Annotated in this window: 61 protein-coding genes (1 of these 61 cut by a window edge); 33 read left to right on the top strand and 28 right to left on the bottom strand. The window is 68.0% G+C overall.

Features of this window, described 5'->3' with window-relative positions:
• Both ILT43_RS10080 and ILT43_RS10075 read right to left on the bottom strand, forming a co-directional pair.
• Positions 1–85: the start of a glycine betaine ABC transporter substrate-binding protein gene (locus ILT43_RS10080; RefSeq protein ID WP_204198842.1), read on the bottom strand. 1436 nt of this gene lie to the left of the window's left edge; only the first 85 of its 1521 coding nucleotides appear in the window; its start codon is at positions 83–85; its stop codon lies beyond the left edge, outside the window.
• Entirely contained in the window at positions 82–828 is a 747-nt protein-coding gene (locus tag ILT43_RS10075; RefSeq protein ID WP_204198841.1) for an ATP-binding cassette domain-containing protein, read from the bottom strand. The genes ILT43_RS10080 and ILT43_RS10075 overlap by 4 nt, the downstream gene beginning before the upstream one ends.
• Positions 829–900: 72 nt before the next feature.
• Between ILT43_RS10075 and ILT43_RS10070 the strand changes: the two genes are divergently transcribed.
• Positions 901–1662 (top strand): SDR family oxidoreductase, encoded by a 762-nt coding sequence (locus tag ILT43_RS10070; protein WP_204198840.1) that lies wholly within the window; start codon positions 901–903, stop codon positions 1660–1662.
• Positions 1663–2039: 377 nt separating this feature from the next.
• Here the strand turns inward: ILT43_RS10070 and ILT43_RS10065 are convergent, their stop codons facing one another.
• A complete protein-coding gene (locus ILT43_RS10065) occupies positions 2040–2333 on the bottom strand; it encodes a 4a-hydroxytetrahydrobiopterin dehydratase (protein WP_204198839.1) in 294 nt (97 codons plus the stop codon).
• Positions 2334–2380: 47 nt separating this feature from the next.
• On the opposite strand from ILT43_RS10065, the gene ILT43_RS10060 reads away from it, so the two are divergent.
• The 4 genes from ILT43_RS10060 to ILT43_RS10045 are packed head-to-tail and all read left to right on the top strand — an operon-like array spanning position 2381 to position 4806.
• Positions 2381–2824, top strand: a complete 444-nt coding sequence (locus ILT43_RS10060) for a metallopeptidase family protein (protein WP_204198838.1) — start codon at positions 2381–2383, stop codon at positions 2822–2824.
• On the top strand, positions 2821–3405 hold the full coding sequence (gene ccmA / locus ILT43_RS10055; protein WP_204198837.1) for a heme ABC exporter ATP-binding protein CcmA: 585 nt from the start codon (positions 2821–2823) through the stop codon (positions 3403–3405). The genes ILT43_RS10060 and ccmA overlap by 4 nt, the downstream gene beginning before the upstream one ends.
• Positions 3402–4037 (top strand): heme exporter protein CcmB, encoded by a 636-nt coding sequence (locus ILT43_RS10050; protein WP_204198836.1) that lies wholly within the window; start codon positions 3402–3404, stop codon positions 4035–4037. Before ccmA ends, ILT43_RS10050 begins: the two co-directional genes overlap by 4 nt.
• Positions 4038–4083: 46 nt before the next feature.
• Positions 4084–4806 (top strand): Crp/Fnr family transcriptional regulator, encoded by a 723-nt coding sequence (locus ILT43_RS10045; protein ID WP_204198835.1) that lies wholly within the window; start codon positions 4084–4086, stop codon positions 4804–4806.
• A 270-nt stretch (positions 4807–5076) separates the two neighbouring features.
• Here ILT43_RS10045 and ILT43_RS10040 read toward each other — a convergent pair whose 3' ends face one another.
• From ILT43_RS10040 to ILT43_RS10005, 8 genes are read right to left on the bottom strand one after another with little or no spacing between them, the layout of a single operon-like run.
• Entirely contained in the window at positions 5077–5946 is an 870-nt protein-coding gene (locus ILT43_RS10040) for a class I SAM-dependent methyltransferase (protein WP_204198834.1), read from the bottom strand.
• A complete protein-coding gene (gene thrC / locus ILT43_RS10035; RefSeq protein WP_204198833.1) occupies positions 5943–7340 on the bottom strand; it encodes a threonine synthase in 1398 nt (465 codons plus the stop codon). Before thrC ends, ILT43_RS10040 begins: the two co-directional genes overlap by 4 nt.
• An 11-nt stretch (positions 7341–7351) precedes the next feature.
• Positions 7352–7936 carry an SURF1 family cytochrome oxidase biogenesis protein gene (locus tag ILT43_RS10030; RefSeq protein ID WP_204198832.1) on the bottom strand — a complete coding sequence of 195 codons (585 nt, stop codon included), beginning with the start codon at positions 7934–7936 and terminating at the stop codon, positions 7352–7354.
• Entirely contained in the window at positions 7933–8358 is a 426-nt protein-coding gene (locus ILT43_RS10025) for a DUF983 domain-containing protein (RefSeq protein WP_204198831.1), read from the bottom strand. The genes ILT43_RS10030 and ILT43_RS10025 overlap by 4 nt, the downstream gene beginning before the upstream one ends.
• A 25-nt stretch (positions 8359–8383) precedes the next feature.
• Positions 8384–9295: a cytochrome c oxidase subunit 3 gene (locus ILT43_RS10020; RefSeq protein ID WP_204198830.1), complete on the bottom strand. Its 912-nt coding sequence runs from the start codon at positions 9293–9295 to the stop codon at positions 8384–8386.
• A 32-nt stretch (positions 9296–9327) separates the two neighbouring features.
• A complete protein-coding gene (locus tag ILT43_RS10015) occupies positions 9328–9864 on the bottom strand; it encodes a cytochrome c oxidase assembly protein (RefSeq protein ID WP_204198829.1) in 537 nt (178 codons plus the stop codon).
• A 26-nt stretch (positions 9865–9890) separates the two neighbouring features.
• Positions 9891–10034, bottom strand: a complete 144-nt coding sequence (locus tag ILT43_RS10010; RefSeq protein WP_168377321.1) for a hypothetical protein — start codon at positions 10032–10034, stop codon at positions 9891–9893.
• Complete coding sequence (locus ILT43_RS10005) at positions 10031–10933, bottom strand: heme o synthase (protein ID WP_204198828.1); 903 nt, start codon at positions 10931–10933, stop codon at positions 10031–10033. Before ILT43_RS10005 ends, ILT43_RS10010 begins: the two co-directional genes overlap by 4 nt.
• 84 nt (positions 10934–11017) lie before the next feature.
• Between ILT43_RS10005 and ILT43_RS10000 the strand changes: the two genes are divergently transcribed.
• Positions 11018–11698: a DUF2490 domain-containing protein gene (locus tag ILT43_RS10000; protein WP_204198827.1), complete on the top strand. Its 681-nt coding sequence runs from the start codon at positions 11018–11020 to the stop codon at positions 11696–11698.
• Between the two features lie 36 nt (positions 11699–11734).
• On the opposite strand, the gene ILT43_RS09995 is transcribed toward ILT43_RS10000, so the two are convergent.
• From ILT43_RS09995 to coxB, 4 genes are all read right to left on the bottom strand, one after another.
• Complete coding sequence (locus ILT43_RS09995) at positions 11735–13123, bottom strand: DUF1501 domain-containing protein (RefSeq protein WP_204198826.1); 1389 nt, start codon at positions 13121–13123, stop codon at positions 11735–11737.
• Positions 13120–15177 carry a DUF1800 domain-containing protein gene (locus ILT43_RS09990; RefSeq protein WP_204198825.1) on the bottom strand — a complete coding sequence of 686 codons (2058 nt, stop codon included), beginning with the start codon at positions 15175–15177 and terminating at the stop codon, positions 13120–13122. The genes ILT43_RS09995 and ILT43_RS09990 overlap by 4 nt, the downstream gene beginning before the upstream one ends.
• Positions 15178–15369: 192 nt before the next feature.
• Positions 15370–17064: a cytochrome c oxidase subunit I gene (gene ctaD / locus ILT43_RS09985; RefSeq protein WP_204198824.1), complete on the bottom strand. Its 1695-nt coding sequence runs from the start codon at positions 17062–17064 to the stop codon at positions 15370–15372.
• 1 nt (position 17065) lies between these two features.
• Complete coding sequence (gene coxB / locus ILT43_RS09980; RefSeq protein ID WP_204198823.1) at positions 17066–18259, bottom strand: cytochrome c oxidase subunit II; 1194 nt, start codon at positions 18257–18259, stop codon at positions 17066–17068.
• A 268-nt stretch (positions 18260–18527) separates the two neighbouring features.
• Between coxB and pyrE the strand changes: the two genes are divergently transcribed.
• The 6 genes from pyrE (at position 18528) to ILT43_RS09950 (ending at position 23467) form a co-directional block, all read left to right on the top strand.
• Positions 18528–19112: an orotate phosphoribosyltransferase gene (gene pyrE / locus ILT43_RS09975; protein ID WP_204198822.1), complete on the top strand. Its 585-nt coding sequence runs from the start codon at positions 18528–18530 to the stop codon at positions 19110–19112.
• Complete coding sequence (locus ILT43_RS09970) at positions 19109–20188, top strand: serine hydrolase domain-containing protein (RefSeq protein WP_204198821.1); 1080 nt, start codon at positions 19109–19111, stop codon at positions 20186–20188. Before pyrE ends, ILT43_RS09970 begins: the two co-directional genes overlap by 4 nt.
• Complete coding sequence (locus ILT43_RS09965) at positions 20185–20916, top strand: pyridoxine 5'-phosphate synthase (protein ID WP_204198820.1); 732 nt, start codon at positions 20185–20187, stop codon at positions 20914–20916. Before ILT43_RS09970 ends, ILT43_RS09965 begins: the two co-directional genes overlap by 4 nt.
• Before the next feature lie 84 nt (positions 20917–21000).
• Positions 21001–21417, top strand: a complete 417-nt coding sequence (gene acpS / locus ILT43_RS09960) for a holo-ACP synthase (RefSeq protein ID WP_204198819.1) — start codon at positions 21001–21003, stop codon at positions 21415–21417.
• Positions 21414–22367, top strand: coding sequence for a signal peptidase I (gene lepB, locus ILT43_RS09955; protein ID WP_239474533.1), 954 nt, complete (start codon positions 21414–21416; stop codon positions 22365–22367). The genes acpS and lepB overlap by 4 nt, the downstream gene beginning before the upstream one ends.
• A complete protein-coding gene (locus ILT43_RS09950) occupies positions 22367–23467 on the top strand; it encodes an AI-2E family transporter (RefSeq protein ID WP_204198817.1) in 1101 nt (366 codons plus the stop codon). The genes lepB and ILT43_RS09950 overlap by 1 nt, the downstream gene beginning before the upstream one ends.
• A 17-nt stretch (positions 23468–23484) precedes the next feature.
• Here ILT43_RS09950 and ubiG read toward each other — a convergent pair whose 3' ends face one another.
• Positions 23485–24216, bottom strand: a complete 732-nt coding sequence (gene ubiG, locus ILT43_RS09945; protein ID WP_204198816.1) for a bifunctional 2-polyprenyl-6-hydroxyphenol methylase/3-demethylubiquinol 3-O-methyltransferase UbiG — start codon at positions 24214–24216, stop codon at positions 23485–23487.
• A 53-nt stretch (positions 24217–24269) separates the two neighbouring features.
• On the opposite strand from ubiG, the gene ILT43_RS09940 reads away from it, so the two are divergent.
• On the top strand, positions 24270–25529 hold the full coding sequence (locus tag ILT43_RS09940) for an aspartate kinase (RefSeq protein ID WP_204198815.1): 1260 nt from the start codon (positions 24270–24272) through the stop codon (positions 25527–25529).
• 677 nt (positions 25530–26206) lie between these two features.
• Here the strand turns inward: ILT43_RS09940 and ILT43_RS09935 are convergent.
• On the bottom strand, positions 26207–26677 hold the full coding sequence (locus ILT43_RS09935) for a YrhA family protein (protein WP_204198814.1): 471 nt from the start codon (positions 26675–26677) through the stop codon (positions 26207–26209).
• 759 nt (positions 26678–27436) lie between these two features.
• Positions 27437–27748 carry a hypothetical protein gene (locus ILT43_RS09930; RefSeq protein ID WP_204198813.1) on the bottom strand — a complete coding sequence of 104 codons (312 nt, stop codon included), beginning with the start codon at positions 27746–27748 and terminating at the stop codon, positions 27437–27439.
• A gap of 217 nt (positions 27749–27965) precedes the next feature.
• Here ILT43_RS09930 and ILT43_RS09925 point away from each other — a divergent pair, with 217 nt between their 5' ends.
• A complete protein-coding gene (locus ILT43_RS09925) occupies positions 27966–28952 on the top strand; it encodes an NAD(P)H-dependent flavin oxidoreductase (RefSeq protein WP_204199451.1) in 987 nt (328 codons plus the stop codon).
• A gap of 159 nt (positions 28953–29111) precedes the next feature.
• Here ILT43_RS09925 and ILT43_RS09920 read toward each other — a convergent pair whose 3' ends face one another.
• Complete coding sequence (locus ILT43_RS09920; RefSeq protein WP_204198812.1) at positions 29112–29513, bottom strand: VOC family protein; 402 nt, start codon at positions 29511–29513, stop codon at positions 29112–29114.
• A 95-nt stretch (positions 29514–29608) separates the two neighbouring features.
• Between ILT43_RS09920 and ILT43_RS09915 the strand changes: the two genes are divergently transcribed.
• The 9 genes from ILT43_RS09915 (at position 29609) to ILT43_RS09875 (ending at position 36472) form a co-directional block, all read left to right on the top strand.
• Complete coding sequence (locus ILT43_RS09915; protein WP_204198811.1) at positions 29609–30061, top strand: YbgC/FadM family acyl-CoA thioesterase; 453 nt, start codon at positions 29609–29611, stop codon at positions 30059–30061.
• On the top strand, positions 30058–30750 hold the full coding sequence (gene tolQ, locus ILT43_RS09910) for a protein TolQ (protein ID WP_204198810.1): 693 nt from the start codon (positions 30058–30060) through the stop codon (positions 30748–30750). Before ILT43_RS09915 ends, tolQ begins: the two co-directional genes overlap by 4 nt.
• 15 nt (positions 30751–30765) lie before the next feature.
• Complete coding sequence (locus ILT43_RS09905) at positions 30766–31215, top strand: ExbD/TolR family protein (RefSeq protein ID WP_204198809.1); 450 nt, start codon at positions 30766–30768, stop codon at positions 31213–31215.
• Positions 31215–32207, top strand: a complete 993-nt coding sequence (locus tag ILT43_RS09900) for a hypothetical protein (RefSeq protein WP_204198808.1) — start codon at positions 31215–31217, stop codon at positions 32205–32207. The genes ILT43_RS09905 and ILT43_RS09900 overlap by 1 nt, the downstream gene beginning before the upstream one ends.
• Positions 32208–32263: 56 nt before the next feature.
• The gene (gene tolB / locus ILT43_RS09895) at positions 32264–33586 is read left to right on the top strand and encodes a Tol-Pal system beta propeller repeat protein TolB (protein WP_425530301.1); all 1323 of its coding nucleotides are present in this window, start codon (positions 32264–32266) and stop codon (positions 33584–33586) included.
• Between the two features lie 35 nt (positions 33587–33621).
• Positions 33622–34143 carry a peptidoglycan-associated lipoprotein Pal gene (pal, locus tag ILT43_RS09890; protein WP_204198806.1) on the top strand — a complete coding sequence of 174 codons (522 nt, stop codon included), beginning with the start codon at positions 33622–33624 and terminating at the stop codon, positions 34141–34143.
• 280 nt (positions 34144–34423) lie between these two features.
• Positions 34424–35317: an SPFH domain-containing protein gene (locus ILT43_RS09885; RefSeq protein ID WP_204198805.1), complete on the top strand. Its 894-nt coding sequence runs from the start codon at positions 34424–34426 to the stop codon at positions 35315–35317.
• Positions 35318–35330: 13 nt separating this feature from the next.
• A complete protein-coding gene (locus ILT43_RS09880) occupies positions 35331–35537 on the top strand; it encodes a type II toxin-antitoxin system antitoxin (RefSeq protein ID WP_204198804.1) in 207 nt (68 codons plus the stop codon).
• On the top strand, positions 35534–36472 hold the full coding sequence (locus tag ILT43_RS09875) for an alpha/beta hydrolase (RefSeq protein WP_204198803.1): 939 nt from the start codon (positions 35534–35536) through the stop codon (positions 36470–36472). Before ILT43_RS09880 ends, ILT43_RS09875 begins: the two co-directional genes overlap by 4 nt.
• Positions 36473–36511: 39 nt before the next feature.
• Here ILT43_RS09875 and ILT43_RS09870 read toward each other — a convergent pair whose 3' ends face one another.
• From ILT43_RS09870 to ILT43_RS09860, 3 genes are read right to left on the bottom strand one after another with little or no spacing between them, the layout of a single operon-like run.
• Positions 36512–37366 (bottom strand): S1/P1 nuclease, encoded by an 855-nt coding sequence (locus ILT43_RS09870; protein WP_204198802.1) that lies wholly within the window; start codon positions 37364–37366, stop codon positions 36512–36514.
• Positions 37366–38277, bottom strand: coding sequence for an isoaspartyl peptidase/L-asparaginase family protein (locus ILT43_RS09865; protein ID WP_204198801.1), 912 nt, complete (start codon positions 38275–38277; stop codon positions 37366–37368). Before ILT43_RS09865 ends, ILT43_RS09870 begins: the two co-directional genes overlap by 1 nt.
• The gene (locus tag ILT43_RS09860) at positions 38274–39449 is read right to left on the bottom strand and encodes an acyltransferase family protein (protein ID WP_204198800.1); all 1176 of its coding nucleotides are present in this window, start codon (positions 39447–39449) and stop codon (positions 38274–38276) included. Before ILT43_RS09860 ends, ILT43_RS09865 begins: the two co-directional genes overlap by 4 nt.
• A 58-nt stretch (positions 39450–39507) precedes the next feature.
• Here ILT43_RS09860 and ispG point away from each other — a divergent pair, with 58 nt between their 5' ends.
• From ispG to ILT43_RS09835, 5 genes are all read left to right on the top strand, one after another.
• Positions 39508–40632, top strand: coding sequence for a flavodoxin-dependent (E)-4-hydroxy-3-methylbut-2-enyl-diphosphate synthase (gene ispG, locus ILT43_RS09855; protein WP_055844068.1), 1125 nt, complete (start codon positions 39508–39510; stop codon positions 40630–40632).
• Positions 40633–40666: 34 nt separating this feature from the next.
• A complete protein-coding gene (locus ILT43_RS09850) occupies positions 40667–40960 on the top strand; it encodes an AbrB/MazE/SpoVT family DNA-binding domain-containing protein (RefSeq protein ID WP_204198799.1) in 294 nt (97 codons plus the stop codon).
• Positions 40961–41038: 78 nt separating this feature from the next.
• Positions 41039–41335, top strand: a complete 297-nt coding sequence (locus ILT43_RS09845) for a PIN domain-containing protein (RefSeq protein ID WP_204198798.1) — start codon at positions 41039–41041, stop codon at positions 41333–41335.
• The gene (locus ILT43_RS09840) at positions 41332–42231 is read left to right on the top strand and encodes an EamA family transporter (protein ID WP_204198797.1); all 900 of its coding nucleotides are present in this window, start codon (positions 41332–41334) and stop codon (positions 42229–42231) included. Before ILT43_RS09845 ends, ILT43_RS09840 begins: the two co-directional genes overlap by 4 nt.
• A complete protein-coding gene (locus tag ILT43_RS09835) occupies positions 42228–42707 on the top strand; it encodes a GNAT family N-acetyltransferase (RefSeq protein ID WP_211534450.1) in 480 nt (159 codons plus the stop codon). Before ILT43_RS09840 ends, ILT43_RS09835 begins: the two co-directional genes overlap by 4 nt.
• Positions 42708–42786: 79 nt before the next feature.
• Here ILT43_RS09835 and ILT43_RS09830 read toward each other — a convergent pair whose 3' ends face one another.
• From ILT43_RS09830 to ILT43_RS09815, 4 genes are all read right to left on the bottom strand, one after another.
• A complete protein-coding gene (locus tag ILT43_RS09830; RefSeq protein WP_204198796.1) occupies positions 42787–43452 on the bottom strand; it encodes a TIGR02466 family protein in 666 nt (221 codons plus the stop codon).
• Positions 43453–43871: 419 nt separating this feature from the next.
• Positions 43872–44450: an inorganic diphosphatase gene (gene ppa / locus ILT43_RS09825; RefSeq protein WP_204198795.1), complete on the bottom strand. Its 579-nt coding sequence runs from the start codon at positions 44448–44450 to the stop codon at positions 43872–43874.
• A gap of 25 nt (positions 44451–44475) precedes the next feature.
• Positions 44476–46398: a M61 family metallopeptidase gene (locus ILT43_RS09820; protein WP_204198794.1), complete on the bottom strand. Its 1923-nt coding sequence runs from the start codon at positions 46396–46398 to the stop codon at positions 44476–44478.
• Between the two features lie 120 nt (positions 46399–46518).
• Complete coding sequence (locus ILT43_RS09815; protein WP_204198793.1) at positions 46519–47166, bottom strand: DUF1345 domain-containing protein; 648 nt, start codon at positions 47164–47166, stop codon at positions 46519–46521.
• A gap of 51 nt (positions 47167–47217) precedes the next feature.
• On the opposite strand from ILT43_RS09815, the gene hisS reads away from it, so the two are divergent.
• The 4 genes from hisS (at position 47218) to ILT43_RS09795 (ending at position 52388) form a co-directional block, all read left to right on the top strand.
• Positions 47218–48471, top strand: coding sequence for a histidine--tRNA ligase (hisS, locus tag ILT43_RS09810; protein WP_204198792.1), 1254 nt, complete (start codon positions 47218–47220; stop codon positions 48469–48471).
• A gap of 151 nt (positions 48472–48622) precedes the next feature.
• Complete coding sequence (gene prfA, locus ILT43_RS09805; protein ID WP_204198791.1) at positions 48623–49702, top strand: peptide chain release factor 1; 1080 nt, start codon at positions 48623–48625, stop codon at positions 49700–49702.
• Positions 49703–50005: 303 nt separating this feature from the next.
• Entirely contained in the window at positions 50006–50842 is an 837-nt protein-coding gene (gene prmC, locus ILT43_RS09800; protein WP_204198790.1) for a peptide chain release factor N(5)-glutamine methyltransferase, read from the top strand.
• 271 nt (positions 50843–51113) lie between these two features.
• Positions 51114–52388 (top strand): DUF4167 domain-containing protein, encoded by a 1275-nt coding sequence (locus ILT43_RS09795; RefSeq protein WP_204198789.1) that lies wholly within the window; start codon positions 51114–51116, stop codon positions 52386–52388.
• A gap of 271 nt (positions 52389–52659) precedes the next feature.
• Here the strand turns inward: ILT43_RS09795 and ILT43_RS09790 are convergent, their stop codons facing one another.
• Entirely contained in the window at positions 52660–52974 is a 315-nt protein-coding gene (locus tag ILT43_RS09790; protein WP_204198788.1) for a hypothetical protein, read from the bottom strand.
• A gap of 94 nt (positions 52975–53068) precedes the next feature.
• Here ILT43_RS09790 and ILT43_RS09785 point away from each other — a divergent pair, with 94 nt between their 5' ends.
• A complete protein-coding gene (locus tag ILT43_RS09785; protein ID WP_211534482.1) occupies positions 53069–53497 on the top strand; it encodes a CBS domain-containing protein in 429 nt (142 codons plus the stop codon).
• 12 nt (positions 53498–53509) lie between these two features.
• Here ILT43_RS09785 and ILT43_RS09780 read toward each other — a convergent pair whose 3' ends face one another.
• The gene (locus ILT43_RS09780; protein ID WP_239474530.1) at positions 53510–54982 is read right to left on the bottom strand and encodes a lipopolysaccharide biosynthesis protein; all 1473 of its coding nucleotides are present in this window, start codon (positions 54980–54982) and stop codon (positions 53510–53512) included.
• Between the last annotated feature and the right edge of the window lie 288 nt (positions 54983–55270).

Genomic DNA, 55270 nt, shown 5'->3' with positions numbered 1-55270 from the left:
CCAGCAGCAATGCGGCGGCGGACAGCAGCACGTGGCTGGCGAGCAGCGGCGGTACCCGGCCCAGCGCATCGAGAAAGGCGTTCACAGGGCGGCGATCCGCTGCGCCTGTTCGCGCGGCACCGCGACCAGCGCCTGCGCCTGTTCGCCCCCGGACCCCGCCAGCAACGCGTGCGGCGTTTCGTCAGCGACGACGCGGCCGGAATCCATCACCACGACGCGCGTCGCGAGCAGCAGCGCCTCCGCCATGTCGTGCGTGACGAGGATCGTCGTCAGCCCGAGTTCGTCGTGCAGGTCGCGCAATCGCCGCCCCAGCGCATCGCGGGTCAGCGGGTCGAGCGCTCCGAACGCCTCGTCCATCAGCAACAGCTTCGCGCCCGGGGCGAGCGCGCGGGCGATGCCGACGCGCTGGCGCTGCCCGCCCGACAGCGCCGCCGGATCGCGCGACGCGACCTCACGCGGCAGTTCGACCAGGTCCAGCAGGCGCGCCACGTCGGGCGCAGCGTCGCCGGCGATGCGCGGACCGATCGCGATGTTCTCCGCGACGCTCATGTGCGGGAACAGGCCGATATGCTGGAACACATAACCGATGCGGCGGCGCAACGCGGCGGCGGGGCCTGTGGCGACATCGGCATCGTCGATCAGGACGCGGCCGGTGCTCGGCTCGACCAATCGGTTGATCGTCTTCAGCAGCGTCGACTTGCCCGACCCGGACCGCCCGACCAGCGCCACGAAGCTACCCGCCTCGATCGTCAGCGACACCGCGTCGACCGCAGCGGTGGACCCGTAACGCTTGGACACGCCGTCGAAAGTGACCGAGGGGGCTGGCATCGCACCGGACGATGGGGGAGGATGCCGCCAGCGTCAAACACCCTGCGAACCGGTGTGCGTACAGGAGTGGCCATGCCCGCGATCTTCATCACCGGCGGCGCGTCGGGCATCGGCCTGGCGACCGCGCAACTGTTCGCGAGCCGCGGCTGGCGGGTCGGGATTGCCGATGTAAACGAGGTGGCCCTCGCGGCGGCGGCCGCGACGCTGCCGGCGGGAAGCGCAAGCTATGTCATGGACGTGCGCGACCGCGACGCGTGGCGCAAGACGCTGGAGGCGTTCACGGCCGGCGGCGGGCTCGACGTGCTGCACAACAATGCCGGGATCGGTACCGGTGGCCCGATCGCCACGACCAGCTTCGACGATCTCGACCGGGTGGTGGCGATCAACCTCGTCGGTGTGCTGAACGGCGCGAAGATCGGCCATGCCTATCTCGCGCGGACGCCGGGATCGTGCCTGCTGAACACGGCCTCGGCGTCCGCGATCTACGGTTCCGCGGGTCTGGCGACCTATTCCGCGACCAAGTTCGGGGTGCGCGCGCTGACCGAGGCGCTCGACGGCGAATGGGCGAGGGACGGCATCCGCGTGCGCAGCATCGTACCGAGCTTCATCGAAACGCCGTTGCTCGACGGCGTGGCGAGCGGCAGCAACCGCACCATTCGCGAAACGGTGACGGCGGCGGGGATGGAGTTGACCCCGGTGGAGGCGGTAGCGGAGGCAGCGTGGGCCGCGGTGCACGGCGATGCGGTGCACACCTATGTGGGCAAGACGGCGCGGCGCATGGCGTTCGCAGCACGCTGGATGCCGGGCGCGCTCAGAAATCGCATGCGCCGCTGAAATCCTCCCCGGAACGGGGAGGATTGGGGTGAACCGCTACGATCCTCCCCTGGCAGGGGAGGTGGCGCGCAGCGACGGAGGGGTGGCACCGCCGTCGTCGATACCCCTCCGTCAGCCCAAAGGGCTGCCACCTCCCCTTGCAGGGGAGGAGTAGGGTGCCCTCGGCGCGCCCGCTCCAATCTTCCACGATCGCAGTCGTCACGTCGATGCCGCAGGCCGATACCACGCACTGCGCCGCTGAAATCCTCCCCTGCAAGGGGAGGTGGCGCGGAGCGACGGAGGGGTGACACCGCCGGCGTCGACACCCCTCCATCAGCCCGAGGGGTTGCCACCTCCCCTTGCAGGGGAGGAGCTTACCTGCGTCGCGTTCGACCCGCCTACTCCTCGACGATCGCGTCGATCGCGGTCGCCATGTCGATGTCTCGGGGGCTGATGCCGCCGGCATCGTGCGTCGTCAGCAGGATGTCGACGCGGTTGTAGACGTTGGTCCATTCCGGGTGGTGGTTCATGCGTTCGGCGATCAGCGCGACCTGCGTCATGAAGCCGAACGCCTCGATGAAGTCGGCGAACACGATCGTGCGGGTGATCGCGTCGCGCCCCTCGTCGAAATCCCATTCCGGCAGGCCGTCCAGCGCATCCGCCCGTTCCGCCTCGCTCAGCGCTTCCACCATGACCCTGTCCTTGCTCCCATCCTGCGGCCGGGACTATGGCGGTCGGCATGGAACGGCAAGCCGCGATCGGAGAAGCACCCGACGCCGCCGCGATCGAGACGATCGCGCGCGCCACGATCGCGCGGCTGCCCGCGGCGTTCGCGGCGCATCTGGGCGATGTCGTGCTGCTGGTCGAGGAGTTCGCCGATGACGAGACGCTGGCCGCGCTCGGCATCGAGCATCCGCTGGACCTGACCGGGCTGTACCACGGGCGCCCGGTGGGCGAGAAATCCTCGATGGAGTCGGGCGCGCTGCCCGACCGCATCCACCTGTACCGGCGCGCGATCCTCGACGAGTGGGTGGAGACGGGCGTGCGGCTCGACGACCTTGTCGCGCACGTCACGATCCACGAGATCGGCCATCATTTCGGCTTGTCCGACGACGACATGCACGCGCTGGAGGATGCCGCAGGACCCGACACGGGCGGCCCCGATACAGGCGGGCCGGATTGACGCTGGTCGTTGATGGTCTGGCGGCGCGGCGTGGCGGGCGGGCGATCTTCGCCGACCTGTCGTTTGCGGTCGATGCGGGCGATGCGCTGATCGTCACCGGCCCCAACGGCGTCGGCAAGTCGACGCTGCTGCGGATTTGTGCGGGGCTGTTGCCGCCGTTCGAGGGCCATGTGACGCGGCCGGACCGTGTCGCCCTGATGGCGGAGGCCGCGGCGCTGGACCCCGACCGCACGCTGGCGCAGGCGCTGGCATTCTGGTCGAAGGTCGATGGCGCCGACGATCCCGACGGGCGCGTCGAGGATGCGCTGGCGGACGTCGATCTCGCCCAACTGGCACGGGTGCCGGTGCGGATGCTGTCCACCGGGCAGCGGCGGCGCGCGGCGATGGCGCGCGTGGTCGCGAGCGGTGCGGAGCTGTGGCTCCTCGACGAACCCGCCAACGGGCTGGACGCGGCGGCGGTCGCGCGGCTGGAGGTGCTGGTGGAGCGGCATGTCGAGCGCGGCGGGTCCGCCGTCGTCGCCACGCACCTGCCGCTGCACCTGCCTGCGACGCAGCGGCTGGTGCTGGAGGGTGGCGCGTGATCGCACTGATCCTCCGCGACATCCGGCGCGGTTACGCCGGTGGCGGCGCGACGCTGGTCGTCATCTTCTTCCTGCTGACCGCGACCCTGTTCCCGTTCGCGATCGGCCCCGATCCGGCGCTGCTCGCGCGGGTCGGCGGCGGCGTCGTCTGGGCGGCGGCGTTGCTGGCGGCGTTGCTGCCCGTGGAGCGACTGGTCGCACCCGATCTGGAGGCGGGCGTGCTGGACCAGATCGCGGTGCGCGGCCGGTCGATGGCGGCGGTCGCGGCGGCGAAGATCGCGGCGCACTGGATCGCGTTCGCGCCGCCGCTGATGCTGGCGGCGGTGGTCGCGGCGGCGTTGCTCGACCTGTCGGCCGAGACGCTGGAGCGGGTCGAGATCGGACTGGCGATCGGTACGCCGGGTCTGGCGGCGCTGGCAGTCGCGACCGCGGCGCTGACCGCATCGTTCCGCGGCGCGGGGGCGCTTGCCGGGCTGGTGATGCTGCCCCTGGCCGTGCCGCTGCTGATTTTCGGCGCGGGGGCGCTGGACGGCGGAGAGGGAGCGTTCAAGCTGTTGGGCGCGGTCAGTCTGTTGCTCGTCGCGGGTGCACCGTTCGTGGCCGGCGCGGCGATGCGGACGGCGATGGAATGATTGATCAGGATTAGGTCCGACGATAGACCCATGTTAATCATGCCGTATGGAAGCAGCGTTCCTCCTCAAGCTGCAATCGGCCGGCCGGCTGAACGACGGTGATCGGGAGCGACTGTCGAAGCTGTGCGACGACATCCGCCCCTTCCACGCCCGCCGGGATATCATTCGCGAGGGTGATCGGCCCGATCACGTGCATGTGATGATCGAAGGCTGGTCGTGCCGGTACAAGATGCTGGCGGACGGAACCCGCCAGATCACCGCATTCCTGGTGCCGGGCGATTTCTGCGATGCGCAGATCACGATCTTCGACGAGATGGATCACAGTATCGGCAGCCTTACCGATTGCCAGGTTGCCTTCGTACCGCGCGCGTTGATCGCGGAACTGACCGAACAGCCGGCGATCGCACGCGCCTTGTGGTGGGCCAGCCTGGTCGACGAAGCCGTGCTGCGCGCGTGGATCGTGAACATGGGCCGGCGCGAGGCTCAGGATAGGATCGCCCATCTGATCTGCGAGCTTCACGCCCGGCTGCGCAACGTCGGGCTGGCACCCGGCAACAGTTTCGAGCTTCCGCTGACGCAGGAGGAACTGAGCGACGCGCTGGGCCTGACCAGCGTGCACGTGAACCGCACGCTGAAACGGCTGCGTGAGGATGGACTGATGACGTTCAGGCGTCAGCAGATCGTCATCACCGACGTGCCCGCCCTGCGCAAGATCGCGGATTTCGACCCGAATTACCTGCACCTGCCGGCGGGGGTCGGCGAGGATTAAGGGGCGAGGATTAAGGGGCGAGGGCTCGCTTCTCCCAACCCTGAAGGTCAGGGAGGGGAGGAGAGAAGATCGACCTATCCGGCATCACCCGTGCTCCCGCGAAGGCGGGAGCCCAGCCCCTGGGTCCCCGCGCTCGCGGGGATACACGCTGGTCCATGTCGCCAGCGGATACATACCGGACGTGTTCTGAGTCGACGACTCGTCCGACGACGCTTCCTGTGTAACCGATGAGGTCGTCCATCCAGCCTGAGACGGCCAGCCGACACGAAACTACCGGCTCCAGCGCGCCCAGATCGCGGTTGGGAGGACCAATCCGCGCGCTTCCTCGCGGACGCCGAGTTCGCCGGCCTCGACCGTGCCCGGCAGGTCCTTGAACACCTGCGCCAGCATCTCGCCGATCGCCAGCGCCGACATCCGCACCGCGTAGACGGTCAGGAACAGGAAGCGCGAGTTCTCGTCCAGCAAGCGCCGACAATCGGCGATCAGGCGCGGCAAATCCTCTTCCAGGCGCCAGATCTCCCCCTCCGGCCCGCGCCCGTATTTCGGGGGATCGAGCAGGATGCCGTCATAGCGCCGCCCGCGCCGCACTTCGCGCGCGACGAACTTGGCGGCGTCGTCGATCAGCCAGCGGACCGGCGCATCGTTCAGCCCGGACAGCGCGGCATTGCCGCGTGCCGCCTCGACCGACTTCTTCGACGCATCGACATGCACCATCTTCGCGCCGTTCGCCGCCATCGCCAGCGTTCCGACGCCGGTATAACCGAACAGGTTCATGCATTCGGGCGCGTCGAGGCCCGCCGTCCGCTCCCGCATCCAGCTCCACACCGGGGCCATGTCGGGAAAGAAACCGAGGTGGCGGAACGGCGTCGTCTGGGCGGTGAAGGACACATTGTCCCAACGCAGCTTCCACCCGTCGCGCGGGACCGGCTCGGTGAAGGCCCAGCGGCCGCCGCCCTCCTCGTCGGAGCCGGGCACGAACTCCGCCGCGGCATGCCAGTCGTCACCCGCGGGGGCCCACATCGCCTGCGGCTCCGGCCGGACGAAGCGGAACCGGCCGTACCGCTCCAGCTTCTTGCCATGTCCTGAATCGATCAGGCCGTAATCGGCCCAGGGTTCGCCGATCAGCGTGTCGAGCTTCATACGAGAGTCGGCGTGGCATGCTCCGCGACATAGCCGCCGATCGCGGCAAGGGTCGCGGGCAGGGTGACGCAGCGCTCCTCGCGCTCGAACAGGTCGCCGACCCGGCCGGGCAGTGCGGGGCGGACCCCGGTCGCACGCTCCACGGCGTCCCCGAACTTGGCGGGGTGCGCGGTCGCGAGCGTCACGACGGGTGCATCGACCTCCAGACGCTGGGCGGCGGCAAGTGCGATCGCGGTGTGCGGGTCGAGGACGTGGCCGGTGCGATCGTGCGTGCGCCGCATCGCCAGCGCCATATCGTCGCCGTCTACCCGCGCGCTGGTGAACAGCCCTGACGCGCCCTCCCGCTGGGCATTGGTCAGGCGCAGGCTGCCGCTCGTGTCGAAGCCGCGCATCTGCGCCGCCAGCGCCGCGCCGTCACGGTCGCCGAGGTCGAACAGCAGCCGCTCGAAATTGGACGACACCTGGATGTCCATCGACGGGGTCGCGGTCTGCTGCACCGTCCCCTTCGAATAGTCGCCCGCGGACAGCGCGCGGTGGAGGATGTCGTTGACGTTGGTCGCGACGACCAGCTTGGCGACCGGCAGCCCCATGCGCGCCGCGACATAGCCCGCGAACACGTCGCCGAAATTGCCGGTCGGCACGGAGAAGGCAACCGCCCGCTCCGGCGCGCCGAGCCGGACCGCGGCGTAGAAATAATAGACCACCTGCGCCATCAACCGCGCCCAGTTGATCGAATTCACTGCCGACAGGGTAAAGCGGCCCGACAGCGCCGGATCGGCGAACATCGCCTTCACCAGCGCCTGCGCCTGATCGAAATCGCCCTCGATCGCAATGTTGTGGACGTTGGGCGACAGCACCGTCGTCATCTGCCGCCGCTGCACGTCCGACACGCGACCGAGCGGGTGCAGCATGAAGATGTCGATGCCCGCGCGGCCGGCAACGGCGTCGATCGCCGCCGACCCGGTATCGCCGCTGGTCGCGCCGATGATCGTCAGCCGCTGGTCGGTGCCGGTCAGGAACCGCTCGAACAACAGGCCGAGCAGCTGGAGCGCGACATCCTTGAACGCCAGCGTCGGCCCGTGGAACAGCTCCAGCAGCCACTGGTCGTGGCCGAGCTGCACCAGCGGCGTCACGGCGGCGTGGCTGAACCGGCCATAGGCGGTCTCGCACAAAGCGAGCAGTTCATCGGAGGTCAGCGAGTCGCCGACGAACGGCGTCATGATGCGGGCGGCGGTCTGCGCGTAGGACAGCCCGGCAAGGTTCGCGATCTCCCCCGCCGACAGCGTCGGCCACGTCTCGGGCACATAGAGTCCGCCATCGGAGGCAAGGCCCGCGAGCGTCGCGCCGCGGAAATCGAGGACGGGCGCGGAGCCGCGCGTGCTGACGTAACGCATGGCGGCCCCGACTAACGACTGCGCCGCCGCATCGCCAGCACATAGATGATCGCGGCGACGCCGGCGAAGAAGAACCACTGCACGCCGTACGCCAGATGGTTGTTCGGGACCGAGTCGAGATCGGGCGCGGCATTGGCTTGCAGCCCGTCGGGTGGCGTCGCGGCGACGAGCATCATCGCCTGCGGACGATGATCGAACAGCGACCCGATCAGCGATCGGCCGTCGGGCGCATGGCTGATATAGCCGGCGACCGGCCCACCGCCCCAGACCGGCTTCGCTTTGGGGTCGCGCGTGGTGCCGAGCTGGACGATCAGGCCGGACCCGCAGGTGGCGATGGCGCGAAAGCCCGATGCGCCGGCCCCCGCCAGCCTGACCGCCACTGGAGATGTGCAGGTCGCCGACGTGCGGCGGAACAGCAGCGACTCGTCGGGCGCGGTCGGGAAGGGGATCGCAGGCTTCACGGGGTTGCCCGCAAGCTGCTGGAGAAACGCCAGCTTCTGCGGCCGGCGGTCGAGCAATTGCCACAGGCCCAGCCCGATCATCGCCGCGATGGCGAGGACGACGATGGTGGTCGCGACGACGGGGAAGCGCTTCATTCCCGGATCCGCCCTTCCTGCGCCGCGTTCCGGTACTCGGCCGCGAGCAGCATCGCCTTGGCGATTCGGAGCGAGCCGATCGTCGTCGCGATCATGAACGGTATCCAGATCAGGACGTGCACCCACCAGGGCGGATCGAGCGCGAGTTGCAGCCAGATCGCCAGCCCGACGACCAGCGCACCGAGGATGAGCGTGAGGAACGCGGCCGGCCCGTCGCCGACATTGAAGGAGCCGATATCGAGCCCGCAGCGCGGGCAGCGTCCGACGAAGCGGAGGAGGCCGGCATAGAGTCCGGGAGAACCACAGCGCGGGCAGAGGCCCTTCAGGCCGGCCTGCACCAGTGTCGGTGCGGTATCGGCTGATGCAGGATCGCCGGCCCCGGTCGGACCGCGGCCGGGGAAACCGGGCGCAGGATCGCTCATCGCGCGGCCTGCGCCCGTAGAAGTGTCACCCGCCGTGGACCGGCGCGCCCCAGCCACCCCAGACGTAGACGGTGACGAACAGGAACAGCCACACCACGTCGACGAAGTGCCAGTACCACGCCGCCGCCTCGAAGCCGAAATGCTGCTTCGGCGTGAAGTCGCCCTTGTACGCGCGAATCAGGCAGACGAGCAGGAAGATCGTGCCGACCAGCACGTGGAACCCGTGGAACCCGGTCGCCATGAAGAACGCCGCGCCGTAGTTGATGCCCTTGAACGGGAACGGCGCGTGCATGTACTCGTACGCCTGGATCGACGTGAACAGCGCGCCCAGCAGCACCGTCAGCCACAGACCCTTCAGCACGCCGTCACGGTCGCCGACGCCCAGCGCACCCCAAAGGCCGCGCTTCTCGCCGCCGCGCTGGTTATGGATCAGCGCGTGGTGCGCCCAGGTCACGGTCGTGCCCGATGCCAGCAGGATCAGCGTGTTGAGCAGCGGCAGCTCGAACGCGTTGATGACTTCCAAGCCCTTGGGCGGCCACGTCGCGGCGACCGCGGTGGCACCCTCGGCGGCGCGTTCGACCTGACCGTCGACGATGCTCATCGCGGTCGGGAAGAGCGAGAAGTCGAAGAACGCCCAGAACCAGCCGACGAAGAACATGACTTCCGAGGCGATGAACAGGATCATGCCATAGCGGAAATGCAGCTGGACGACGGGAGTATGGTCGCCGGCATGCGCCTCGCGGATCACCTGCGCCCACCAGCTGTACATGCCGAACAGCACCGCCGCGAAGCCGATCAGGAAAATCCAGCCGCCGCCGGCGTAATCATGCATGTACATGATGCCGCCCGATGCCATCACCAACGCCGCCATCGACGTGTAGAAGGGCATGATGCTGGGTGGCAGGATGTGGTAGTCGTGGTTCTTGGCGCCGGCCATCGTCGCTTCCCTGTTGGCTTTTCCGGTCCGCTCTAGCTGGTGGGAGCCGCCGAATCCACCGGGTAAAACGTGTACGACAGCGTGATCGTTTCGATGTCCGCGGCGTCGGGGTCCTTCAGCATCTTCGGATCGACGTAGAAGATGACCGGCATGCGCGCCGTCTCACCCGGTTTCAGCGTCTGCTGCGTGAAGCAGAAGCACTGGATCTTGGTGAAATACTTGCCCGCCTGCGCCGGTGTGACGTTGAACGTCGCGGTGCCGGTGATGGGCTTGTCCGACGTGTTCGTCGCGGTGAAGAACGCCATGTCGCGCGCGCCGACCGCGACGGTATCGGACGTGTTTTCCGGCCGGAACTTCCACGGCAGCTTGGGGCTGACGTTCGCATCGAAATCGACGCGCACCATCCGCTCGGTCGCGCCGGGGGCCTGTTGCCCGCGCTGGGTCGTGCCGTTCAGGCCGGTGACCTGACAGAACATGCGATACAGCGGGATGCTGGCCCAGGCGAGGCCGGTCATGAAACAGATGCCCAGCACCGCCAGCACCGCCGTGCGCGTGGTGCGGCCTTTCACGGCAGGGTTGCTCGCCGGACGATCGGTCAATGCGATGCCCCCATGCCCATCTGAATCTTGGCGATCGAGATCGCGAAGGTCAGCAGCACCAATGCGCCGAGCAGCAGCGCCATGACGAGCGCGCGGCTCTTCTGCCGCTTGCGGATCAGGTCTTGTTCTTCCGGAGTCATGCCAGCACCCACCGATCGGCGACGAGCGCGCCGAAGATCACGAAAAGATAGAGGATCGAATAGCTGAACAGCCGCTTCTCCGGCTTCATCGCATCGCCCTCGACCTGACGGCGGGTCGCGACCAGCACCGCCAGCAGCGCGAAGATGCCGGTCAGCACGATCGACGCCACGCCGTAGATGGGGCCGGTCAGCCCCAGCGGCCAGGGGGCGATCGCCGCGACCGCCATCGGGATCGTGTAGAGGCCGATCTGCACCCGCGTCGCACGCTCGCCCGCCACGACGGGCAGCATCGGCACACCGGCATTGGCGTAATCCGTCTTCACGAACAGCGCGAGCGCCCAGAAATGCGGCGGCGTCCACAGGAACACCAGCATGAACAGCAGCACCGGCAGCAGCGCGACCTGACCGGTCGCCGCGGCCCAGCCGATCAGCGGCGGAAACGCGCCCGCCGCGCCGCCGATGACGATGTTCTGCGGCGTCCGCCGCTTCAGCCACACGGTATAGACGAGGACGTAGAACAGGATCGACACGGTCAGGATCGCAGCGGCGGCGATATTGACCGCCAAGCCCATCAGGATCACCGAAAACACCGATAGCCCGACGCCGAAGTGCAAAGCGGCCTGACGATCCATCCGGCCGGCGGGCAGCGGCCGCTTCTGCGTGCGGCGCATGACGGCGTCGATGTCCGCCTCGTACCACTGGTTCAGCGCGCCCGCCGCGCCCGCGCCGAGCGCGATGCACAGGATTGCGGTGAAGCCGATCACGGGGTGGATGCCGACCGGTGCGGCCAGCATGCCGCACAGCCCGGTGAACACGACGAGCGTCATCACCCTGGGCTTCGTCAACGCCAGGAAATCACGCCAGTCGGCGGGCGGCAGCAGGGGGGTCGCGGTGGTCATGGGATGAAGCGAGCCTATACGCTTCGCGGAGCCGGGAAGAAAGCGCCGCTGACAGGCTGTCACAAAAGTGACAAAGGCGTCATCATGCGATCGTTTCTGCTATCAGCCGCCGCCTATCTGTCCCTCGCTGCACCTGCCGTGGCGCAGACGACCAACGACGAACAATTCTGGTTGAACGCCACCGTCATGGGCGCGGTCGGCGGCGACCTCGTGTATTTCGCGGAGGTGCAGCCCCGCATCGGCGACGGCGTGTCGCGGCTCGACCAGCTGTTGCTGCGGCCGGCGATCGGCTGGCGGATCAGCCCACAGGTGACCGTCTATCAGGGCTATGCCCATGTCGTTTCGCCGGTGGAGGGCGGCAAGGACCGCAACGAGGAACGCAGTTTCCAACAGATCAGCTGGACGTTGCCGGCGTCGCGCCGCGGCGAGATCCAGTCGCGGACCCGGCTGGAACAGCGCTGGCGCTCGGACGGTCGCGACGTCGGCCACCGCCTGCGTGAGATGATCCGCGGCGAATATGCGTTTGCCGAATCGGGCAGGGGCGTCCGCGCGCTCGGGTCGGCGGAGGCGTTCGTCGCGTTGAACGACACCGATTGGGGCGCGCGCGGCGGCTTCGATCAGTTCCGCACCTTCGCCGGGGTCGAGGTGCCGCTGACGGGACGATCGACGATCGAGGCGGGCTATCTGAACCAGGCGATCAACCAGCCCGCCGGCCGGACGCGCATGAACCACGTGCTGTCGTTGGCGGTGTTCTTTCGCCACTGACCCGTACCGGCGGCACGCGTACCGCCGATAACAAGGTCAGACGAAGCCCAGATTCCATGTCGACGGATTGTAGTTGCCGATGTTCGGCAGGACGGTGCGCAGGTCGCTGGTGCCCACGCCGAACCATGTCGCCAGCGTCGCGGCATACTGATCGACCGAGATCGTCGGCACCAGTCGCCCCTGACCGATGTCGTCGGCGGTGTTGTTCCCGACCTCGGGCGGGGTGCCGTAGAAGCGCTGTCCCTTCACCGCGCCGCCGACGACGAAATGGTGGCTGCCCCAGCCATGATCGGACCCGTCGTCGTTCGATTGCAGCGTGCGGCCGAAATCGGAGGCGGTGAAGCTGGTCACCTGATCCGCGACGCCCAGCGCGACGGTGGTGTCGTGGAACGCCTTCAGCGCATCCGACACCCGGCCCATCTGCTGGGGCAGCAGCGTCGCCAGATTGTCGTGCATGTCGAATCCGCCGAGGCTGACGAAGAACACCTGTCGCCGCGCGCCCAACGCCTGCGAGACGGAGATAAGCCGCGCCACCATCTTCAGCTGATCGGCCAGTTGATTGCCGGACGGGAACAGCTTGAACGAGGCGGCCGGCGCACCGGACAATGCGGAGGATACCTGCGAATAGGTCTCCAGCGCGCGTTTGGAGATCTTGGCATGTTCGCTCGCCAGCAGGCCCGACGTGTTGCCGGTCATCAGCGTGCGCAGCGTCGCTGCGGCGGCGGACGATCCGTACATCGTCGTCGCGTTGTTGAGCAGCGGGATCGGCCCGCCGGTACCGATGCTGTACTGCATCGCCGATTGGCCGGTCAGGTAGACGGCATTGCCGCTGGTGTTGATGCAGGTCAGCGTCGCGGCGCCATTGCCCGACTGGAACAGGTCGCCCATCCGGCCACCCCAGCCGCTGGTCGCGCCTTCGGGGTTGGATGCCTGGAAATAGCTCTGCTGGTCGTTGTGGCTGAACAGCTTGGGCGGCAGCTTGACGCTGTTGGCGAAATACTGGGCGCGCGTCGTCGGCTGGACGAGCGTGCCGACGTTGAGCACCGCCGCGGCCTTGCCCGCGGCGAACAGCTGCCCGAGGCCGCTCATATTGGCGCCGAGCGCGTAGCGGCGACCGCCGTCGAGCGAAACCGTCGGGGACAATGCGCTCGCCGCCAGCGAGTCGCGGGTCAGCGCGATGTTCGATCGCGCCGCGAGATAGGCGGCGTAGCTCGCCTCGTCATAGGGGACCAGGGTGTTGGCGTAATCCATGCCACCGTGCAGGAAGACGCAGACCAGCGCCTTGTAATCGCTGGTGGTCGCCGCCGCCGCCTCGCCGATCGCGGCCAGGCTGGTGACGAACGGCGCGGCGACGCCGGCCATGCCCAGGGCGGCACCGCGGCGCAGGAAGGCGCGACGCGATGCATCGTGTTCGAACGAGCTCATTTGACCACCATGAATTCGGGGGAAGCCAGCGTCAGCATCAGCGCGATGCCGACCCGATTGACCGCAGCGTTGGTGGCCGTCGCCGGTATGCTGTCGATGGCGTCACGGATCGCGGTCTGCGTCGCCGCGGTCAGCTGACCGGCGGCTAGCACGAGGTTGAGTTCGGTGACCAGCACGGCGCTGTCGCCCGCCAGCGACTGGAGCGCGGTATAGTCGGCCTTCGTGTCGCCGATGCCGTTGGCCACCAGCGTGTACATGAAATTGACGTAGGCGATGACCGACTGTTCGTTGGTGATCTGGAATTCCGGCGCGACGAGGCCCGCGGCGGCGATCGGCGTGCCCGCCGGCGAATAGCCGGGCCGGAAGAAGTTGAAGACCGTCGGACTGCGCCCCATCCCCTGTCCAAGCCGGGTCGAGGGATTGGAGGTGTCGCCGATCGCCCACGCGTTCGATGGCGACGTGACGTTGCACAGCCGCGCCCAGGCCGTCAGCCGCATGACGGGCTCCCGCAGCTTGCCCGCGCCGGGGCTGGCGAGCGCATCTTCCGACCGGGCTTCCGCATCCAGCAAAATCGCCCTGATCACCGCCTTCATGTCGCCACGCACGCCCGCGCCGTTGTCGGCGAAGACCGCGGCGACCCGGCCGACATAGGCGGGGCTGGGGTTGGAGGTGACCAGCCGCTGGATCAGCTGACGGCCGATGAACGGCGGCACGTTGGGATGCGCGAAGATGGTGTCCAGGGCGATCTTGATTCCCGTCATTCCGTCGCTGCCAGCGATCATGACGCCGAGCACCTTGGAGGGACCGGCTTCATGGAAGGTGTTGTTCATCACCATCGGCAGCTTATGATATTCGGGGTTGGTCACATCGCTGATCGCGGGCACCAGTCCGGTGAACACGCGCGCAAGCTGCGTCACGTCGTCCTGCGTGTAGGTGTCGATCGGCTGTCCGTTCGCCAGCTTCGGGGTGCCGTCCATGTTGAGTTGATACGGCCCGAGTGCGAACAGCTGCATCAATTCGCGGGCGTAGTTCTCGTCCGGCTGCGCCCCTGTTCGGGGGTTCGCCTTGCGATTGTTCATGAACGTCAGGAATGAGCCCATCGCGGAGTTCGTCGTGATCGCGTTCAGGATATCGCGATAATTGCCGAAAGCGTTATCGAGCAGCACGTCGATATACGCCGCCGTTGCGAATTGCCGGAAATGAAGAATGGAGACGCCGACCACGAGAAAGTCGAGCAGGGCCATGCCGACGCGCTGGCGCAACTGATCCGGCTCGACGATCAACTGCCGCCAGATGGTGGCGTCGAATCCGGCATCGGTGTAGATGTTGCCGGCAACGTTGTAGCCGTTGGCGATCAGCCAGTCGTAATGGCTGATTGCGCGCTTCATCGCGAACTGGTCGTCGATCCATCCTTCGTAACGGCGGGCGATCACCGCATCGATCTGGGTCCGGGTCGCGCCCATGGTGGTCTGGGCCAGGAAGCGGCTGGCCTGCACGGCGGTGATCGTTGCGGGCACGACGACGACCGGCGCGGTCTCCGGCGTCGAGGGGGTGGTGCCGGTGCCGGTGCCGGTGCCGCCGCCGTCCGTCCCGGTACCGCCACCGATGACCCCCCCGCCGATCACGCCGCCGCCGACAATGACACCGCCGCCGACCACGCCGCCGCCGGACGCGCCACCGGTTGGATCGGTGGCGCCCGTGGTGCCACCCGTGGTTCCGCTGCCACCGGTCGTGGTGCCGCCAGTCGTGCCGCCGCTCGTCGTCCCTCCAGTGGTACCGCTGCCGGTGCTTCCGCCAGTCGTACCGCCCGTTGTCGTGCCACCGGTCGTCGTACCGCCCGTCGTGGTACCGCCAGTCGTAGTACTACCTGTCGTCGGGGCGGTGCCGCCCGCCGCTGCGCCGCCACCCCCGCTACCGCAGGCAGCGAGCGACAGCGCGGCGGGCGCGGCGACGCCCAGCTTGGCGGACGTCATGATCGAGCTCGCCGCGCCGACGTCGGCAGGCGCGCCGATAGGGTCCGACGCCAGCGGCGTCGGTGCAGCAATGTCCAGCATTTGGATCGTCCCGTGTGGTGCCAGGCAGACCTGAGTCCGGCCTTGGCGTCGCAAGGACGCTTTAACCCTAAGGGCCGTTAAATCCGGGTAAAGCGCGGTAAGAATCCGCCGCTGTCCGGCTGACCATCTCACAACGAAAAACGCCCCGGAGTTTCCTCCGGGGCGTTTTCGCGTGCTCGTCGATGAGTGGGATCAGTGATCCTTGCCCGAGTCGATGACGGGCAGCGTCTCGAACTGGTGGAACGGCGGCGGGCTGGACAGCGTCCATTCCAGCGTCGTCGCACCCTCGCCCCAGGGATTGTCGGGAGCCTTCTTGCCCGCCAGCAACGAGTAGACGAGGTTGACGAAGAAGATCGCCATGCCTGCAGCCATGATCATGTAGCCGACAGACGCGACCGTGTTCCAGTGCGCGTAGGCGTCCGGATAATCCGGATAGCGGCGCGGCATGCCCTGAAGGCCCAGGAAGTGCATCGGGAAGAACATGACGTTCACGCCGACGAAGAACACCCAGAAATGCAGCTGGCCGAGCAGCTCGCTGTACATCCGGCCCGACATCTTCGGGAACCAGTAGTAGAAGCCCGCGAACAGCGAGAACACCGCACCCAGCGACAGCACGTAGTGGAAGTGGGCGACGACGTAGTAGGTGTCCTGCATATAGTCGTCGATGCCGCCATTGGCGAGCACGACGCCGGTGACGCCGCCGACGGTGAACATGAAGATGAAGCCGATCGCCCAGACCATCGGCGTCGGGAAGCGCATCGAGCCACCCCACATCGTCGCGATCCACGAGAAGATCTTGATGCCGGTCGGCACCGCGATCACCATCGTCGCGGCAGTGAAGTACATCTTGGTATTCACCGACAGGCCGGTGGTGAACATGTGGTGTGCCCACACGACGAAGCCGACGACGCCGATCGCGACCATGGCATAGGCCATGCCGAGATAGCCGAAGACGGGCTTGCGGCTGAACGTCGCGATGATCTGGCTGACGATGCCGAAGCCCGGGAGGATCATGATGTACACTTCGGGGTGGCCGAAGAACCAGAACAGATGCTGGTACAGCACCGGATCGCCACCACCGGCGGGATCGAAGAAGGTGGTGCCGAAATTACGGTCGGTCAGCAGCATCGTGATCGCCGCGGCAAGGACCGGGAGAGCCAGCAGCAGCAGGAACGCAGTGACCAGCATCGACCACACGAACAGCGGCATCTTGTGCAGGGTCATGCCCGGCGCACGCATGTTGAAGATCGTGGTGATGAAGTTGATCGCGCCGAGGATCGACGACGCACCCGCAAGGTGGAGCGACAGGATCGCCATGTCCGTCGACGGTCCGGGCTCGCCATAGGTCGATAGCGGCGCGTACAGCGTCCAGCCATTGCCCGCGCCACCGAAGAAGGGCGAAGCCAGCAGCAGCGTGAAGGACGGGATCAGCAGCCAGAAGCTGATGTTGTTCATCCGCGGGAACGCCATGTCCGGCGCACCGATCATGATCGGCACAAACCAGTTCCCGAACCCGCCGACCATTGCCGGCATGACCATGAAGAACACCATGATCAGGCCGTGCGCGGTGATCAGCACGTTCCACAGGTGGAGCGACTGGTCGAGGCTCTGCGGACCGCCGTGGAGCAACGATGCCCAGCTGCCCAGATACTGGATGCCGGGATGCGCCAGTTCGGCGCGCATCAGGCCGGAGATCGACCCGCCGATGATTCCCGCGACGATCGCGAAGATCAGGTACAGCGTGCCGATGTCCTTGTGATTGGTGGACATGAACCACCGGGCGAAGAAGCCCGGCTTGTGATCGGCATCGTGATGATGCTCGTGCGCGTCATGAGCGACGAACCCCGAACCAAGGGGGCCGGACGGGTGGAGGGCGGTGTCTGTCATCTTACTGTCCAGCGTTGCCGGTGGCGGGGTTGTTGGTCGCGCCCTGCGGCGCGGTCGGAGCCGCGACGGTGGCGTTTTCGGTGGGGCCGGTCGCCGCGTCGGTCGCCTCGGTGGCGGCCTTGTCGGCGGCGGAGCCGACGGCGCCCGGTTGCGGGATCACGGCCGAGGACGGAGCCTTGCTGCCGGGCATCGTGCCGCCCTTGGCGCGGACCCAGGCGGCGAACTGCGCCGGCGGAACCGCTTCGACGGCGATCGGCATGTACGCGTGACGCGCGCCGCACAGTTCGGAACACTGGCCGAAATACAGGCCCGGACGATCGATCGTGAAGCTCGTCTCGTTCAGGCGGCCCGGAATCGCGTCAAGCTTGATCCAGAAGGCGGGCACGGCCCAGCTGTGGATCACGTCGTTGGCGGTGGTGATGAGCCGGATCGGCACGCCGACCGGCAGGACGATGCGGTTGTCGGCGGCGAGCAGGCGGGGGCCGTCCGCGTCGGTGCGGAAGCGCTGGCCGGCCGAAACCTCGTTCTTTTCCTTCAGCAGGTTGGCAGTGACTTCGAAGCCGCCATTGTCCGGATACTGATAGGTCCAGTACCACTGGTTGCCGATCGCCTTCAGCGTCACCGCGCCCGCGGGGGCCGGCTTGAACTGCGCCTGGAGCAGGCCGATCGAAGGCAGCGCGATCAGCACCAGGATCGCGACCGGCAGCAGCGTCCAGATGATCTCGATCGCAGTGTTGTGCGACGTCTTGGAGGGGATCGGGTTCCGGCTGGCGCGGTAGCGGATCATCACCCAGATCAGCAGCGCGAGAACGAACAGCGAGATGATCGTGATAACGGGGAACAGGATGATGTTGTGCATCCAGTGCGCGAACTCACCGTTGCGCGTCACCTGCGGCTGAAGGCCGAACAGGCCGTTCGTCGGCTGGCCGATCCCCGCCTGCGGCAGCGCGCCGGGAGCGCCGTCGACCGCGAGCAGCGGGCTTTCCGGAGCGGCCGGCGGCGTCGCGGCGGCGGTAGTCGGCGCGGTGTTCGACACACCGGCCGGGGCGGCGGCACCCTGCGGTGCCGGCGCCGGAGCGTTCGCCACCTGCGGCGCGGGGGCGGCGTGCGCGGCGACGGTGCCGAGGCTCGCCCCAAGGCCGGCCAGGGCGAGCCCCGCCGCCATCGCGATCTGCTTGAACCCCAAGATACCCATCGTCTGTCGTTACCCCGTTGGTCGATGACCCGCCGCGGCGGGTGTCACGTTCTGGACCGTCCCGGATGCCCGGAAAGCGGCGGAATCCGGGCACAAGATGCCCGTTTGGGCATGGCCTATACGCCGGGGGTGGGTCCGCCTCAAGCGGCACGGCGTGTAATTTACCCGCCGACGGTGCGCGGCAGTGCTTTACATTGCCTATCGCCGGGGCGCGGCCTATCTCCGCCACACGATCCGCAGCCCGAAAACCAGCCCGAAAAGAGCCGCCATGACCGACGACGATGTCCTCGCCGAATTCCGCGCGGCCGACGCGCTGCTGGAAGGGCATTTCATCCTGTCGTCGGGGCTGCGCAGTTCACGCTACCTGCAATGCGCGCGCGTGCTGATGGACCCGCGCCGCGGTGCACGGCTGGCGGAGGCGCTCGTGGCGCGCATCCCCGATGCGGTGCGGTCGCAGATCGCGGCGGTGGTGTCGCCGGCGATGGGCGGCGTGATCGTCGGGCACGAAGTGGGGCGCGCGCTGGGCGTCGAGGCCATGTTCCTGGAGCGGCCGGAGGGAACCTTCGGCCTGCGCCGCGGCTTCCGGCTCGATCCCGGCCAGAAGGTGTTGATGGTGGAGGACGTGGTGACGACCGGCCTCAGTTCGCGCGAGGCGATCGCGTCGATCGCGGCGGCGGGCGGCGAGGCGATCGCCGCCGCCGCGCTGGTCGACCGGTCGAGCGGCAGCGCCGATCTCGGCGTCCCCTTCTACTCGCTGATCCGGCTGGAGGTGCCGACCTATTTCCCCGATGCGCTGCCGCCCGAACTGGCCGCGATTCCCGCGATCAAGCCCGGCAGCCGGGCGGCGGCATGAGGGCGCTGCTGGCCCTTGCGATGCTGGCGCTGGCAGGCCCTGCTGTGGCGCAAGGCGAACAGCAGGCGCAGGCGCTGGCGCGCGCCGATGCGGCATTGCGAATGCGAGTCGAGGCGGCGTTACAGAACGCGGGCTTCGCGGGCGTCTATTCGGTCTATCAGGGTCCGCGCCGGATCGCGGGCGGAGGCATCGGCCAGCCGGTGAAGGACCAGCCGGGCGCCTTCACCTACGAATCGGTGTGGCCGTGGGCGTCGGTGACGAAGCAGGTCGTGGCGACGCTGGCGATGCAGGAAGTCGACGCGGGGCGGCTGGCGCTCGACGTGCCGGCGAGCCGCTATCTGCCGTCGCTGGGGGCGAACGCGCCGACGCTGCGGCAATTGCTTCAGCATCGCGCCGGGCTGCGTAATCCCGACGACAGCACCAAGGACGCGGGCGGCGAGCCGTCCTTCTATACGAATGGCGAGACGGGGCTCGGCTGGTGCGTGAAGGGGCGGACGACAGCGGGCGGCCAGTGGCGCTACAACAACTGCGATTACATCGTCGTCAGCGCGCTGCTGGAGCGGACCACGCGGCTGGCGCTGCCGGACCTGTTCCAGCAGCGGATCGCCGGGCCGCTGGGGCTGGCGACGCATTTCGTGACACCTGAGCCCGCGACGGTGGACGAGCGCTGGACCGGCGGACCCGATGCGACCGAGCGGGCGACGCTGTTACGGTACGGCGCGGCGGGTGGGCTGGTCGGCACCGCGGCGGACATGGCCGGGTTCGATCGCGCGCTGCTGTCGGGTGAGTTGCTGAGCCAACCGGCGCTCGACGCGATGTGGGCGGGTGACGCCAAGCTGGGTTACATGGCGTTGGGCCAATGGGTGTTCACCGCGCCGCTGAAGGGCTGTGCCTCGCCCGTACGGATCGTCGAACGGCGGGGTGGGATCGGCCGGTTCCAAGTGCGGAATGTCGTGCTGCCGGACAAGCGCATCGTCATCGCGCTGATGACCAATCGCGGCGATTATGATTTCGGCGAGATCTGGCAAGGCAAGGGGCCGAGCTATTCGATCCTGTCCGCGGCGGCCTGCGCATGACCGGGTTCCTGCGTCTCGGCGTCAATATCGACCATGTCGCGACGGTCCGGAACGCGCGTGGGGCGGGCTATCCCGATCCGGTGCGGGCGGCGTTGCTGGCGGCGGAGGCGGGAGCCGACGGCATCACCGCGCACCTGCGCGAGGATCGTCGCCACATCACCGACGACGACATCGCCCGGCTGGCGGCAGAGCTGACGATTCCGCTGAATCTGGAAATGGCGGCGACCGACGAGATGCTGGCCATCGCGCTTCGTCACCGGCCGCATGCCGCCTGCATCGTGCCGGAAAAGCGCGAGGAAGTGACGACCGAAGGCGGACTGGACGCGGCCGGCCAGTTCGCGCGGCTGGAACCGCTGGTCGGGCAGCTTCGGGATGCCGGCATCCGCGTGTCGCTGTTCATCGAACCCGACGCGCGGCAGATCGATGCGGCGATCCGGCTGGGGGCGCCGGTCGTGGAGCTGCACACCGGTCGCTATGCCGAACTGGACGGAGAGGCACGGACGGAGGAACTGCGGCGCCTGTCCGATGCGGCGGCGCTGGCGGCGAAGAACGGGATCGAGGTCCATGCCGGCCACGGACTGACGTTCGACAATGTCGGTCCCATCGCGGCGATCCCGCAGGTGCGGGAGCTGAACATCGGCCATTTCCTGATCGGCGAGGCGCTGTTCGTGGGGCTGGACGATGCGGTTCGACGGATGCGCGACGCGATGGATGTGGCGCGTGGATAAGGCTCGTCCGACCGGCGAGGGTGTGACCGTGGCCGGACACCGGCTTCGGGAAAACGCTGTCGTTCGCGCGGTCGGGACGGCACGATGATTGTCGGTCTCGGCTCCGACCTCTGCAATATCGAGCGTATCGCCCACTCGATCGAGCGGTTCGGGGAACGGTTCGAGGCGCGGGTGTTCACCGATGTGGAGCGGGCGAAGGCGGCGCGGCGGCCGTTCACCAAGGCGGGCACGCTGGCGAAGCGGTTCGCGGCGAAGGAGGCGTTCTCCAAGGCGGTCGGCACCGGTTTCAAACGCGGCGTGTTCATGAAGGACATCGGCGTCATCAACGCACCGTCCGGCGCGCCGACGCTGGCGCTGTCGGGCGGCGCGCAGGCGGCACTTGACGCGCTGGTCCCGCATGGCATGGCCGCGCGAGTGCATCTGACCCTGACCGACGACCACCCCTGGGCACAGGCTTTCGTGGTGATCGAGGCGATCCCCCAATCGGACGCGAGCGAATGAAGGAAGCGACGTTGAACGAGGCTCCGGTCGTCAAGGACGAGGGCGACGCCAAGTCCCCGCCCGCCAAGAAGGTCGGCACCGACTGGTGGAGCGAGATCAAGGGCATCTTCTGGCTGATCGTGATCGTGCTGGGATTCCACAGCTTCGTCGCCAAGCCCTTCTACATCCCCTCCGAATCGATGTTGCCGGGGTTGCAGGTCGGCGACCGGCTGGTCGTATCAAAATTCGCCTATGGCTGGTCGTTCGTGTCGCCGACAATTCCGAACCCCGTCGCGATCTTCAAGGGGCTGGTGCTGCGGGAGCCCGTGGACAGCTGGAGCGCGCAACTGCCGTTCATCAAGGGGCGGCTGCTGGGATCGCTGCCGACGCGCGGCGATGTGGTCATCGTAACGCCGCCGGGCACGCGCAACGATTACATCAAGCGCGTCATCGGCCTGCCCGGCGACACGCTGGAAGTGCGCGAGGGCACCGTGATCCTGAACGGCACGCCGGTGAAGCGCGGCACGGTGCACGACACGCTGATCCCGGTCGACACCAACAGCCCGTGCCGCGAGTCGGATTACCCGGGCGCACGCGAGACGCTGCCGGACGGCGGGGCGGTGTGTCGCCTGCCGACGGTCACCGAGACGCTGCCGAACGGTCGCCATTACGAAACGATCGAGCTCGGCTACAGTCCGGGCGACAATTACGGACCGATCAAAATCCCGCAGGGTCGCGTGTTCCTGATGGGCGACAACCGCGACCGATCGGCGGACAGCCGCTTCCCGCTCGCCGATCTCGGGTTGGGCGGACCGGTCCCGTACGAGAATCTGGGCGGGCGCGCGGAGTTCGTCACGTTCAGCCTGGACGGCGATGCGACGTTCAACCCCCTGACGTGGCCGGGGTCGCTGCGCGGCAACCGCGCCGGCACCTCGCTGCACCCCGCCACCGGCGCGATTGTCGCAAACTGATGGCCGACCACCCGGACCCCAAGCCGACGAAGGTCCGGGATGCCGCGCCGCTGGAACTGCGCGATACGTTCATCCGCACGGAGCTGAAACGCGCCGGCGTCTGGCTGGGGCTGATTTGCGCGATCGCGGTGACGGTGCTGCTGATCCAGCCGCTGCTCATCATCTTTGCGGGGCTGGTCGTCGCGGCGCTGTTCGACGGCGGCGTGCGGCTGTTGGGCAAGGTGCTGCCGATCGGGCGCGGGTGGCGGTTGCTGATCGTCGTCGTGCTCGTCGTCGCGTTCCTGCTCGGCACCTTCTACCTGACCGGGGTGCAGGTGACGGCGCAGGTCACGCAGTTGCGATCGACACTGGAGGTGCAGGCGAACCGCGCGTCCGGCTGGCTGAGCGGGCAGGGGCTGATGCCCGGCGCGTCCGACGTCAACGGTATCGCGAAGCAGGCGCTGGGGTCGGTCGGGCGGATCACGTCGTGGGTCGGCACCGCGATCGGCGCGCTGACGACGATGTTCATGATCCTCGTCATCGGCCTGTTCGTGGCGATGGACCCGGGCGTCTACCAGCGCGGGCTGGAGTGGATGGTGCCGCGCGACAACCGCGCGGAGTTCTCGGTCGTGCTCCAGCGAATGGGCCGCACGCTGCGCCGGCTGTTGTTCGGGCGTATCCTGGGCATGATCGCCGAGGGCGTCCTGACGTGGTTCGCGCTGATGCTGGGTGGCGTGCCGATGGCGATGATCCTCGGCATCCTGACCGGACTGCTCGCCTTCATCCCCAATATCGGCGCCTTTATCAGCGGCGCGCTGATGATCGCGGTCGGTTTTTCGGCGGGCAGCGATGTCGGCTTCTGGGCGATCGGCACGTACCTGATCGTGCAGACGTTCGACGGATATGTGCTGCTGCCGATCGTCGCGAAGAAGACGGTGGACCTGCCGCCCGCGCTGACCCTGGGGATGCAGATCATGGCGAGCGCTCTGTTCGGCATCCTCGGGCTGGCGCTGGCTGACCCGTTCACGGCGATGATGAAGTCGGCGCTGGAGCGCAGCGCCGAGCGCGAGGAGGAACGCGACGGTGACGGGGATCATGCGGCCGGCGCCACCGCCGCCTGACCGCCACCGCGGCCGGCTTATCCGGCGCGGGTCGCGGTCAGGATATAGTCGAGCTGCACCGAGTCGCTCAGCACGAAGCCGCGCGTCGGCGACAGGGCGATGCCGCGCACGTCGCTCACGATCAGGCCTTCGCTGGCGAGCAAGATCGTCAGCTCGTCGGGCATCAGGAACTTGTCCCAATCATGCGTCCCGCGCGGTATCATGCCGGTCCGTTCGGCGATGCCGACCAGCGTCAGGCGCGACAGCGGCGTGCGGTTCGGCGTCGACAGGATCATCAGTCCGCCGGGTGCCAGCGCCCCCGCCAGCCCGCGCACGAACTCCGCCGGGGAGGCGACATGCTCGATCACCTCCAGCGACACGACGAGGTCGAACCGCTCGCCCGTCAGCCGCTCGACGCTGCCAGCGCGATAATCGATCGACAGTCCGGTTAGCGCGGCATGCGCCTGCGCCGCCGCGATATTCTCCGGCGCGGCGTCCAGGCCCGTCACCGCCGCACCCAGCCGGGCGAGCGGTTCCGACAGCAGCCCCGCCCCACACCCGACGTCGAGCGCGGTCCTACCCGCGAGCGGCGAGAAGCTGGTGTCGTCGCCGTCCCAGTGCCGATCGATGGCGCCGCGGATATAGCCCAGCCGGACCGGGTTCAGCCGGTGGAGCATCGCCGACGACCCTTTCGGGTCCCACCAGTCCGCCGCCATTTTGCCGAAATGCGCGGCTTCCGACGCGACGATCGTGCTGCTTGCTTCACTCATGCCCTGTTCCTATCAGGGCCGCCGCTTTCCCACAAAGGAGTTTGCCCCCGCCGATGGCGCGCATCGTGATGAAGTTCGGCGGCACGTCGATGGCGGGAAGCGAGCGCATCCGCAGCGTCGCCGCGCGCGTGAAGCGGGAGGTCGCCGCCGGCAACCAGGTCGCCGTGGTCGTGTCCGCGATGGCGGGCGAGACGGACCGGCTGGTCGGTTTCTGCCGGGAGGCGTCGCCGCTCTACGATCCGCGCGAGTACGACGTGGTCGTGTCGGCGGGGGAGCAGATCACCAGCGGCCTGCTGGCGATCGCGTTGCAGGCGATTGGCGTGCCGGCGCGGTCCTGGCTGGGCTGGCAATTGCCTATCCATACGTCCGACGCGCATGCCCGTGCGCGGATCGGGACGATCGATACGGAGGCGCTCGACGCCAGCCTGGCCGCGGGAGAGGTCGCGGTGATCCCCGGATTCCAGGGCGTTGCTGACAGCGGCCGGGTGACGACGCTGGGCCGGGGTGGCTCGGACACGTCGGCGGTCGCGGTGGCGGCGGCGATGAAGGCGGAGCGGTGCGACATCTACACCGATGTCGACGGCGTCTACACCACCGACCCGCGCATCGTGCCGCGTGCGCGCAAGCTGGCCCGCGTGACCTATGAGGAGATGCTGGAACTCGCCAGCGTCGGCGCGAAGGTGCTCCAGACCCGCTCAGTCGGGCTGGCGATGAAGGAAAACGTCCGCGTCCAGGTGCTGTCGTCGTTCACCGGCGACGATGCTCCGATGGCGGACACGCTGCCCGGCACGATGATCGTGGGGGAAGAGGAGATCGACGACGTGGAACGCCAGCTCATCACCGGCATCGCGCACGACAAGAACGAGGCGAAGATCACGCTGGCCAGCGTGCCCGACCGCCCCGGCTCGGTCGCGGCGATCTTCGCACCGCTGGCGGAGGCGGGCATCAACGTCGACATGATCGTCCAGAACGTCGCGCATTCGACCGGATCGACCGACGTGACGTTCACCGTGCCGGCCGCCGATCTGGCGCGCAGCCTCGACGTGCTGGGACAGGCGAAGCCCGCGATCGGGTACGACAAGCTGGTCCACGACACGCGAGTCGCGAAGATCAGCGTCGTCGGCGTCGGCATGAAGAGCCACGCGGGCGTCGCGGCGACGATGTTCACCACTTTGGGCGAGCGCGGGATCAACATCCAGGCGATCACCACGTCGGAAATCAAGGTCAGCGTGTTGATCGAAGAGGATTATACCGAACTCGCGGTGCGCGTGCTGCACACCGCCTACGGCCTCGACGCGGAGGTCGCGGGCTGAATCCGACCGCGGAAGGTTAGGCTAAGGTTAGTCCAACGCGCCGTTTCGCGGGATGTCGCGGGCGGGCGATCGTTGATGGGTGCGGCGATGTCAAAGAGCGGTCGCGCTTGGTTGTACAGGGTCGTCGGCGTGTAGGACAGCGAGGCGCACGGCTGCCGCGTTGACGGGGCTGCGCGGTGACTGCTGACGCGCACACCCGGACGCTCGGGCTGGCGATCCGGGTTTCCGATCACGGCCATTCGTCGCGCGCGACCTTTCCTTTTTCCAAGTCTGCGACAGGCCGGTTCGGGAATGCCCGATCGGGAACAGATTTCGGGAAGGGAATGCATCGGACAGTATTCGGCGCGATCACCTGGGCGACTGTCCCGCTATGGGTTCCTTTTGGGGAAAGGGCATGGCCGACATAAAGAGGTCGGTTCAGGCTGATGGCGGAATGACACTGTAAGCCACCGCTCTGCTGTCCCGATTGAACCCTTGTTAACTTTGGTGCCGGAAAGCCTTGATTTGCATGGCCTCGTTGCCGGCCCAAACAGGCTTCAGTTCATCTGGGACAGCTCGCATGTGGCAGATTGGCGCCGAGAGCAGTCATTTCTACTTAGGCTCCAGCGACCTGTCTCGGGCGCCTCAACGTGCGCCTGCCCGCGGGGTTCGTCGAGTTTCGCTCGGCTGGACGAGCCTCACTGCAGGCGCGATCGCAGGAGGCGCTCGACGGCCTCGTTCACGGTCGTGAAATCCTCGAAGACGTCGCTCGACACCTTGTCGCGCAGCACAGGACGCCGCCCGTCGAGATCGACGGTGAGCAGGTCCATGTCGCTCTCACCCAGCACGAGATAGGTCTCATGGCCCGGCCCCTCGCGCCACAAGGCGTTCGCCTCCGCGATACCCTGCCAGAAGCCGCCGGCACCCGGCGACGCCTGGGTAAGGCCGGCCCCGTAGAGCACGACCCCGTTGAAGTCAACGCCGTTCACCACGGAGAGGAGCCGTGCATAGTCGGTCGGCATCTCCGCCCTGAAGCGGTCGCGCAGCACCGTCCGCTCAGCGCTGATCTGATCCTCGCTGGCTGATGCCTGCACCTTCTCTCCGGCGCCGCGCTGCTCCGCGCCGACCTTTGCGATCACGTCGCTCACGGCGTCCTCGACGATCATCATGTTCTCGATATCAGGAGGGAGAGGCTCAGAGAGCAGGTGGATACACCGAACCGCGCGGAATCGGGAAGTTGACCTGCCGGCTTTCTCCAACCGCGAGGTCCCCTACCAGGCGGCGCTGCTCATTGGTGATGGCCAAATGGGACGGGTCGTTCTTGGTCAGGACGAGGTTGTCGAAGGCGTTCGTCCCGCCATCGTCGAGCGGCAGCTTGGGGTGAACCTGCCAGCTGGCCGGGATCTGCCCGGAGCCCAGCCTCTGAATGGCGGCGTTGTCTAGCCCCGCGCGCCACCGTCTGCGGGTCGTTTGGATCGAGTCCTCTGCTCGGCGACTGAACCGACGGAGTGCCGGTCTGGATCTAGGTAGTCACGCCGCACCTCTGCCTCGCTGCTGCGCATGGAGATAACGTCGGTGCCGTTCCGATGCGCTAGTCGCTCCGATTAGGTGCGTAGTCGATCTGGGTAGATCGCCCCGAGGCGGATACCAGCCAGCCCTCGGCGAGGTTGCTGGATCCGGAAGGCTAGTCACCATCGCCTGAGCCTGAGCCACCGCCATGCGCGCCACATCCGGAGACTTGCAGGAAGCCACTCACAGACCGCTGACACGGACCAACAACTGTGTGGGTTTGCTTTTCACCGCGGGAGATCAAAGCGAGCCTCGGGACGGATCGGGTATTTTACGTCAAACCGATCGTTCCCAATATTCGATCCCTTCCGGGAAAGACGGCCGCTGCCGAATGTCGGCTATCGCTACCCGCCTTGCTGTCATGTCCGCTCGCCCGCGTCCCACCTCTTGATGGCGTCATTCGCCCGCTCGCGCTCGGGCGTCATGACGAGGCTGCGCGGCTTGTAAGGTGACTTGCTGCCACGAACGCCTGGTGCACTGTGGTGGATGCTGGACGCGAGACTATCGAGATAGGAGCGGCCCTTCTTCTTGAACAAGAGAATTTCTTCCTCGTTCAACGCGAGCAGGACATTGTAATCCACCGCGCTGTGGCTGCACATCGCGTCGAGGAAGAGTTGTCCATTCTCTTCCAGCAGAGTCCAGCGGTAGTGTTCGTCGTCCAGGACGATCATGACGGTCTCCGATCCATGTGCGCTTCGGCAGCGTAAGGCCGGCGTGACTTGATCGCCACCCGCCGAGTTCCCGTCGTCCGGATGAACCATCGATGTCGCGGGGATCGAAGCACGCGACCAGCACTACCGGAAACGGCCCCTTCAATCCGGCCGCAGGGCGTTCTAGGGAAGCGGGATGAACGATCTGACCGCTGCCTCGCCCCGTCTCGACCGCCTGATGCAGCGCGGTGCCGATTTTCTGGGGAGCGAGGTCGCCATTCTGGGTGGCGCGATGTCGTGGGTCAGCGAGCGCAACCTCGTCGCCGCGATCTCCAATGCTGGCGGGTTCGGGGTGATCGCGTGCGGCGCGATGACGGTCGACCTGCTCGACCGGGAGATCACCGCGACCAGGGCGCTGACCGACAAGCCGTTCGGCGTGAACCTGATTACGATGCACCCCGACCTGATGGCGCTGATCGAAGTCTGCGGGCGGCACGGGGTCGGCCATGTCGTGCTGGCGGGCGGATTGCCGCCCAAGGGTTCGCTGGAGGCGATCAAGGCGACGGGGGCGAAGGTCATCTGCTTCGCGCCGGCGCTCAGTCTCGCGAAGAAGCTGATCCGATCGGGCGTCGACGCGCTGGTGATCGAGGGGATGGAGGCGGGCGGCCATATCGGGCCGGTGTCGACCAGCGTGCTGGCGCAGGAGATGCTGCCGGAGATCGCCGCCGAGCTGCCGGTGTTCGTCGCGGGCGGGATCGGCCGGGGCGAGGCGATCGCCGGCTATCTGGAGATGGGCGCGGCGGGCGTGCAGCTCGGCACCAAGTTCGTCTGCGCGACCGAATCGATCGCACATCCGAATTTCAAGAAGGCGTTCCTGCGCGCGTCGGCGCGCGATGCGGTGGCGTCGGTGCAGCTCGACCCGCGCCTGCCGGTGATCCCGGTGCGTGCGCTGAAGAATGCCGGTGGCGAACTGTTCACCGCGAAGCAGCGAGAGGTCGCGCTGTCGCTGGACGAGGGCGGCGTCGCGATGGCGGAGGCGCAGTTGCAGATCGAGCATTACTGGGCGGGCGCGCTGCGCCGCGCGGTGATCGACGGCGATGTCGAGCATGGCTCGGTCATGGCGGGCCAGTCGGTCGGCATGGTCAAGCGCGAGGAGCCGACCGCGGCGATCATCGCCGAGCTGATGGACGAGGCGGCGGCGGCGCTGGAGCGGCGGGCGGGGTGACGAACTCGGCACGAACGTCGGCGGGTGGAGCCCGCGACGCAGTGCCGAACTACTCCCTCCCCTTCAGGGGAGGGTTGGGGTGGGGCCTCTCAACGAGCGACCCGTTTGCGGAAGCGCCCCACCCCCGGCCCCTCCCCTGAAGGGGAGGGGAGAGCTTGCTCACTTGATCGGCGAACCGATCGACCAGCGGTGGCCGAAGGGGTCGGTGACCTGACCGTAGCGGTCGCCCCAGAACTGGTCGGCGACCGGCATCGTCACGGTCGCGCCGGCCTTTGCCGCGCGCTCGGTCCAGCGGTCGGCATCGTCGACCTGGAGGTGGAGCGTTACCCCCTGCGGCTCGGGTTCCGCTGCGCCGCGCCATTCGGGGAACTCGTCGGACAGCATGACGAAGCCGCCGTTGATCCTCAGCCCCGCCTGCATCAGGCGCTGGCCGTCCTCCGCGACATTGCGCTCCACGACCTCGCCGCCGAACGCGCGGGTGTAGAAGTCCAGCGCCTCCTGACCGCGGCGGCCGCGGATGGTGAGGAAGGGGGTGACGCCAGCGGTGGGACGGTCGGCCATATGTTCGCTCTCCTGTGCTTTTCGGCGGTTCTACCGCCGCTTGGACGAGGCGAACAGGGTTCCGTCCGACGAACCGTTGGGTTAACGGGGCGCGCATGACCGGCGTGGACCAGCCGACGGAGGGGCGTTTCGCGGGCGTGGAGCATCGCCTGCCCCTGCGCGTGTATTTCGAGGATACCGACCTGTCGGGCGTCGTCTACCACGCCAACTATCTGCGCTATATGGAGCGGGCGCGGTCGGACATGCTGCGGCTGGCCGGGATCGACCAGCGTGCGACGTTCGAGGGTGGCGGCGGGGCCTATGCGATCACCGACCTGCATATCCGCTACCGCGCACCCGCACGGCTGGACGATGCGCTGATCGTCGCCAGCCGGGTGACCGCGACGACGCCCGCGCGCGTCGTCATTCATCAAACGGTCAGGCGCGAGCAGGAAGTGCTGGCAGAAGCGGTGGTGACGGCGGCATTGGTCGCCGGCAACGGCCGTCCGCTACGCCAGCCGGCCGCGTGGACCGATATCTTTCGCCGACTGATCGAGGGGCAAGAATGAATCCCGTCTTCAACATGGACGCCGCGACGATGTCGCCCGTCGCGCTGTTCCTCCAGGCGGACTGGGTGGTGAAGTTCGTCATGGGCGGGCTGCTCGCGGCGAGCATCTGGACCTGGGCGATCATCATCGGCTTTTCCGTGCGGCTGAAGCGGACACGCAAGGACATGACGAAGTTCGAGCGCGATTTCTGGAAGGCGGACGATATCGACGCGTTCCACAAGGCGGAGGCGGAGCGCGACCTGCCGTCCGCACGCGTGTTCGCGGCGGGCGTACGCGAGTGGCGACACTCGACCGCGGGCGGGCAGATCGACAAGGGCGGCACGCGCGAGCGGCTGGCGACGGCGATGGGCGCGGCGGCGGCGTCGGAGATCGACCGGCTGTCGGACCGGCTGAACATCCTGGCGACGGTCGGCTCGGTCGCGCCCTTCGTCGGGCTGTTCGGCACCGTCTGGGGCATCATGCGCTCGTTCACCGGGATCGCGTCAGCGCAGAATTCATCGCTGGCCGTCGTTGCGCCGGGTATCGCGGAGGCGCTGTTCGCGACCGCGATCGGCCTGTTCGCGGCGATCCCCGCGGTGATCGCCTACAACCGCTTCAGCCACGGCGTGAACCGGATCGAGGCGGCGCTGAACCGCTTCGCCGACGGGTTCCACACGACGCTGTCGCGGCAGCTCGACGGCAGCCGTTGAGCGGGGGGCGCTGACATGGCGATGAACCTGCCGTCCGGTCGCAAGGGCCGGCGCGCGCCGATGGCGGAGATCAACGTCACGCCGCTGGTCGACGTGATGCTGGTGCTGCTGATCATCTTCATGGTCACCGCGCCGCTGCTGACCGCGGGCGTGCCGGTGAACCTGCCCGATGCGCGGGCCAAGGCGCTCGATCAGGATCAGGAGCCGGTGCAGATCTCGCTCGACGAGGCGGGCAAGCTGTACGTCGGCGAAACCGAATTGACCGAGGCGGCATTGCCCGCGCGGCTGGAGGCGATCGCCGCATCGTCGCCGATGGGGCCGGGCGGGGGCAAGGAGCCGCCGCAAGTGTATCTGCGCGCCGACAAGGGGCTGGATTACGGGCGCGTGATGCGGGTGATGGGCGAGTTGAACCGCGCCGGGCTGAACCGCGTGTCGCTGGTCACCGTCGAAGGTGGCGCGCGCTGATGGAGCGGAGCGAGAAGATCGGGCTGGGCGTCGCGCTCGGGGGGCACGCCGTGCTCTTCGGGTTGCTCTCGGTCGGGTTCCTCGCGACTCCCAATCCCGAGACGCTGAAGCAGCAGCCGATCACGGTGTCGCTGGTCGAGGAGGTCGGCAAGGAGGCGGTGTCCCCGACCCCGAACGTCGAGCCGGCGCAGTCGGTCGCTCCCGAGGAAGGCCCGCCCGAAGACGCCGCGCCGCCGGAGCCGGTGGAGGCTCCACCCGCGCCGAAGCCCGATCCTGCGCCGCCAGCGCCCGCACCGAAGCCGGCCCCGCCCAAGCCCGCACCGGAACCGGTCGCGAAGCCGAAACCCGCGCCCGCTCCGAAGCCGGCGCCGGCCCTCAAGCCGCAACCGAAGAAGCCGACGCCCGCCCCGGAAAAGGCCGCGCCCGCGAAGCCGACGCCGGCCAAGCCGTCCGCGCCCGCCGCAAAGCCTGCGCCCGCGAAGACCGCGACCAGGGCGGCGGCGAGTGCGGCCAAACCGACGACGGCGGCGCGCGGGAGTGGCAATTCGCCGACCGCGACTGCGTCGAAGCCGCGCGGATCGCGTCTCGGCGACGATTTCCTGAAGGGGCTGTCGGATCGCCCCTCGACCAGCAAGGCGGAGGCGGCACCCGCCGCGAAGATGGGCGCGCAGGCGGCAGCCGACATCGGTTCGGCGATCCAGCGGCAGGTGCAACCCTGCGCCAACCGTCAGGTCAATCCCGGCCCCGGCGCATCGCGCATCCGCGTCACGATCAACCTGAAGCTGAATCGCGACGGCAGCCTCGCGGCGCGGCCCCGCGTCGTCGGGCACAGCGGCGTCGACGACGAGAACAGCCGCTATGTCGACCGCGTCGACGATCTTGCGATCGCCAGCTTCGTCGGATGTGCGCCGCTGCGCGGGTTGCCTGCGGACCTGTATGACGTCCAGAATGGCTGGAGCAATTTCACGCTCCGCTACAAATTGCCCGGATGAGGATGATGATGCGCCGTTTTCTGACCCTGCTCGCCCTCTCCACCGCTGCGCCCGTGATGGCGCAGGAGACTCCGCCCGCTCCCTCCGCTGCTCCCGCCGCGCAGCAGCAGGACGGCGGCGGACTGGTCGTGGATGTCGAGGGCGGCATCTCCGCGCCGATGCCGATCGCGATCCCGGTGATGCCGACCCAGTCGGTGGTGAACACGCCCGCCGGATCGACCGACGCGCTCGGCCGGCAATTGGCGGACATCATCGCCACCGACCTGCGCAATTCCGGGCTGTTCACGCCGCTGCCCGCCAACCGCATGCGCGCCGTCGCGTTTCCGGAAGTGACCGCACCGGCGTTCGATTACTGGAGCGGCACGGGCGCGCAGTCGCTGGTGCAGGGCTTCGTGCGGGCGAACGGCGACGGTAATCTGACGGTCGGCTGCTACCTGTATGACGTCGCCGCCAAGACGGAGCTGACGCGGCAGGGCTTCGTCGTGCCGCCGGCAGACTGGCGGCGCGCGGCGCATAAATGCGCGGACACGATCTATGCGCGGCTGACCGGCGAGGGGCCGTATTTCGACAGCCGCGTCGTCTACGTCTCGGAGACGGGACCCAAGGACAAGCGGGTCAAGCGGCTGGCGATCATGGATCAGGACGGGGCCAACCACCGCTTCCTGACCAACGGCCAGTCGATCGTGCTGACGCCGCGCTTCGCGCCGAACCAGCAGTCGATCGTGTATATGAGCTATGTGGGCAAGATCCCGGCGATCTATGTCTACGACATCGGATCGGGCAAGCAGCGGCTGGTGGTGCAGAACGTCGCGACGACGTTCGCGCCGCGCTTCTCGCCCGATGGCCGCTTCATCCTGTTCTCGATGGCGCAGGGCGGCAACACCGACGTGTATCGCGTGTCGTCGCAAGGGGGCACGCCGCAGCGGCTGACGACCTCGCCTGGGATCGACACCGGCGGCAGCTATTCGCCCGATGGATCGAAGATCGTGTTCGAGAGCGACCGGTCGGGCGGGCAGCAGATCTACGTCATGAACGCCGACGGTTCGAACCAGCAGCGGATCAGCTTCGGCGGCGGCCGCTATGCGACACCGGTCTGGAGCCCGCGCGGAGACCTGATCGCGTTCACCAAGCTGGCGGGCAATTTCCGGATCGGCATCATGTCGCCCAGCGGCGGCGGCGAGAAACTGCTGACCGACAGCTGGTCGGACGAGGGGCCGAGCTGGTCGCCGAACGGCCGCGTCATCAATTTCTATCGCTCCGGCCGCGGTTCGGGCGGATCGGGGCAATTATGGTCGGTCGATCTGACCGGCGTCAACGAACGCCGTATTCCGACGCCGCTCGGCGGGTCCGATCCCGCCTGGGGACCGCTGCGCCCCTGACACTATTTGGTTCTGACATACCGGGAGTATGACCAATGACGCTGAAGACCACGCTGATCCTCGCCACCGCCGCGCTGGCGCTGGCCGCCTGTTCCAAGAAGCGGCCGGAGGTGCTGCCGCCAGCACCCGTGACCGGCCCGGCAGACACCGGATCGACCGGCAACCCAACCGGCCAGACCGGCAACGAGGTGGTACCGGGTTCGAACGCCGACTTCACCCGCTCGGTTACGTCGAACACCGTCAATTTCGGGCTCGACCAGTATGACATCGACCCGCAGGCGCGCGCGATCCTCGACAGCCAGGCGGAATGGCTGAACCGCTATCCGAACGTCCGCATCACGATCGAGGGGCATTGCGACGAGCGCGGCACGCGCGAGTACAACCTCGCGCTGGGCGATCGCCGTGCGAACTCGGCGAAGAACTATCTGGCCGCCAAGGGCGTATCGCCGTCACGGATGAGCGTCATCAGCTATGGCAGCGAGCGGCCGGCCGAAACCGGCTCGGACGAGGCCGCCTATGCCGCCAACCGTCGCGCGGTGACGATCGTTTTGAGCTGATTTTTACGGAAAGTTTGCCGGATCGGAGAACCCTTCCTCGCCGATGGCGAGGGAGGGTTTTCTTTGCCCCCGCGGTCATCCCTCGTCGCAACGTTCCCGTCGCCCCAGCGAAAGCTGGGGCCTCCCCGTGGGTCGACCATGCCGCGCCTCCTCGTGAGACCCCAGCTTCCGCTGGGGTGACGGGGAGGGGTTACATGGACCTATGGGAGCGCCCAACGATTCCCCTTGCATCGCCTCCCGAAACGATATTAAAGTGATATCACAATAACGGGAGGGACGGATGGAACAGGGGATACTCACGCGGTCGGCGGAACGGCCGGCGGCCAGCGCGAACGGGCTGGTGATGCTGGCGCTCGGATTCGCGGCGCTGATCGGGGCGGCGCTGTCGGTGGTGGAGCTGGCGACCGAGCAATGGCCGCCCGTCATGGCGTGGTTGCCCCTCCTGTGCATGGTCGTCGTCGTGTTCGTCGCCTGTGGTTTCTACATGCTGCAACCCAATCAGGCGGCGGCGATCACCTTGTTCGGCGCGTATCGCGGCACCGATCGCAATTCGGGTTTGCGCTGGGTCCTGCCGTGGCTGATCCGCCGCCGCATCTCCGTACGGTCCAACAACGTCATCTCCGAACGGATCAAGGTCAACGACCTGCGCGGCAATCCGATCGAGATGGCGGCGCAGGTGGTGTGGCGCGTCGTCGACACGGCGCAGGCGCTGTTCGACGTCGACGACTACAAGGCGTTCGTGAACGTGCAGATCGAGGCGGCGGTGCGGACGATCGGATCGCGCTACCCCTATGACGATTACGAGCATCAGGAGGTGACGCTGCGCGGCAATCACGATCAGGTCGGCGTCGAGTTGCGCCACGAACTGATCGCGCGGCTGTCGGTGGCGGGGATCACGGTCGATGAATGCGGCTTCACGCATCTCGCTTATGCGCAGGAGATCGCGGGGGCGATGCTGCGCCGGCAACAGGCGCAGGCGGTGGTCGCGGCGCGGACGACGCTGGTCGAGGGTGCGGTCGGGATGGTCGAGCTGGCGCTGGCGCAGCTGTCGGCGAAGAACGTCGTCGAACTGGACGACGAGCGGCGTGCGGCGATGGTGTCGAACCTGATGGTCGTGCTGTGCGGCGAACGCGACACGCAGCCGGTGGTCAACGCCGGGTCGCTTTATCAGTGATGCGGGATCGACGATGACGGTCCCGCCGCGCAAGGCCTTTCCGCTGCGTCTCGATCCCGCTCTGTACGCGGCGATCGAGCGGGCGGCGGCGGGCGACCTGCGCAGCGTGAACGCGGAGGTGGAATGCCTGCTGCGCGAAGCGCTGGCGCGGCGGGGGGTGAAGCTGGACGCGCCGCAACCGGCACGACGCGGGCGACCGCCGAAGGGGGATGAGGAATGATCTGGACGATGATGGCGGCAGTCGTAAAATCGGCGGCGGTTGCGAGCGCGGTGACGATCGCGGGGCCTCAGGGACCCTTGGCGGGGACGTTGCTCGACGCAAGATCGGAGGCGGAGAGGCGTGCGCCGGTCGTGGTGGTGATCCCCGGTTCCGGCCCGACCGATCGCGACGGCAACAGTCCGCTGGGCATGACGGCGGCCTCCTATCGCCTGCTGGCGGAGGCGCTGGCGGCGCGCGGCGTCTCGACGCTGCGGATCGACAAGCGCGGAATGTTCGGCAGCAAGGCCGCGGTCGCCGACGCCAATGCGGTGACGATCGCCGACTATGCTGCCGACGCGCATCGCTGGGCGGCGGAGGCGGCCAAGCGCACGGGTGGTCGATGCGCGTGGTTGCTGGGGCATAGCGAGGGTGGGCTGGTCGCGCTGAAGGCCGCACAGGATCCGCGCGGCCTGTGCGGCGTGATCCTCGTCGCCGCGCCCGGCCGGCCGCTTGGTGCGGTGATGCGGGAGCAGTTGCGGGCCAATCCGGCGAACGCGCCATTGCTGTCGCCGGCGCTCGCGGCGATCGATGCGCTGGAGTCGGGCAAGCGCGTCGATCCGGCGACGCTGCCGCCGCCGCTGGACGCGCTGTTCAGGGCGGAGGTGCAGGGCTTCCTGATCGATGCCTTCGCGCAGGACCCGGTAAAACTGGCCGCGCGGATCACGCTGCCGGTGCTGATCGTGCAGGGCGACCGCGATCTTCAGGTGGCGGTCGCCGATGCTCAGGCGCTGGCGAAGGCCGACCCCAAGGCGACGCTGGCGATCGTGCCGGGCGTCAACCACGTGCTGAAGGCAGTCGGAGAAGACCGCGCCGCGAACCTCGCTGCCTATGCCGACCCGTCGCTGCCGGTCGCGCCGGCGGTGGTGGACGCGATCGCGAAGGCCGCGGGGCGGTAGCGGCTTGCCGTCATGCCGGGCCCGTCCCGGCGTGACGTCTTAGCCCAAAGCACGGTCCAGCATCCGCGCCAGTCGCAGCCCGCCCTTCACCACCTCGTCGCGCATCACCGGCACCAGCTTGTCCACGTCGGCATCGGTCAGCGTTACGCGCGCGGGTGTCGGCTGGCACGGGTCGCCGTGCATCGCGACGGCGTAGGCCGTATGCGCGACCTGCCAGCTTTCGCGGCTCCAGTCGGTGACATTGCCCGCCCCCAGCCGGGCGCGGTCGACGGCGGAGTAGCGTCGCACGAGCAGTGGTGGCGAGGAGATCGCGCGCTCCGCCAGCAGACCGTCCCAGACCGAATGCAGGTTCAGCCGCGCCGGTGCGTAGACGCCGTACGCGGCCTTGGCGTCGTTGCCGCCCTTGTCCGACTTGTCCCCGGCGTGCAGCGGCTGGTGCAGGTCGCCGACGAAATGGACGAGGAAGGCGAGCGCCATCGCCCGGTCCTTCGCAGGAGCGCGCCGGTCGGCGAGGATTGCGGCCTGCCGGTCGATCTGGGTCGAGACGCAGTCGCCCTCCCTGCACGCGGGCTCCAGCGCGAAGGGCTGGCAGATATTCACGTTCTGATAGTGCCAGCTATACGCATAACCGAAGCGCGATTTGCCCGCGGCGTCCTTCAGCGGCTTGACGCAATCGGGCCAGACACTGGCCTCCTGAATGGTGCGGGCCGGGCATCCGGGCGTGCCGAGCTGCGCCTGCGCCAGAAGGATGCGGCCGATCGCGGCGCGGGTGCGCGGCGTGACGTTGGCATAGGCGATCGCAGCGACCGTCTGATGGCCGTATTCCCAGAAGGCGGCGGCGGGCTGTGCGAGCAGCAGGAACGGCAGCAACAGCGCCGCGACGATACGCTTCATTACTCGTCTCCGTAGATCGCGACGGTCCTTGCGGTCGCGCTGACGGTGCCCCGATACATGCCCAAGGTGTTGAAATGCCAGACCGGATCGCCGTTTGAGGGGCAGACGATGACGCCGCCGGTGCCGCCCATCGCGCGCACGCCCGCCAGCACGGTCGCGGCGGCCTGTTCCGGAATTTCCCCCGCAAGGCGGATGCGCGCCGCGATCTCGCGCGCGACCGATTCGCGCAGGAAGAACTCGCCGGACCCGGTGCAGGATACCGCACAGGCCCGGTCGTCGGCGAAGGTGCCGGCGCCGATCATCGGCGTGTCGCCGATCCGGCCCCAGCGCTTGCCGGTGACGCCGCCGGTGGAGGTCGCCGCTGCGACATGGCCCGCCGCATCGCGGGCGACCGCGCCGACCGTGCCGTATTTCATGTCGACGTCGAACCAGTCCTTGTCGGCCTTCATCTTCGCCAATTGCGCGCGGCGCTCCGGCAGCACGAACCAGTCGGGGTCGATCTGCTCCACGCCCTGTTCGCGGGAGAAGCTGTTCGCGCCGGACCCGGCGAGGAAGACGTGCGGGCTATGCTCCATCACCGCGCGGGCGAGGGCGACGGGGTGGCGGGTGCCGGCGATCCCGGCGACCGCGCCGGCATTGCGGTCGCGGCCGTCCATGATCGCGGCGTCATGCTCGATCTGGCCGTCGAAGGTCAGGACCGCGCCGCGCCCGGCGTTGAAGTGCGGGTCGTCCTCCAGCACCTCGACCGCCGCCTGCACCGCGTCCAGCGCATCGCCGCCCGCGGCCAGCACCGCGGCTCCCGCGTCGAGCGCCTGCGCCAGCCCGGCGCGCGCGCCTGCGTCCATCGCGGGCGTCAGCGCATCGCGGTCGATCCGGCCCGCGCCGCCATGCACCATCAGCGTCCACGTCATGATGTTCTCCGAAGTCCGATCAGCGGCCTGAGCCACGGCACCGCGCGGCCCCCGTAATAAAAGGCGGTGCAGCCCGCGACGGTCGCGGCGACCAGCACCGCGAACTCCTGCCCGGCGGTCAGGGCCGAGTTCCACAGCACATAGGCCACGACGACGATGATCGTCTGGTGGACGAGGTAGAAGGGGAAGACCGCCTCCGTCAGGGTCGCGCGGATCGGCGCGTCGCGGTTGAACCAGCGCTCGGCGATGCCGATCAGCGCAACGATCGCGCCCCATTGCTGCGCGGCGTGCGCGATGCCGTAGCGGGCGAACAGCGCCGGTCCCCAAGGGCCGATCCACCCCCGCTCGATCCCGACGATATAGGCGTAGCCGGCGATCGCCAGCACCGCCCCTACCGGCCACCACCGCCCGATCGCGTGCATCGTCGCCGGCGACCGGGCAAGCGCGAAGCCGAACAAGAAGGCGGGGAAATAGGAGAGATGCGCGATCCAGTCGCCGACCAGCGCATGCGTCTCCCCCACCATCGGGAACCACCGCGCATGGATCGCGGTCGACCATGCCAGCGGGACGACGATCACGCCCACGCCACCCAGCGCGGTGCCGAACAGCCAGTCGAAGCCGTGCTGTGCCCTGCGGATGCGGACCGCGGCGACGCCGATCGCGAGCAAAGCCGTGTAGAACCAGAGGTAGCCGACGAACCACAGGTGGTTCCATGTCGGCACCGTCACCTGGCCCAGCTGCCGGAAGGTGAAGTAATCATGCGTCCAGAAATGCAGGTAGCCGGCCGGGTACCCATAGCGCAGCACCAGCTCCACCCACGCCTGCGGCGGCACCACCACGGCAACCCCGAACGCCAGCGGCACCAGCAGCCGCCAGCTCCGGTCGCGGACAAATCGACCCAGCCCATGCGAGCGCGCCAGCAGCGCGCGGCTGGCGTAACCCGACACCACGAACAGCAAGGTCAGCCGCCACGCGTTGACGGCGAGCATCGGCACCGTCGCCCAGCGTTCGACATGGTGCGACTTGGCGTGAAAGTTCCACGGCACGAAGACCATGCCGATATGGTAGAGGATCAGGATCGCGAACGCGCCGATCCTCAACCAGTCCATTCCATAATGCCGCCGGATGGCGGTTGGCTCATAATGCCGCCTGATCGCGGGCGTTTCCGTCATGGGCGCTGCCGTACACCCTGGTCTTTGAACCGCAACCCGCGCGCTGTATAAGGGGCCCATGTCCATCAGACCGTGGCGCGACATTGTCCGCCGTCAGAGCCGCCAGATCATGGTCGGCACCGTCCCCGTCGGCGGCGGCGCGCCCGTCACCGTGCAGACGATGACCAACACGCCCACCAGCGATCCCGTCGCGACGATCGACCAGATCCGCCGCTGCGAGGATGCGGGAGTGGACATCATCCGCGTCTCCGCCCCCGATGTGGAAAGCACCGCGGCGCTGAAACAGATCGTCCGCGCATCGCGGGTGCCGATCGTCGCCGACATCCACTTCCACTACAAGCGCGCGCTGGAAGCGGCGGACGCGGGCGTCGCGTGCCTGCGGATCAATCCCGGCAATATCGGCTCGGCCGCGCGGGTGAAGGAGGTCGTCAACGCGGCGAAGGCGAATGGCTGCGCGATCCGGATCGGCGTCAATGGCGGGTCGCTGGAGCGGCACCTGCTGGAGAAATACGGAGAGCCGTGCCCCGATGCGCTGGTCGAGTCGGCGATGGATCACATCAAGCTGTTGCAGGACCACGACTTCCACGAGTTCAAGGTCGCGGTGAAGGCGTCCGACCTGTTCTTGGCGGTCGCGGCGTACCAGCAACTGGCGGAAGTGGTGGACTGCCCGCTGCATCTCGGCATCACCGAGGCGGGGGGGCTGATCGGCGGCACCGTCAAGTCGTCGATCGGAATGGGGTCCCTGCTCTGGTACGGCATCGGCGACACGATCCGCGTGTCGCTGTCGGCCGAGCCGGAGGAGGAGGTCCGCGTCGGCTTCGAGATCCTGAAGGCGCTGGGCATCCGCAACCGCGGCGTCCGCGTCGTGTCCTGCCCCAGCTGCGCGCGGCAGGGGTTCGACGTGATCCGCACCGTGCAGGCGCTGGAGGAGCGGTTGACGCACATCCGCACGCCGATGTCGCTGTCGGTGCTCGGTTGCGTCGTCAACGGTCCCGGCGAGGCGCGCGAAACCGATATCGGCATCACCGGCGGCGGCAACGGCAAGCACATGGTGTATTTGTCCGGCGTCACCGACCACCACGTCCAGGACGCCGACATGATCGAGCATATCGTGCGACTGGTCGAGGCCAAGGCGGCGGAGATCGACGCGGCCGATGAGGCGCGCGCGCTAGCGGCGGCATAGGTCCCGTGGTAGCTCTGCCACCGGAGAGTCGTCCGTGACCTATCAAGCCCGTGTCACCGCTGAAGGACAGCTGGTCCTGCCGGATGAACTGGCGGAGGAACTCGGGCTGCGTCCGGGCACGGTGCTGACGATCGCTCGCGAGGACGGCAAGGTTGTGTTGAAGAATTATGAGCAGGTCGTCCGCGATGTGCAGGCGCGTTTTCGCGCGATGCTGCCGTCCGGCGACCAGACTAGCATCGCAGACGAGTTGATAGCCGACCGGCGTGCGGAGGCGGCGCGTGAGAACGCCGATGATGACAGGTGGTCCAAGGATCGCCCAGGCGCGTGACGCATGTTGTCGATGCATCCGCCGTGATGGCGGTGCTTCAGCAGGAAAACGGCGCAGAAGTCGCCATCCCGCATTTGCATGGCGCGTTGTTCAGCGGTCAACTTCTCTGAGACGCTTGCCAAGATGAATGACCGGGGCATCGACGTTGCGTCGTGCAAAGCGTTGCTGGATGACTTGGGCCTCGTCGTCACGCCATTCGACGAGCAGCAGGCGATCCTGGCTGCGTCCTTGCGGTTAAGGACACGCTACGACGACGTGTTGTTGGCTAATCGGATTTGCCTTGCCCTGGCACTTCAGAGAAATCTTCCGCTGCTGACCGCAGATACGAAGTGGTCGACGTTGGGCCTTGCCATCGAAATACGGCAAATCCGGTGACCGCACCACGTCCCGTCACGCCCGCGCTGGCCTTTGCCGTGGCGGCGGCGGGGATCGGGCTGTTCTCGATCATGGATGCGTTCATGAAGTCGCTGGTGCTGGCGATCGGCGTCTATAACGCGTTGCTGTGGCGCACGCTGATCTCGGCGGGGCTCGGCGCAGCGATCTGGGGCGGCAGTGGTGCGCCGCGGCCGAGCGCGCGAGGGTTCCGGCTGCACGTGCTGCGCGCCTGCGTCACGGCGGTAATGGCGGTGCTGTTCTTCTGGGGGCTGGCGCGCGTGCCGATGGCGCAGGCGATCACGCTGACCTACGTCGCCCCGATCCTCGCGCTGCTGCTGGGCGCTGTCGTGCTCAAGGAACGCGTCGGCCGGCGCGTCGCGATCGGCTCCGTTGCGGCGCTTGGCGGCGTGCTCGTGGTGCTGGCCGGGCAGTCGCAGATGCGGCTGGGCGAGGAGGCGCTGGCCGGATCGGTCGCGGTGATCGCATCGGCGGTGCTGTACGCGGTGAACCTGATCGTCGCACGATTGCAGTCGCAGGCGGCGGGGCCGGGGGAGATCGCGTTCTTCCAGTCGGGGATCATCGGCCTGATCCTGCTCTGCGCCGCACCGTGGCTGGCGATATGGCCGGATGCGGGCGAATGGCCCAAACTGGCGATCGGCGCAGCGCTGGCAACGGCGTCGCTGTTCCTGCTGGGCTGGGCCTATGCGCATGGGGAGACGGGTTATCTTGCGACCACCGAATACACATCGTTCCTGTACGCCGCGCTGCTCGGCTATGCGGTGTTCGGCGAGCGACTGTCGCTGTGGACGATCGCGGGGGCGGGCGTGATCGTCGCCGCGTGCCTGTACGCCGCCCGGTCGAGGGACATCGCCGCGCAGATCCAGGTGGCGCCGTGATCCGGCCCGCCGAACCAGCCGATGTCGCCACGATCCTTCGCTTCGTGCGGGAGCTGGCGGTGTTCGAACGCGAGCCGGATGCGGTGCTCGCGACCGAGCCGATGCTGCATGAGGCGCTGTTCGGAGCGCGACCCGCGGCGGAGGCGGTGATCGCCGAGGATGGCGGGCCGCTCGGCTTCGCGCTGTTCTTCCACAATTTCTCGACGTGGCAGGGAAAGCGCGGCCTGTATCTGGAGGATCTGTACGTAACCCCCTCGGCACGCGGACGCGGCGTCGGCAAGGCGCTGTTGCGGCATCTGGCGGGGCTGGCGGTGGAGCGCGATTGCGCCCGCTTCGAATGGTCCGTGCTCGACTGGAACGCGGACGCGATCGCCTTCTACCGCGCGATGGGCGCGGTGGGGCAGGACGAGTGGACGGTGCAGCGCGTCGACGGCGATGCTCTGCGCAGGCTGGCAGGGCACTTGGATCCCGATTGAGCCACGGTCCGTCCGCTAGGCGGGCAAGCATGCCGGCACCGGCTGCGGCGCGAGAGGCGCGGGGCCCCTCCCGATGTTACTAGGCCTTCACGTCGATGTTCATCGCCACCGAGATCCGGTCGCCGGTGCCGAGGTGAGGGCGAACGCCGTGACGGGTCCAGGCGGGGAAAACGACGAGGTCGCCAACCCTGGTGACGACGCGCCGCTCGATCGGCTGTGGCTGGCCGTCGGTGCCCACAAGGCGGAAGCCGGGCAGGCGCATATAGGGGACGGGTGCGCGGGGGTCTTCGAAGAACAGTTCGCCGCCGGCCTCTCCCTCCGCGGGGGGCGTGCCCATGTCGACGTAGAATACTGCGGCCCAGAGCACGCCGGGATGCGCGTGGCTCATGTTGAGTGCACCCGCAGGCGACACGTTCGCCCACATCCGCACCGTCCACTCATAGGAGGCGGCGTCGCGTCCTTCGAACCACGACAGGCGCTTGCACATCTTCACCGCCGTCTCCGCCAGCGTCGCGGCGGCGGGGCCGCCCCACCCCATTCCGGCGGTGCCCAGCATGTCGGTGGCCGAGTGCCAGCCACCGACATTGGACCGCGCGATGCCGGGGTCGGCCGCGCGTTTCGCCCGGATCGCTGCCGCCAGCGCGGCGGTCAGCGCCTGCGAGTCGGCGAGGTGCCCGTGGAGCACGGGCGTCTCGTAGAGGCCGAGCAGGTCGGCGCGCACGCGGATGCCGTCATACTCGCCCATACCGCGATCTCCCCGATGCCGGCCGCCTCATTCGTCGCGACCCCGACCCGCCGCAATCGCGAGACATCGCGAGCCGCTGTCAGGGTGACGCTCCGATCGCGTCTACCGATCGCGATCGAAGCGTCCACGCCTATTTGGTGCAGGTTCCGGCGCTGTCCTTCGAGCGACACTGATTGCACAACTCGCCCGTGGTCGGCTTCGTCGACTGTTCCTTATAGTCGGACGTGGGCCAGAGCGTGCAGTTGCGACAATAATGCCAGGTGTCGTGTCCGTTGCGCCTGCGATAGGCCATGCGTCTCTCCCTTATTTATGGAGGAGAGACGCTAGACCAGTGCCTTACCGGCTCCGAGACGAACAAGGTCCGCTTTGGACGTGATGTGATATCCCACGATATTCAAAGGTACCGGTCGCAACGACCCTCAATCGCGGCCGGGGACGTCGTGGTCGTGCGGTTCCTCGCCCTTGGCCTTGGCTTCGTCGTAGCGGGCAATAGCTTCGATCGTGATGCGCTTGGCTTCGTTCGCATCGCCCCAGACGCCGATGCGGACCCACTTCTTCTTTTCGAGGTCCTTATAGTGGGTGAAGAAATGCTCGATCTGCTCGAACACGATCTCCGGCACGTCGGCGCGGCCGCCGACGTTGGAATAGTATGGGAACACCTCGTCGACGGGGACGCAGACGAGCTTCTCGTCGCCACCGGCCTCGTCTTCCAGGTTCAGCACCGCGATCGGGCGGGCGCGCACGACGCAGCCGGGGATGAACGGCGAGCGGGCGATGACCAGCGCGTCGAGCGGATCGCCATCGGGCGACAGCGTATGCGGCACGAAGCCGTAGTTCGCCGGATAGCGCATCGGCGTGTGCAGGATGCGATCGACGAACAGCGCGCCGGACGCCTTGTCGAACTCGTACTTCACCGGCTCGCCACCGGTCGGCACCTCGATGATGACGTTCAGGTCGTCCGGCGGGCTCTTGCCCACCGGGATCAGGTCGATACGCATAGCAATCCCCGTTCCGTAATGCCGATCAACGGGCCGTGAGCAGACGGTCCAGTCCCGTCTCGCCCGCACCCGTCTTCTGGAGGCGCGGATAGCGGGGGCCGTCGTGATAGTCGACAGTCAGGTCGCGGAGGCGGTCGCCATTCTTCACGAGCAGGCGGATCGGCTCCTTCGTGCCCTTCGCGGCCAGGATCGCCGCCTTCAGCCGATCGCCGCTATACGCCATGCCGCCGATGCCGGTAATCTCCGTGCCGACATCGATGCCGGCGGTGTAGGCGGGCTTGCCCCAGATCGAGGAGGTGACGACGCCGTCCTTGTTCACCACCAGTCCGAGCGAGGCGGACACGTCGGTGCCGCGCGCCTTTTCCGCCTTGGTGAAGTACGAGGTCGGCGTGTCGGTGTAGACGAGCGTATACCCGTTCGCGACGAAGCCGCCGAGCGGCGCGGGTTTGCCTGTTTCGGTCAGGCGCATGCGCAGGAAACCCGCCCAGTCATAGGGCTGGATCGTGTTCAGCGTCTGCGCGACATCGTCGAACGTGTAGGTGACCTCGCCCCAGTCGCCGTCGCGGATGCCGAAGAACGCCTTGGCGAAATCGTCGATCGACTTCGTGCCGCCCGATTGCTTGCGGAGCATCGAATCGACCTCCATCCACACCAGCAGGCCCTCGTTGTAATAATCCTCCGACCGCTGCCAGCTCGTCCAGCCCTTGGGCTTGCGCGCCGAAATTACCGGATCGTTGGTGGTGTCGACCATCGGTCGCCACTGGCGACCCGGCGTGTTGTCGTAAGTCGCGAGGATCGTCGCATAGGCGTCCAGCGTGTCCTGCTTCGATACGATGCCCGAGCGCGCCTGAAGGACGTATCCCCAGAATTGTGTCTGGCCTTCGTAGACCCAGAGCAGCGACCCCTGCATCGGGGTGCGGAAATCGGGCGTCCACAGGTCCGCGCCGCGGCGGAACTTGCCGTCCCAGCTATGCGTGAATTCGTGCGGCAGCAGGTTGCGGCGGGTGACGCTGTTCTCCCAGTCGATGAAATAGCCGGGGCCGACGCCGTTCTCCGAACTGCGATGATGCTCCAGCCCGATCCCGCCGAGCTGGTCGGTGATCGACAGCAGGAATTCGTATTTGTCGTAATGCTGCGCGCCGAAGGTCTTCACCGCCTGTTCGACGAGGCGCTTGTGCGCATCGATCTGTTCGGGCTTTGCGGCGAGCTGGTCGGGGCTGTCGGCGAAGACGTTGAGGTCGACCCGCTCCGACAGCGGCCACGTCTTCCCGTACTTGCCCGCGAGGATCGGCGAATCGACCAGCACCTCGTAGTTGGTGGTGTCGTAGGTGTAGGTCGCGGCGGCGGCGGACTGCGCGGCCTTGGCCGGAACCGCACCCGCGGCGGTCCAGCCGGCGGGGAACTTCACCGTCATCTGCACCGGGATGCGGCGGGTGAAGTAACCGGCCGGATACAGGCTGACGGAGTTGGGCTGGAGCGAGATCATCGTCGGCGTGGCGACGACGCGGCCCTGATCGGCCTTGGTCGCGGACAGGAACTGGAACTCCGCGTCCAGCGTCTTCGCGCCGGCCGGCACGTCGATGTGGAAGGCGAACACGTCGACGGGGTCACGCCGCCACGGCAGGATGCGCCCGCCGCTGCGGATCACGAGGCCGGCCAGCTTCTCGATCTCGCCCCGCGGCGAATGCGCGCCGGGCAGCCATTTCGGGAACAGCAGGACCATGTGGCCCGACTTCGCGACGGGGATGGTCTCCTTGACGCGGAAGATGCCGCGTTCGTTGTCGGTCGCGTCCACGTCGAGGCGGATCGTGCCCGGATACGCGACGTCCTGCGCGGCAGGGACGGTGTCGACGAACGGCACCGGCTGCGGCGCGGAATTGCCGGCGGGCACCTGTGCGATGCTGGCAGTGGAGGAGAGCAGGACGGCGGCGGCGGCGTATCGGAGCATGGACGGCCTTCTCGGAAGATGGGCGAAAGATTGGAAGGCGCCAGTGTAATGATCGGAAAGGACAGAAGTCCAGTCGCTTACGACGCCTCATTTCCTCCCCAGCAGAGTTAGGAGCGAGGTCTACCCACCCCCCAGCACGTTGATCGTGAACGCCACCACGCCGAGGTTGAACACGAACGCCGCCAGGCTCTGCCCCAGCACGACGCGGCGGATGCGACCCGAGCCGATCTCCACGTCGCTGGTCTGGAACGTCATGCCCAGCGTGAAGCTGAAATACAGGAAGTCCCAGTAATCGGGCGTGTCCGTTCCCGGAAACGTCAGCCCGGCGGCATCGCGGCCCAGCGGATCGTCGAGGTAGAACAGGTGCGCATAGTGCAGCGCGTAGACGGTGTTGGAGAACAGCCACGCCAGCGCCAGGGTCGCGATCACCAGCACGATCGCGGCCGTGTCGTTGCGCCCCTTCAGCTCGCCCGCGACCGCGACGAGGATGACGGCCATCGTCACCCCGGTGAAGCCGAGCAGCACCGCTCGGTTGGCGTCGTTCGCCCGTGCGGCGGCGCGCATCCGCTCCGCCTCGCCGCGGCGGAACAGCGTTGTGATCGCAAGCAGGAAGACGAGCGCGGCGACATCGAACGCGGCCATGATCCCGCGCCCGCGACCCCATTCGGGAATACCGACCGCCAGCGCCGCCGCGAATACGACGGCAAACAGCACGAAGCGCGGCGGCGCCACTCTTTGGCCGAGGCCCCACCACGCGTTTGTGCTCATGCGCGGGACGCTAGCGCTTGGCCGCGGCCTCGCCTAGATACCCGCGCGTCTATGGCCCGTATCGAAACCCCCAAGCGCGTGCGCGGCACGCAGGATATCTTCGGCGACGAGCAGCGGCGGTTCGCGCACGTGCTGTCCACGTTCGAGCGGGTGCGCGCGCTGTATTGCTTCCAGCGCGTCGATATCCCGATCTTCGAGGCGACCGAGGTCTTCTCGCGCTCGATCGGCGAAACGACCGATGTCGTGTCGAAGGAGATGTACACGTTCCCGGACCGCGGCGGCGACCTGTTGACGCTGCGTCCCGAATTCACCGCCGGACTTGCGCGCGCGTACCTGACCGAGGGGTGGCAGCAATATGCGCCGCTGAAGCTCGCGACGTCCGGGCCCGTGTTCCGGTACGAGCGCCCGCAAAAGGGCCGCTATCGCCAGTTCCATCAGATCGACGCGGAGGTGATCGGCGCGGCAGAACCCGCGGCGGACGTGGAGTTGCTGGTGCTGGCCGACCAGCTGCTGCGCGAACTGGGCATCGCCGGGGAAAATGGGGGCGTCACGCTGCAACTGAACACGCTGGGCGACGCGGAGACGCGCGACGCGTGGCGCGCGGCGCTGGTCGCGCATTTCGAGGCGCATCGCGACGACCTGTCGGAGGACAGCCTGAAGCGGCTCGACAAGAACCCGCTGCGCATCCTCGACTCCAAGGACCCGAAGGACCGGCCGGCCGCGGACAGCGCGCCCGACATCGACGCCTTCCTGACGCCCGACGCGCGCGCGTTCTTCGATGCGGTGACGGCGGGTCTCGACGCGGCGGGCGTGGCGTGGACGCGCAACCCGCGGCTGGTGCGCGGCCTCGATTATTATCGGCACACCGCGTTCGAGTTCGTGACCGATCGGCTGGGCGCGCAGGGCACGGTGCTGGCCGGCGGGCGTTACGACGGGCTGATCGGCTCGCTGGGTGGGCCGGAGACACCGGGCGTGGGCTGGGCGGCGGGGGTCGAGCGGTTGGCGATGCTGGTGGCGGAGCCGGCGGCGACCACGATCGACGCGGTCGTGGTGCCGATGGGCGCGGCGGCGGAAGCGCATTGCGTCGGGCTGACGGCTACCCTGCGCCGCGCCGGGCTGGCGATCGAGATGAGCTACAGGGGCAAGATGAAGCAGCGGCTGGCGAAGGCGGATGCGCTGGGCGCGCGCGCGGCGGTGATCGTCGGCGACGACGAACTCGCCAAGGGAGCGGCGGCGGTGAAACTGCTGGGCGCGGGGACGCAGTCCGACGTGGCGTTCGCCGATCTGCCGGAAGCGTTGCGGTGATGGCTTCCCGTCACCCGACCACTCCCCGTCATCCCAGCGGACGCTGGGGTCTTCCCGAGGCCGGGCCGACCGCGCGCCACCACGAGACCCCAGCGTTCGCTGGGGTGACGGGGAGTGGCTTCGATCACGCCGTCACGATCGGCATCCGCGCATGACCCCCATCTCCCCCGACCGCATCCGCCAGATCGAGGCGCGGCGCGACGAACTCGCGGCGCAGATGGCGACGGGCGACCTGCCCGGCGACCGGTTCGTCGCGGTGTCGAAGGAATATGCCGAGCTGGAGCCGGTCGCGCAGGCGGCGGGCGAGGTGCGGCGGCTGCGGCAGGAGGCGGAAAGCCTGGCCTATATGGCCGAGGATACCGCCGACGAGGAACTGCGCCAGATGGCGGCGGAGGAACTGCGCGAGAACAAGGCGGCGCTGGAGGCGGCGCACCACCGCCTCGCGCTAGCGCTGCTGCCGCGCGACGCCGCCGACGAGCGCTCCGCGATGCTCGAAGTGCGTGCCGGCACCGGCGGCGACGAGGCGGCTTTGTTCGCCGGCGACCTGTTCCGCATGTACCAGCGCTATGCCGAGGGACAGGGCTGGCGCGTCGAGATGATCTCCGGCTCGTCTTCCGACGCGGGGGGGTTCAAGGAAGTCGTCGCCTCCGTCACCGGGCAGGGCGTGTTCGCCAAGCTCAAGTTCGAATCCGGCGTCCACCGCGTGCAGCGCGTTCCCGCGACCGAAAGCGGCGGCCGCATCCACACCTCCGCCGCCACCGTCGCGGTGCTGCCGGAGGCGGAGGAGGTCGACGTGCAGATCGACGAGGCGAAGGATCTGCGCATCGACGTCTACCGCTCGTCCGGTCCCGGCGGCCAGTCGGTCAACACGACCGACTCGGCGGTCCGCATCACGCACCTTCCGACCGGCCTCGTCGTCATCCAGCAGGACGAGAAGTCGCAGCACAAGAACAAGGCCAAGGCGCTGAAGGTGCTGCGGACCCGCCTGTACGAGGCGGAGCGCGAGCGGCTGGCGAACGAGCGATCGGGCACGCGCCGCGCGATGGTTGGATCGGGCGACCGGTCGGAGCGGATACGCACCTATAATTTCCCGCAGGGCCGCGTGACCGATCACCGCATCAACCTGACGCTCCACCGCCTGCCCGAAATCCTGGAGGGCGAGATGGGCGAACTGGTCGGCGCGCTGATCGCCGAGGACGAGGCGGAACGGCTGGCCTCGCTGGACGGCTGATGGCGCGCGGCGTGGACGGCGAAGGCAAGCTCCTTCCGACCAGGGAAGCATCGCGAACCAGCGCCGTGGCCTGTCGCCAAGTCACCGCCCCGGCGAAGGCCGAGGCCCAGTTGGGTAACGCCCTCCGTCAGCGACCGCAGACGTCGCAACGGGACCCCGGCCTTCGCCGGGGTGGCAGAGGAAGCAATACAACGATCTCCCTCGGGATGGCGGTGGAGGTCGGGTTTCTCCCCCTGCGGCAAGCTCCGCGGAGAGGTCCGACATCCAAACCAGCATCAGGTCGGTCGCATTCGGTGGTGCGGTGTGTCTGACGCTCTTGGCAAGGCGGGGCTTCGGCACGCCCTCACCGCCGCCACCGCCCGCTTCGGCTTCTCCGCGACGCCCCGCCTCGACGCCGAACTGCTGCTCGCGCATGCGCTCGGGATCGAGCGGTCGGCGCTGCTGCTGGATCTCGATCGGCCCGTCCCGCCCGGCTTCGCAGCGCTCGTCGCACGGCGCGAGCGGCAGGAGCCGGTCGCCTATATCACCGGCACGCGTGGGTTCTGGACACTCGATCTGGCGGTTGGGCCGGGGGCGCTGGTGCCGCGGGCGGACAGCGAAACGCTGGTCGCGACGGCGGTGGCGCACTTCGCAAACACGCCGCCCGCGACCTTGCTCGATCTCGGCACCGGGCCGGGGACGTTGCTGCTCGCGCTGCTCGACGAATGGCGTGACACGCGCGGGCTCGGCGTCGACCGCTCGGCGGAGGCGTTGGGCTGGGCGCGCATCAACGGCGCTGCCTTCGCGGGCCGCGCGGCGTTCGTGCAGGGCGACTGGGCGACGGCGACCGCGGGATCGTTCGACTGCATCGTTTCCAATCCGCCCTACATCGCCACCGGCGACGACCTTCCGGCGGAGGTCGCGGCGCACGAACCGGCGGCGGCGTTGTATGCCGGCGCGGAGGGGCTCGACGATTACCGCCGCCTCGCACCCGAATTGCGCCGCCTGCTCGCGCCCGGCGGCGCGGTGCTGCTGGAGATCGGCTGGACGCAGGCGCAGGCCGTCGGCGACCTGCTGCGCGATCAGGGGTTCGCCGTGACGGAACACCGCGATCTCGGTGGGCGGCCCCGAGTCTTGCTGGGCGTGCTGCTGGCGACTTGACGGCTCAACTGGATCACCCATATTTCGCTTGTCGGGCAGGCCCGACGCCCGCTATGGGCGGGTCGGGGCACACGATTTTCATCGGTTATCGCTGGGCGACACGGTCGCCGGACGACAGGCGGTTCGAGATCGCGGCAACGCCCGCACCCTGAAGGCACAGGTCGCCGCTACGCTGGGCGACGTTACGGGCCGGATTACGGTCCCGTCGCGCTCCGGATCGGACGCGAAGGCACAGCGGATACGTATCTCTTCTGGATTAGGGACGAACAGCTTGATCAATAATCGGCAGGCCGGTCGCCGTCGCGGTCGTGGTGGCAATGCCAGCGGTGGTGGCAATAACGGCAGTGGCCCGCGTACCGGTGGCCAGGGTCGTCCCGACAACGGCAACCGCATCGACAACCGCGCGCGCGGCAACGCCAACCAGCTGTACGAGAAGTACAAGAACCTCGCCGCGGATTCGCAGCGGCAGGGCGACCGCGTGAACACCGAATATTATCTGCAGTTCGCCGACCATTATTTCCGCGTTCTCAGCGACCAGCGTGGCCGCTTCGAGGATCAGCAGCCGCGCCGCCAGCAGCCCGATTTCGACATCGACGGCAATGACGACGATTATGGCGACGAGGGTGAGCCGATCCGCGCCGGCGAGCAGCAGGACGGTGGCCGCAACGGCAATGACCGGGGCGGCAACGACCGCAACGGCAGCGACCGCGGCAACGATCGGGGTGACCGCAACGGCAACGACCGGGGCAACGATCGCGGCTACGAGCGCAATACCGGCGACCGTAACATGGGTGACCGGAACGAGCAGCGCGGCAACGAGCAGCGCAGCGCCGAGCCGCGCGGCGACCGCAACGCCGAGCCCCGTGGCGAGCGCGCCGAGCGTCCGCTGCGCCGTGATGGCCGTCAGCAGGAAGGTCGCCAGCAGGAGGGTCGCCCCCAGCAGGACCGCCAGCAGCAGGACCGGCAGAACCAGGATCGTCAGCAGCAGGATCGTCAACAGGACTATCGCCAGGACGGCGACCGTCAGCCGCGCCGCTGGGACAACCAGTCCGACGATAACGGCGAAGAGGCCCCGCGCGCCGAGCGCCAGCCCCGCCGTCAGGATGCGCGTCAGGACACCCGCCCCGATGGCGAGCGGCAGGAGCGCCAGCCGCGCCGTTGGGATCGCGATGCGCCGCAACAGGTCGAGACGGAAACCGAGGTCGCCGGCCAGCGCCGCGCCGATCCCCCGGCCCCCGGCGAGAATCTCGAAGCGCGCGCGGAAGCCGTGCTGGAGGCGGATGCGCCGCTGGTCGCCCCGCGTCGCCGCGGGCGTCCCCGGCGTGACGCCGCGGTCGAGGCCGCTCCGGTCGCGGCATCGGAAAGCCCCGCGTCCGCGAACAGCATGCCGGACAGCACCGGCCCGGAAAGCAACGGGGTCGACGCCGACCGCCTGCCCCCGTCGCTCGGCATCTCCGGCGCTCCCGCCAACGACGCCGACGACGAAGCGCCCCGCCCGCGCCGCCGCCGCACCCGCGTCGCCGCAGCGGACGCGACCACCGACTGATCGTCGGACGGGGATGCGGAAAAGGCCGGTGTCCGGAAGGACGCCGGCCTCTTTCGTTCGGGCAGGCAGGGCGTTGCGAGCAGAACGCTCCCCGCCTCTTCACTTGCTCCGCAACTGAGGTCCGCTTCTAAACTCCCCTCCTTTTGGGAGGGGCTGGGGGAGGGCCTCGCCCCAAGCTGCATCCCCCGCGGAGAAGCCCTCCCCAAGCTCTCCCGAGGGGGGGGGGCATAAAAAGAGGCGAGAAAGGCGACTTGGCCGAAGCCCCGAATGCCTAATCGATCCGCTCGACATCCTCGTCATGCCCGCTGCCGGAACTGAGGAACGCCAGTCCCATCAGCGCCCCGGCCAGCATCACCGATCCGCCGACCCCGCCCAGGATCGCGAACATCGTCACCAGATGCAGCGGCCCTTGCAGATGCCCGAGCAGCACGATCGCCGCCGCCGCGATCGTCGCCGCGGCCAGCGTCATCCACGCCAGCAACGATCGGAACCGCGCCCAGGCGAACCGCGCATAGTCGCGGTCCGTCAGCCCGCTCGGGGCTGGCGGTGTCGGGTCGGCCCCGGGGCGGTGCGATCCGTGATCCATGTGCTTTCCAATGAACGCGAAACGTGATTTCCTCAACAGCGGCGCGACAGAGGCCCGGCGACAGGTCGGAACCGGCGTCACTAGGGAGGCGAGGATGACGATCGCGGCGATCCTGAAATCCGTGGACCACGACGTGGTCACGATCGCGCCCCGCGCCAGCGTCGCGGAGGCGGTGGCGTTGTTGGGGGAGCGGCGGATCGGTGCGGTGCCGGTGATCGAGGGCGGCCGCGTCGTCGGCATCTTCTCCGAACGCGACGTGATCCGCGTCCTGAAGGACGGCGGTGCGGCGGCGCTCGAGGGTCCGGTGTCGGCCGCGATGACCGCGCCGGCGGTGACGGTGTCTCGCAACGACGCGGTCATCGCCGCGCTGTCCTTGATGACTCACCGCCGCATCCGCCATTTGCCGGTGCTGGACGGAGACGCGCTGGTCGGATTCGTGTCGATCGGCGATCTGGTCAAATACCGGATCGACCGGATCGAGGCGGACGCCGCGGCGATGCGCGACTATATCCAGACGGCGTGATGTGACGGGCGTCTAACCGCTGCGCTTCACCGTCGCGATCAGTTCGCTGAGCGTCGCCCGCGCGAACAGCACCAGCCAGCCGGTATAGACCATCGCCCCGGCCGCAACGAGGATCGCGAGACGCGGCAGCGGCGACAGCGCCGGCAGCCCCCGGTCGACCAGCATCACCGACCCCGCCATGACCGAAGAGGCGACCAGCACCGGCGCAATCGCCATGACGATCGCCCGGCCGCTCGCCCCGATCACCGGCAGCGCCCGGTAACTGCTGATGGCGAGATAGATCGGATAGGCCACGATCCACGCGGTCGCGAGGCCGACCGGCCCCCACTGCGCACCGATCAGGAAGCCGGTTGCGAGGATGCCCGCGCCGATTGCGCCGTTGCTGACGCCGACGCCCGGCCGCCCCAGCGCATCGCAGGCGGGGGTATACAGCACCAGCAACGTCATCAGCGGCATCGCGAGTGCGAGCAGCTGGACGATCGGCGCGGCCTCCTGCCATTTCGGCCCGAGCGCGGTCAGCACCAGCGGCTCGGCGGTGACGGCCAATCCGAAGTAGAAGGGCAGGGCGGCGGCCATGATGATCTTGACCGATCGCACGAACGCGGCGGCGATCGCGTCGGGATCGTGCTGGATGCGGGCATAGGCCGAAAAGGCGACTTCGTTCAGCGGCGGCACGACCTTCGACACGAAGATCTGCGCGAGGAACAGGCTGGTCGTGTAGATGCCGAGCATATGGGGGGAGAAGAGCCGCCCGGCGATGAACACGTCCGCCTGGCTCTGCCCGAACCAGAATAGCTGCCCCGCCGCGACGATCCCGCCATAACGCGCCAGATGCCCGGCTCCGCGAAAGTCGAAGACTGGCCAGACGAACGACCGCGCGCTCCACGTCATCATCGCACCGCGTACGGCGAACAGCACGAGTGGTGCGATGACCAGCGTCCATACGCCCCATCCCGCGAGAGCGCCCCCCAGCGCCGCGGCGGCGGCGGCGATCGAGGCGCAGATGTTCGCTCTCGCCTGATGCCGGAAATCCATGCGTCGGCTCAGCAGCGCGAAGGGCAGTGCGATGAAGGGCGTCGTCAGGTATAGCAGCGCCTGAACGCGCAGCATGTCGGCGACGATCGGCTGGCGGTAATAGGCGGCGGCGAGCGGTGCGAGCATCAGCTGGAACGCCGCCAACGCTGCGTTGAGCGCGATCAGCATCCCGAACAGCTGGCGGACCTGCCGCTCGGTGACGTCGGCGGCCTGGATCAGCCCGCTCGCCAGACCGAACCCGTTGAGCATGTTCAGGAATACGAGAACGACCTGCGCCATTGCGAACAGCCCGTAATCCCGCGGATCGAGCAGCCGGATGACGAGGAACGTGGAAGCCCACTGCACCATTTGGCCAACGATCTGACTTCCCGAACGCCATATGACCGCACGCCGAACCTGCGCGTGCAGCGATTCGGGCGCCTTGGCGTCCAGGAGGTGGGATGGAGTCATGCCACGACCCTACCTTCAAGGCCCTGCCAAGGGGTGAATGCGCGATGTTTCAGATTGATGGGAACAATTTTGCATATTTCTGACAGAAAGGGTTTGACGGTCGTTGAGGTGTTCCCTAGATGGGTTTCACCGCAGCGATGGCCCTTACGGGGTTTTGCAGTGGTCACACGAGACTTGGCGCGCTGGCCTTTCTGGTAAAACGGGAAGGGTATAGCGGCGTCGGGGTATTTGTGTCGGATCTTTGACATTGTTGGTTTAGATGAAGGGACATGTGGGCGGCGGCCTGCG

It is taken from the genome of Sphingomonas longa (assembly GCF_016892685.1).
Classification (GTDB): domain Bacteria; phylum Pseudomonadota; class Alphaproteobacteria; order Sphingomonadales; family Sphingomonadaceae; genus Sphingomonas; species Sphingomonas longa.
Note: the sequence above shows the minus strand (reverse complement) of the source record. Positions and strands in the feature narration are given on the sequence as shown.

Coding starts and splice junctions, on each gene's coding strand:
- ILT43_RS10075 (WP_204198841.1), bottom strand. CDS start 828: ATGCCAGCCCCCTCGGTCACTTTCGACGGCGTGTCCAAGCGTTACGGG.
- ILT43_RS10070 (WP_204198840.1), top strand. CDS start 901: ATGCCCGCGATCTTCATCACCGGCGGCGCGTCGGGCATCGGCCTGGCG.
- ILT43_RS10065 (WP_204198839.1), bottom strand. CDS start 2,333: ATGGTGGAAGCGCTGAGCGAGGCGGAACGGGCGGATGCGCTGGACGGC.
- ILT43_RS10060 (WP_204198838.1), top strand. CDS start 2,381: ATGGAACGGCAAGCCGCGATCGGAGAAGCACCCGACGCCGCCGCGATC.
- ILT43_RS10045 (WP_204198835.1), top strand. CDS start 4,084: ATGGAAGCAGCGTTCCTCCTCAAGCTGCAATCGGCCGGCCGGCTGAAC.
- ILT43_RS10040 (WP_204198834.1), bottom strand. CDS start 5,946: ATGAAGCTCGACACGCTGATCGGCGAACCCTGGGCCGATTACGGCCTG.
- thrC (WP_204198833.1), bottom strand. CDS start 7,340: ATGCGTTACGTCAGCACGCGCGGCTCCGCGCCCGTCCTCGATTTCCGC.
- ILT43_RS10030 (WP_204198832.1), bottom strand. CDS start 7,936: ATGAAGCGCTTCCCCGTCGTCGCGACCACCATCGTCGTCCTCGCCATC.
- ILT43_RS10025 (WP_204198831.1), bottom strand. CDS start 8,358: ATGAGCGATCCTGCGCCCGGTTTCCCCGGCCGCGGTCCGACCGGGGCC.
- ILT43_RS10020 (WP_204198830.1), bottom strand. CDS start 9,295: ATGGCCGGCGCCAAGAACCACGACTACCACATCCTGCCACCCAGCATC.
- ILT43_RS10010 (WP_168377321.1), bottom strand. CDS start 10,034: ATGACTCCGGAAGAACAAGACCTGATCCGCAAGCGGCAGAAGAGCCGC.
- ILT43_RS10005 (WP_204198828.1), bottom strand. CDS start 10,933: ATGACCACCGCGACCCCCCTGCTGCCGCCCGCCGACTGGCGTGATTTC.
- ILT43_RS10000 (WP_204198827.1), top strand. CDS start 11,018: ATGCGATCGTTTCTGCTATCAGCCGCCGCCTATCTGTCCCTCGCTGCA.
- ILT43_RS09995 (WP_204198826.1), bottom strand. CDS start 13,123: ATGAGCTCGTTCGAACACGATGCATCGCGTCGCGCCTTCCTGCGCCGC.
- ILT43_RS09990 (WP_204198825.1), bottom strand. CDS start 15,177: ATGCTGGACATTGCTGCACCGACGCCGCTGGCGTCGGACCCTATCGGC.
- ctaD (WP_204198824.1), bottom strand. CDS start 17,064: ATGACAGACACCGCCCTCCACCCGTCCGGCCCCCTTGGTTCGGGGTTC.
- coxB (WP_204198823.1), bottom strand. CDS start 18,259: ATGGGTATCTTGGGGTTCAAGCAGATCGCGATGGCGGCGGGGCTCGCC.
- pyrE (WP_204198822.1), top strand. CDS start 18,528: ATGACCGACGACGATGTCCTCGCCGAATTCCGCGCGGCCGACGCGCTG.
- ILT43_RS09970 (WP_204198821.1), top strand. CDS start 19,109: ATGAGGGCGCTGCTGGCCCTTGCGATGCTGGCGCTGGCAGGCCCTGCT.
- ILT43_RS09965 (WP_204198820.1), top strand. CDS start 20,185: ATGACCGGGTTCCTGCGTCTCGGCGTCAATATCGACCATGTCGCGACG.
- acpS (WP_204198819.1), top strand. CDS start 21,001: ATGATTGTCGGTCTCGGCTCCGACCTCTGCAATATCGAGCGTATCGCC.
- lepB (WP_239474533.1), top strand. CDS start 21,414: ATGAAGGAAGCGACGTTGAACGAGGCTCCGGTCGTCAAGGACGAGGGC.
- ILT43_RS09950 (WP_204198817.1), top strand. CDS start 22,367: ATGGCCGACCACCCGGACCCCAAGCCGACGAAGGTCCGGGATGCCGCG.
- ubiG (WP_204198816.1), bottom strand. CDS start 24,216: ATGAGTGAAGCAAGCAGCACGATCGTCGCGTCGGAAGCCGCGCATTTC.
- ILT43_RS09940 (WP_204198815.1), top strand. CDS start 24,270: ATGGCGCGCATCGTGATGAAGTTCGGCGGCACGTCGATGGCGGGAAGC.
- ILT43_RS09935 (WP_204198814.1), bottom strand. CDS start 26,677: ATGATGATCGTCGAGGACGCCGTGAGCGACGTGATCGCAAAGGTCGGC.
- ILT43_RS09930 (WP_204198813.1), bottom strand. CDS start 27,748: ATGATCGTCCTGGACGACGAACACTACCGCTGGACTCTGCTGGAAGAG.
- ILT43_RS09925 (WP_204199451.1), top strand. CDS start 27,966: ATGCAGCGCGGTGCCGATTTTCTGGGGAGCGAGGTCGCCATTCTGGGT.
- ILT43_RS09920 (WP_204198812.1), bottom strand. CDS start 29,513: ATGGCCGACCGTCCCACCGCTGGCGTCACCCCCTTCCTCACCATCCGC.
- ILT43_RS09915 (WP_204198811.1), top strand. CDS start 29,609: ATGACCGGCGTGGACCAGCCGACGGAGGGGCGTTTCGCGGGCGTGGAG.
- tolQ (WP_204198810.1), top strand. CDS start 30,058: ATGAATCCCGTCTTCAACATGGACGCCGCGACGATGTCGCCCGTCGCG.
- ILT43_RS09905 (WP_204198809.1), top strand. CDS start 30,766: ATGGCGATGAACCTGCCGTCCGGTCGCAAGGGCCGGCGCGCGCCGATG.
- ILT43_RS09900 (WP_204198808.1), top strand. CDS start 31,215: ATGGAGCGGAGCGAGAAGATCGGGCTGGGCGTCGCGCTCGGGGGGCAC.
- tolB (WP_425530301.1), top strand. CDS start 32,264: ATGGCGCAGGAGACTCCGCCCGCTCCCTCCGCTGCTCCCGCCGCGCAG.
- pal (WP_204198806.1), top strand. CDS start 33,622: ATGACGCTGAAGACCACGCTGATCCTCGCCACCGCCGCGCTGGCGCTG.
- ILT43_RS09885 (WP_204198805.1), top strand. CDS start 34,424: ATGGAACAGGGGATACTCACGCGGTCGGCGGAACGGCCGGCGGCCAGC.
- ILT43_RS09880 (WP_204198804.1), top strand. CDS start 35,331: ATGACGGTCCCGCCGCGCAAGGCCTTTCCGCTGCGTCTCGATCCCGCT.
- ILT43_RS09875 (WP_204198803.1), top strand. CDS start 35,534: ATGATCTGGACGATGATGGCGGCAGTCGTAAAATCGGCGGCGGTTGCG.
- ILT43_RS09870 (WP_204198802.1), bottom strand. CDS start 37,366: ATGAAGCGTATCGTCGCGGCGCTGTTGCTGCCGTTCCTGCTGCTCGCA.
- ILT43_RS09865 (WP_204198801.1), bottom strand. CDS start 38,277: ATGACGTGGACGCTGATGGTGCATGGCGGCGCGGGCCGGATCGACCGC.
- ILT43_RS09860 (WP_204198800.1), bottom strand. CDS start 39,449: ATGACGGAAACGCCCGCGATCAGGCGGCATTATGAGCCAACCGCCATC.
- ispG (WP_055844068.1), top strand. CDS start 39,508: ATGTCCATCAGACCGTGGCGCGACATTGTCCGCCGTCAGAGCCGCCAG.
- ILT43_RS09845 (WP_204198798.1), top strand. CDS start 41,039: ATGGCGCGTTGTTCAGCGGTCAACTTCTCTGAGACGCTTGCCAAGATG.
- ILT43_RS09830 (WP_204198796.1), bottom strand. CDS start 43,452: ATGGGCGAGTATGACGGCATCCGCGTGCGCGCCGACCTGCTCGGCCTC.
- ppa (WP_204198795.1), bottom strand. CDS start 44,450: ATGCGTATCGACCTGATCCCGGTGGGCAAGAGCCCGCCGGACGACCTG.
- ILT43_RS09820 (WP_204198794.1), bottom strand. CDS start 46,398: ATGCTCCGATACGCCGCCGCCGCCGTCCTGCTCTCCTCCACTGCCAGC.
- ILT43_RS09815 (WP_204198793.1), bottom strand. CDS start 47,166: ATGAGCACAAACGCGTGGTGGGGCCTCGGCCAAAGAGTGGCGCCGCCG.
- hisS (WP_204198792.1), top strand. CDS start 47,218: ATGGCCCGTATCGAAACCCCCAAGCGCGTGCGCGGCACGCAGGATATC.
- prfA (WP_204198791.1), top strand. CDS start 48,623: ATGACCCCCATCTCCCCCGACCGCATCCGCCAGATCGAGGCGCGGCGC.
- ILT43_RS09790 (WP_204198788.1), bottom strand. CDS start 52,974: ATGGATCACGGATCGCACCGCCCCGGGGCCGACCCGACACCGCCAGCC.
- ILT43_RS09785 (WP_211534482.1), top strand. CDS start 53,069: ATGACGATCGCGGCGATCCTGAAATCCGTGGACCACGACGTGGTCACG.
- ILT43_RS09780 (WP_239474530.1), bottom strand. CDS start 54,982: ATGACTCCATCCCACCTCCTGGACGCCAAGGCGCCCGAATCGCTGCAC.